The sequence below is a fragment of the Acidimicrobiales bacterium genome (assembly GCA_035533095.1).
Classification (GTDB): domain Bacteria; phylum Actinomycetota; class Acidimicrobiia; order Acidimicrobiales; family Palsa-688; genus DATLUM01.
The window spans coordinates 1-52,814 of sequence record DATLUM010000111.1 but is presented as its reverse complement, the minus strand read 5'-3'; the positions used below and the strand labels follow the sequence as shown (position 1 = coordinate 52,814).

The 52,814-nt window shown below is 69.0% G+C and carries 47 protein-coding genes; 14 read left to right on the top strand and 33 right to left on the bottom strand.

The features are described 5' to 3' along the window. Window positions 1–419 precede the first annotated feature (419 nt). The 4 genes from VNF71_14260 to VNF71_14245 form a co-directional block, all read right to left on the bottom strand. Window positions 420–1,091 (bottom strand): hypothetical protein, encoded by a 672-nt coding sequence (locus tag VNF71_14260; GenBank protein HVA75719.1) that lies wholly within the window; start codon window positions 1,089–1,091, stop codon window positions 420–422. A 125-nt stretch (window positions 1,092–1,216) separates the two neighbouring features. Next, window positions 1,217–4,768: a DNA polymerase III subunit alpha gene (dnaE, locus tag VNF71_14255; GenBank protein HVA75718.1), complete on the bottom strand. Its 3,552-nt coding sequence runs from the start codon at window positions 4,766–4,768 to the stop codon at window positions 1,217–1,219. A 169-nt stretch (window positions 4,769–4,937) separates the two neighbouring features. Then, entirely contained in the window at window positions 4,938–5,462 is a 525-nt protein-coding gene (locus tag VNF71_14250; GenBank protein HVA75717.1) for a proteasome activator, read from the bottom strand. Continuing rightward, window positions 5,462–6,598, bottom strand: a complete 1,137-nt coding sequence (locus tag VNF71_14245; GenBank protein ID HVA75716.1) for an alkaline phosphatase family protein — start codon at window positions 6,596–6,598, stop codon at window positions 5,462–5,464. Before VNF71_14245 ends, VNF71_14250 begins: the two co-directional genes overlap by 1 nt. A 140-nt stretch (window positions 6,599–6,738) precedes the next feature. On the opposite strand from VNF71_14245, the gene VNF71_14240 reads away from it, so the two are divergent. After that, window positions 6,739–7,188: an Rrf2 family transcriptional regulator gene (locus VNF71_14240; protein ID HVA75715.1), complete on the top strand. Its 450-nt coding sequence runs from the start codon at window positions 6,739–6,741 to the stop codon at window positions 7,186–7,188. Window positions 7,189–7,351: 163 nt separating this feature from the next. Here VNF71_14240 and VNF71_14235 read toward each other — a convergent pair whose 3' ends face one another. Further along, a complete protein-coding gene (locus tag VNF71_14235; protein HVA75714.1) occupies window positions 7,352–8,293 on the bottom strand; it encodes a sirohydrochlorin chelatase in 942 nt (313 codons plus the stop codon). A gap of 72 nt (window positions 8,294–8,365) precedes the next feature. On the opposite strand from VNF71_14235, the gene VNF71_14230 reads away from it, so the two are divergent. Genes VNF71_14230 through VNF71_14195 form a run of 8 tightly spaced genes read left to right on the top strand, consistent with a single transcriptional unit; the run spans window position 8,366 to window position 16,257 of the window. Continuing rightward, on the top strand, window positions 8,366–9,724 hold the full coding sequence (locus VNF71_14230) for a cobyrinate a,c-diamide synthase (protein ID HVA75713.1): 1,359 nt from the start codon (window positions 8,366–8,368) through the stop codon (window positions 9,722–9,724). 9 nt (window positions 9,725–9,733) lie between these two features. Continuing rightward, window positions 9,734–10,606 carry a precorrin-2 C(20)-methyltransferase gene (gene cobI / locus VNF71_14225; protein HVA75712.1) on the top strand — a complete coding sequence of 291 codons (873 nt, stop codon included), beginning with the start codon at window positions 9,734–9,736 and terminating at the stop codon, window positions 10,604–10,606. Continuing rightward, on the top strand, window positions 10,603–11,412 hold the full coding sequence (gene cobM / locus VNF71_14220; GenBank protein HVA75711.1) for a precorrin-4 C(11)-methyltransferase: 810 nt from the start codon (window positions 10,603–10,605) through the stop codon (window positions 11,410–11,412). Before cobI ends, cobM begins: the two co-directional genes overlap by 4 nt. Next, window positions 11,409–12,518 (top strand): cobalt-precorrin-5B (C(1))-methyltransferase, encoded by a 1,110-nt coding sequence (locus tag VNF71_14215; GenBank protein HVA75710.1) that lies wholly within the window; start codon window positions 11,409–11,411, stop codon window positions 12,516–12,518. Before cobM ends, VNF71_14215 begins: the two co-directional genes overlap by 4 nt. Further along, window positions 12,511–13,722, top strand: a complete 1,212-nt coding sequence (gene cbiE, locus VNF71_14210; protein ID HVA75709.1) for a precorrin-6y C5,15-methyltransferase (decarboxylating) subunit CbiE — start codon at window positions 12,511–12,513, stop codon at window positions 13,720–13,722. Before VNF71_14215 ends, cbiE begins: the two co-directional genes overlap by 8 nt. Continuing rightward, on the top strand, window positions 13,719–15,452 hold the full coding sequence (gene cobJ / locus VNF71_14205; GenBank protein ID HVA75708.1) for a precorrin-3B C(17)-methyltransferase: 1,734 nt from the start codon (window positions 13,719–13,721) through the stop codon (window positions 15,450–15,452). Before cbiE ends, cobJ begins: the two co-directional genes overlap by 4 nt. Then, a complete protein-coding gene (locus tag VNF71_14200) occupies window positions 15,449–15,652 on the top strand; it encodes a 4Fe-4S binding protein (GenBank protein HVA75707.1) in 204 nt (67 codons plus the stop codon). Before cobJ ends, VNF71_14200 begins: the two co-directional genes overlap by 4 nt. Continuing rightward, complete coding sequence (locus VNF71_14195) at window positions 15,649–16,257, top strand: precorrin-8X methylmutase (protein HVA75706.1); 609 nt, start codon at window positions 15,649–15,651, stop codon at window positions 16,255–16,257. Before VNF71_14200 ends, VNF71_14195 begins: the two co-directional genes overlap by 4 nt. 3 nt (window positions 16,258–16,260) lie before the next feature. Here the strand turns inward: VNF71_14195 and VNF71_14190 are convergent, their stop codons facing one another. From VNF71_14190 to VNF71_14175, 4 genes are read right to left on the bottom strand one after another with little or no spacing between them, the layout of a single operon-like run. Beyond that, window positions 16,261–17,439, bottom strand: coding sequence for a branched-chain amino acid ABC transporter substrate-binding protein (locus VNF71_14190; protein HVA75705.1), 1,179 nt, complete (start codon window positions 17,437–17,439; stop codon window positions 16,261–16,263). 6 nt (window positions 17,440–17,445) lie between these two features. Then, the gene (locus VNF71_14185; protein HVA75704.1) at window positions 17,446–18,396 is read right to left on the bottom strand and encodes an RluA family pseudouridine synthase; all 951 of its coding nucleotides are present in this window, start codon (window positions 18,394–18,396) and stop codon (window positions 17,446–17,448) included. After that, window positions 18,389–18,988 (bottom strand): signal peptidase II, encoded by a 600-nt coding sequence (lspA, locus tag VNF71_14180; GenBank protein ID HVA75703.1) that lies wholly within the window; start codon window positions 18,986–18,988, stop codon window positions 18,389–18,391. Before lspA ends, VNF71_14185 begins: the two co-directional genes overlap by 8 nt. After that, entirely contained in the window at window positions 18,946–20,001 is a 1,056-nt protein-coding gene (locus VNF71_14175; GenBank protein HVA75702.1) for a TraR/DksA C4-type zinc finger protein, read from the bottom strand. Before VNF71_14175 ends, lspA begins: the two co-directional genes overlap by 43 nt. Before the next feature lie 164 nt (window positions 20,002–20,165). On the opposite strand from VNF71_14175, the gene ileS reads away from it, so the two are divergent. Continuing rightward, window positions 20,166–23,276: an isoleucine--tRNA ligase gene (ileS, locus tag VNF71_14170; GenBank protein ID HVA75701.1), complete on the top strand. Its 3,111-nt coding sequence runs from the start codon at window positions 20,166–20,168 to the stop codon at window positions 23,274–23,276. A gap of 14 nt (window positions 23,277–23,290) precedes the next feature. After that, a complete protein-coding gene (locus tag VNF71_14165) occupies window positions 23,291–24,184 on the top strand; it encodes an oxidoreductase (GenBank protein HVA75700.1) in 894 nt (297 codons plus the stop codon). 26 nt (window positions 24,185–24,210) lie between these two features. Here VNF71_14165 and VNF71_14160 read toward each other — a convergent pair whose 3' ends face one another. The 22 genes from VNF71_14160 to VNF71_14055 form a co-directional block, all read right to left on the bottom strand. After that, on the bottom strand, window positions 24,211–25,338 hold the full coding sequence (locus VNF71_14160; GenBank protein HVA75699.1) for a hypothetical protein: 1,128 nt from the start codon (window positions 25,336–25,338) through the stop codon (window positions 24,211–24,213). Between the two features lie 94 nt (window positions 25,339–25,432). Further along, window positions 25,433–26,263 (bottom strand): DivIVA domain-containing protein, encoded by an 831-nt coding sequence (locus VNF71_14155; protein ID HVA75698.1) that lies wholly within the window; start codon window positions 26,261–26,263, stop codon window positions 25,433–25,435. Window positions 26,264–26,350: 87 nt separating this feature from the next. Then, window positions 26,351–26,623, bottom strand: a complete 273-nt coding sequence (locus VNF71_14150) for a YggT family protein (GenBank protein HVA75697.1) — start codon at window positions 26,621–26,623, stop codon at window positions 26,351–26,353. A gap of 12 nt (window positions 26,624–26,635) precedes the next feature. Continuing rightward, complete coding sequence (gene sepF / locus VNF71_14145; protein ID HVA75696.1) at window positions 26,636–27,151, bottom strand: cell division protein SepF; 516 nt, start codon at window positions 27,149–27,151, stop codon at window positions 26,636–26,638. 25 nt (window positions 27,152–27,176) lie between these two features. After that, window positions 27,177–27,977 (bottom strand): alanine racemase, encoded by an 801-nt coding sequence (locus VNF71_14140; GenBank protein ID HVA75695.1) that lies wholly within the window; start codon window positions 27,975–27,977, stop codon window positions 27,177–27,179. Beyond that, window positions 27,893–28,576: a polyphenol oxidase family protein gene (locus VNF71_14135; protein HVA75694.1), complete on the bottom strand. Its 684-nt coding sequence runs from the start codon at window positions 28,574–28,576 to the stop codon at window positions 27,893–27,895. The genes VNF71_14140 and VNF71_14135 overlap by 85 nt, the downstream gene beginning before the upstream one ends. A 2-nt stretch (window positions 28,577–28,578) precedes the next feature. Then, window positions 28,579–29,661 (bottom strand): cell division protein FtsZ, encoded by a 1,083-nt coding sequence (gene ftsZ, locus VNF71_14130; GenBank protein HVA75693.1) that lies wholly within the window; start codon window positions 29,659–29,661, stop codon window positions 28,579–28,581. 196 nt (window positions 29,662–29,857) lie between these two features. Beyond that, a complete protein-coding gene (locus VNF71_14125; GenBank protein ID HVA75692.1) occupies window positions 29,858–30,832 on the bottom strand; it encodes an FtsQ-type POTRA domain-containing protein in 975 nt (324 codons plus the stop codon). Next, window positions 30,829–31,809 (bottom strand): UDP-N-acetylmuramate dehydrogenase, encoded by a 981-nt coding sequence (gene murB, locus VNF71_14120; GenBank protein ID HVA75691.1) that lies wholly within the window; start codon window positions 31,807–31,809, stop codon window positions 30,829–30,831. Before murB ends, VNF71_14125 begins: the two co-directional genes overlap by 4 nt. Next, a complete protein-coding gene (gene murC / locus VNF71_14115) occupies window positions 31,802–33,214 on the bottom strand; it encodes a UDP-N-acetylmuramate--L-alanine ligase (GenBank protein ID HVA75690.1) in 1,413 nt (470 codons plus the stop codon). Before murC ends, murB begins: the two co-directional genes overlap by 8 nt. Next, a complete protein-coding gene (gene murG / locus VNF71_14110; protein HVA75689.1) occupies window positions 33,207–34,334 on the bottom strand; it encodes an undecaprenyldiphospho-muramoylpentapeptide beta-N-acetylglucosaminyltransferase in 1,128 nt (375 codons plus the stop codon). The genes murC and murG overlap by 8 nt, the downstream gene beginning before the upstream one ends. Continuing rightward, window positions 34,331–35,380 carry a putative lipid II flippase FtsW gene (gene ftsW / locus VNF71_14105; GenBank protein HVA75688.1) on the bottom strand — a complete coding sequence of 350 codons (1,050 nt, stop codon included), beginning with the start codon at window positions 35,378–35,380 and terminating at the stop codon, window positions 34,331–34,333. The genes murG and ftsW overlap by 4 nt, the downstream gene beginning before the upstream one ends. Window positions 35,381–35,550: 170 nt before the next feature. After that, window positions 35,551–36,897: a UDP-N-acetylmuramoyl-L-alanine--D-glutamate ligase gene (gene murD, locus VNF71_14100; GenBank protein HVA75687.1), complete on the bottom strand. Its 1,347-nt coding sequence runs from the start codon at window positions 36,895–36,897 to the stop codon at window positions 35,551–35,553. Next, window positions 36,894–37,922 (bottom strand): phospho-N-acetylmuramoyl-pentapeptide-transferase, encoded by a 1,029-nt coding sequence (gene mraY, locus VNF71_14095; protein HVA75686.1) that lies wholly within the window; start codon window positions 37,920–37,922, stop codon window positions 36,894–36,896. Before mraY ends, murD begins: the two co-directional genes overlap by 4 nt. Further along, entirely contained in the window at window positions 37,919–39,358 is a 1,440-nt protein-coding gene (locus VNF71_14090) for a UDP-N-acetylmuramoyl-L-alanyl-D-glutamate--2,6-diaminopimelate ligase (GenBank protein HVA75685.1), read from the bottom strand. The genes mraY and VNF71_14090 overlap by 4 nt, the downstream gene beginning before the upstream one ends. Window positions 39,359–39,365: 7 nt before the next feature. Then, the gene (locus VNF71_14085; protein HVA75684.1) at window positions 39,366–41,372 is read right to left on the bottom strand and encodes a penicillin-binding protein 2; all 2,007 of its coding nucleotides are present in this window, start codon (window positions 41,370–41,372) and stop codon (window positions 39,366–39,368) included. A gap of 170 nt (window positions 41,373–41,542) precedes the next feature. Then, window positions 41,543–42,145, bottom strand: a complete 603-nt coding sequence (locus VNF71_14080) for a hypothetical protein (GenBank protein HVA75683.1) — start codon at window positions 42,143–42,145, stop codon at window positions 41,543–41,545. Further along, complete coding sequence (gene rsmH / locus VNF71_14075; GenBank protein HVA75682.1) at window positions 42,142–43,224, bottom strand: 16S rRNA (cytosine(1402)-N(4))-methyltransferase RsmH; 1,083 nt, start codon at window positions 43,222–43,224, stop codon at window positions 42,142–42,144. The genes VNF71_14080 and rsmH overlap by 4 nt, the downstream gene beginning before the upstream one ends. A gap of 50 nt (window positions 43,225–43,274) precedes the next feature. Next, window positions 43,275–43,712, bottom strand: a complete 438-nt coding sequence (locus tag VNF71_14070; protein HVA75681.1) for a hypothetical protein — start codon at window positions 43,710–43,712, stop codon at window positions 43,275–43,277. Window positions 43,713–43,901: 189 nt separating this feature from the next. Next, entirely contained in the window at window positions 43,902–44,480 is a 579-nt protein-coding gene (locus VNF71_14065; protein ID HVA75680.1) for a hypothetical protein, read from the bottom strand. A 109-nt stretch (window positions 44,481–44,589) separates the two neighbouring features. Next, window positions 44,590–45,105 (bottom strand): HNH endonuclease, encoded by a 516-nt coding sequence (locus VNF71_14060; protein ID HVA75679.1) that lies wholly within the window; start codon window positions 45,103–45,105, stop codon window positions 44,590–44,592. Window positions 45,106–45,406: 301 nt separating this feature from the next. Continuing rightward, window positions 45,407–46,294: an ROK family protein gene (locus VNF71_14055; protein HVA75678.1), complete on the bottom strand. Its 888-nt coding sequence runs from the start codon at window positions 46,292–46,294 to the stop codon at window positions 45,407–45,409. 51 nt (window positions 46,295–46,345) lie between these two features. On the opposite strand from VNF71_14055, the gene VNF71_14050 reads away from it, so the two are divergent. Genes VNF71_14050 through VNF71_14040 form a run of 3 tightly spaced genes read left to right on the top strand, consistent with a single transcriptional unit; the run spans window position 46,346 to window position 50,918 of the window. Continuing rightward, window positions 46,346–47,332, top strand: a complete 987-nt coding sequence (locus tag VNF71_14050; GenBank protein ID HVA75677.1) for a MoxR family ATPase — start codon at window positions 46,346–46,348, stop codon at window positions 47,330–47,332. Continuing rightward, entirely contained in the window at window positions 47,332–48,549 is a 1,218-nt protein-coding gene (locus tag VNF71_14045) for a DUF58 domain-containing protein (protein HVA75676.1), read from the top strand. The genes VNF71_14050 and VNF71_14045 overlap by 1 nt, the downstream gene beginning before the upstream one ends. Next, entirely contained in the window at window positions 48,543–50,918 is a 2,376-nt protein-coding gene (locus tag VNF71_14040; protein ID HVA75675.1) for a DUF3488 and transglutaminase-like domain-containing protein, read from the top strand. Before VNF71_14045 ends, VNF71_14040 begins: the two co-directional genes overlap by 7 nt. A gap of 6 nt (window positions 50,919–50,924) precedes the next feature. Here VNF71_14040 and VNF71_14035 read toward each other — a convergent pair whose 3' ends face one another. Both VNF71_14035 and VNF71_14030 read right to left on the bottom strand, forming a co-directional pair. Continuing rightward, on the bottom strand, window positions 50,925–51,299 hold the full coding sequence (locus tag VNF71_14035; GenBank protein HVA75674.1) for a DUF3040 domain-containing protein: 375 nt from the start codon (window positions 51,297–51,299) through the stop codon (window positions 50,925–50,927). A 183-nt stretch (window positions 51,300–51,482) separates the two neighbouring features. Next, window positions 51,483–52,781: a DNA polymerase IV gene (locus tag VNF71_14030; protein ID HVA75673.1), complete on the bottom strand. Its 1,299-nt coding sequence runs from the start codon at window positions 52,779–52,781 to the stop codon at window positions 51,483–51,485. Between the last annotated feature and the right edge of the window lie 33 nt (window positions 52,782–52,814).

Sequence of the window (52,814 nt, the reverse complement as noted above, 5' to 3'; positions counted from 1 at the left end):
GTCGCCCGGCTGATGGACCGCGCCGGGATGACGAGGATGGGCGGGTCGAAGGGCGACCGGCTGGTCGTTTCGCTGACCCCGCCCATCGACGGGCGCTGCCACAAGGTGGTGGAGGCGATCCTCCCCCGCCCCTAGCCGGCGTGTCGGCAAGGCGAGCCTTAAGAGGAGTCCCGGGAGGCTCGGCGTCCCGATGCGGCCCCTGCTTCGCAGGGACAACGACATCGCTCCGCCGCTCCTCCCGGTCTCCTTCGACTCTCTGTCTCCTCGCCACGCAAGGACGGGGCCGGACCCGCTGCTGATAGTTAGAGGGAGGGGGGCGTAAGGATCAGCTGGGCGGTGTCGTTGTCCGTGCGAAGCACTGGCCGCACCGAACAGCTGAGCCTTGCGGACACCCTCCCCTCGATCTACGAAGCCGGAGATCAGGGGGAGTACTTGTTGGCGAGGTCCTCCGCCATGGCCCACCCGAAGGCGATGAGCACATCGCGGCGCTCGCCGTCGAGAGGCTCGAAGAACGTCACCACGTCGGCCTTGACCGTGTCGGCCTTGGCCGGCGAGAAGTCGAACACGCCGCAGCAGTCGCCGTCGCCGGTGACGATGAAGGTGCGGTCGTCGATGCGGTTCTCCGCCCCGAAACGCTTGGCGAGGCGCCGGCTCCACGCCCGCTCCTCTCCGGTGGGCTTGTGGCCGGGCCGGGGGCAGATGTCCTCGAGGCCCTTGAACGCGGCGAAAGCACCGGGGTCGATCATGCGGGTGCCGATCAGGACGTCCTCGTCAGGAAAGGCGAGCACGGCGCGGCGGAACTGGGCGGTGATGATCGCCTTGAGGACCTGGTCCCGCTTGGAGTTGCGCTTGACCGAAGCCAGCCCCCACAGCAGGCACGGGGTGCCACCGATGCGCTCGAGGGTGCAGAACGAGAAGCCGACCAGTTTGTCGGCGTCGTGAACCTGGGTGATGAGCACCCACGCTTCGGGCTGCTTGGACAGCAGACCGATATCGAACCCTGCGGGCCCGTCGGTCACGATGTCCGCCATCTCCGCCAACTCGGCGTCCGCAAGTGCGGTGCAGTCCTTCGTTTCGACAGCGAGCGTCATTCCCCGGTAACTCTCCTCACCACATCTCGGCTGGGCGCCCACCCGAGGGGGCGGGTGCTGAACAGCCATTTTAGGCCCCCCAGAGACTTCTGATCCAAAGCACCCGCCTCGGGAGGCGGTTTTCTTCAGCCGAGACGGAAGCAGGAAGGCCCGAAGAGCACCCTCAGCTCGGCGAGGAGCCCCCTGGTGGTGTCGACGCTGAAGTGAGAGGCCAGGCGGATGCACTTGGCCCCGACGTGGAGCAGCACCGGCGAGGGCCCGGGATGCTCGCTTAAAAGCCTTTTGAGCGATTCGACCCTCTCGTCGGTCAGCGCGTGGAGCGGCAGCTCGACGTGGAGCGGCTCGATCGTGCCGTCGAGCTTCAGCTCGGGGCGCTTTGCCTCCATGCACACGAGCTTGGGCTGCTCCTCCCTCATGTCCATCCGGCCCCGGACGCACACGACGGCGTCGTCGGCCAGGAGGTGCCCGACCTCCATCATGACCTTCGGGAACACCCAGACCTCGATCGAGGACTGCAGGTCCTCGAGCAAGAACGTCGCCATCAGGTCCCCGCGCTTGGTGTACTTGCGAGCGAGGCCGGTGACGACGCCGCCGACCCACGCCACCTGCCCGTCCTTGGGCTGCTCGCGAAGCTCCGAGATCGACACCTCGACGTGGCGGGCCATGGCCGCCTCCGCGCCCTTCAGCGGGTGGTCGCTGAGGTACAGGCCGAGCATCTCCTTCTCGAACGCCAGGCGGGTGTGCTTGTCGAACTCCTGGTCGGGAATGGGCACCCTGGCGTCGTCGAACACCGCGTCACCGCCTCCGCCAGGATCACCGAAGAGGCTCATCACCCCCTGGTCCTCCTCCCGCCGGCGAGCCAGGGTCCGGTCGACGATCTGCTCGAAGACCATGCAGAGACCCTGGCGGGGGTGGCCGAGCGAGTCGAACGCGCCACCTTTGATGAGCGACTCGACGGTCCGCTTGTTGAGCACCATCGGGTCGACGCGGTTGCAGAAGTCGTAGAAGTCCTTGAACGGACCTTCCTTCTCGCGCTCGGCGATGATCTTGTCGACGAGACCCTCACCGACGTTGCGGACCGCGGACAGCCCGAACGGGATCACCCAACGCTCGCCGGCGCCTTCGACTGAACGAGCCGCTGAGAAGTCCGAAGCCGAAACGTTGACGTCGGGTACGAGCACCTCGATCCCTTGCGTCCGGCACTCGACGAGGTACACACCGGTCTTGTCTTTGTCATCTTTGACGGAGGTAAGGAGCGCTGCGAGGTACTGGGCCGGGTAGTGCGCCTTGAGCCAGGCTGTCTGATAGCCCACGAGGGCGTAGCCGTACGCGTGCGACTTGTTGAAGGCGTAGTCGGCGAACGGCTCGATGATGTCGAACAGCTTCTCGCCGATCTCCGCGCCGTAACCGGTCCGCTCACAGCCGGCGATGAACTTCTCCCGTTCCTTCGCCATGACCTCGCGGATCTTCTTGCCGGCGGCCTTGCGCAGGTTGTCGGCTTCTTCGAGCGAGTAGCCGGCGATCTTCTGGGCCACGCGCATCATGGACTCCTGGAAGATCATGAGCCCCTGCGTGTCGGCCAGCACCTCCTCGAGGTCGGGGTGGAGGTACGTGATCGGCTTGCGCCCGTTCTTGCGGTCGGCGTAGTCGTAGTGCATGTTCGCCGCCATCGGCCCCGGCCGGTAGAGGGCGTTGAGCGCGGCGATGTCGTCAAAGGAGTCAGGCACGAGCGACCGCATCAGCGCCCGCATCGGCCCGCCCTCGAGCTGGAAGATTCCGATCGACTCGGCCCGCTGCAGCATCTCGTAGACGGCGGGGTCGTCGAGGGAGACGTTGTCGATGTCGACGACGTCACCGGTCGTCTCCTCGATGAGGACGAGGGTCCGGTCGATCACGGAGAGGTTCCGCAGCCCGAGGAAGTCCATCTTCAAAAGACCGAGCTCCTCGACGCCGTGCATTTCGTACTGGGTGACGATCGGCGCGTCCTCGGGCCGACCTCCCGGGTCCGGCTTGCGCTGGATCGGGAGGTGGTCCGTCAGCGGGTCGCCGGAGATGACGACCGCCGCCGCGTGGATACCGTCCTGCCGGCGCATTCCTTCGAGCCCGCGTGCGACCCCGACGACCTTCGCCGCGTCGGGATCCACCTCGCACAACTCGCGGAGCTCCGCTGCCTGCTTGTAGCCGTCGATGTACTTCGGGTTCTCGTCGAAGCACGCCCACAGCGGGGTGTCGCGACCCATCACCAGCGGCGGCATCAGCTTGGCGATCTTGTCGCCCAGCCCGTACGGGTAACCGAGTACACGGGCGGCGTCGCGCACCGCCGCGCGGGCCTTGATGGTCGAGAACGTGACGATCTGCGCGACACGATCCCAGCCGTAGCGCTCGGTGGCATAACGGATCATCTCGGAGCGGTAACGCTCGTCGAAGTCCATGTCGATGTCGGGCATCTGCTTGCGGCCCGGGTTGAGGAACCGCTCGAAGAGCAGGTCGTAGTGGATCGGGTCGAGGTCGACGATCCGCAGGCAGTAAGCGACGCAGCAACCGGCCGCGCTCCCCCGGCCCGGGCCTACACGGATACCGCTGTCGCGTGCGTGGCGGATGAGGTCCCACACGACGAGGAAGTAGTCGGAGAAGCCCATGCTCGAGATGACACCGAGCTCGTAGTCGAGGCGCTCCACGACGGCGTCGGGCAGCGGCGTGCCGTAACGCTGCGCTGCGCCCTCGTGGGTCAGATGGCGAAGGTACGAGTCGGCGTCGGCGAAGCCCTCGGGTCTGGGAAAAGACGGCAGCTTCGGCTTGCCGAACTCGATCTCGACGTTCGCACGCTCCGCGATCCAAAGGGTGTTGTCGCACGCTTCGGGATAGTCCCGGAACAGGTGCCGCATCTCCGCGGCGGTCTTGAGGTAGTGCTCGTCGCCGTGGAACTTGAATCGCTTGGGGTCGTCCTTGACCGAGCCGGTCTGGACGCACAGCAGGGCGTCGTGAGCTTCGGCGTCGGAGCGCGAGACGTAGTGGCTGTCGTTGGTGGCCAGCAGAGGGGCATTGATCCTCTGCGCGAGTCGTATCAGTTCGGGATTGGTGCGGTGTTGCTCGGGGAGACCGTGATCCTGCAACTCGACGAAGAGCGACTCCCGACCGAAGATGTCCTGGAGGCGCGACGCGAGCGCCGTGGCTTTCTGCGTGTTGCCGTTGAGGATGGCCTGCAGCACCACACCGCCGAGGCATCCAGTGGTCGCGACGATGCCCTCGTGGTATCGCTCGAGCAGCTCCCAGTCGCATTTTGGTTTGTAGTAGTAACCATCGAGATACGCCTCGGAGGAGAGCTTCATCAGGTTCTTGTAGCCCTGGTCGCTCTCGGCGAGGAGCGTCAGGTGGTAGTAGAGCTTCTCTCCTTCGCCGGCGTCACCACCCGTGTCGTCGACTCGCCCTCTGCGCACCGGGCGCTCGAACCGGGACTCGCCGGCCATGTAGGCCTCGGTCCCGATGATGGGCTTGATGCCCGCCTCGCGAGCCGCCTTGTAGAAGTCGAGGACCCCGTACATGTTGCCGTGGTCGGTGATGCCGATCGCCGGCTGGCCGTCGCTCACGGCCCGCGCGATGACGTCGGGCACCCGCGCGGCACCGTCGAGCATCGAGAACTCGGTGTGCTGGTGCAGGTGGGTAAACGACGCCCCCACTTGTCCCCCCACCTCCTTCCCACGACTCCCGACGCCTCGTCGCAGCGCCGAGAGGATGTCCACAGGGAGTGTGGATGACCCTGTGGAGAACTACAGCGCTGTGATTTCCCTGCCAGGGTAGCGCGGACGCGCGACCGCGGCCGGCAGGGCTAGAGGGCGGCCGGAAGGGCTAGAGGTAGGTGCCGCCCGCCGGCCGCTCGTCGGAGCGCGCGGGGAGGCTGCGCTGGCGCATCTGCTCCAGCTGGGCCCTGGCCGCCATCTGCTGGGCGAAAAGGGTCGCCTGGATCCCGTGGAAGAGGCCCTCGAGCCAGCCGACCAGCTGAGCCTGGGCGACCCTCAGCTCCGACTCGCTCGGTATCTCGTCAGGGCCGAAGGGTGAAGCCATCCGCTCCAGCTCATCGCGCAGGTCAGGAGAGAGACCGTCGGCAAGCTCGGTCACAGAGGTGTCGTAGATCTCGCGGAGCCTCGAGCGGCTCCTTTCGTCGAGCGGGGCCTGGCGGACCTCCTCGAGCAGCTGCTTGATCATCGAGCCGATCCGCATCACCTTCGCGGGGTGCTCGACCGACTCGCGGTCGGGCTCCCCGTCCGGAAGCTCGTCACCGTTGGGGATCAGCAGGACCTGTTCGGGTTCGGGGTTGTCGCCGGGGTTGTCACCGGGGTTGTCACCGGGGTTGTCACCGGGGTTGTCGGGCATCACCTACCCAGTCTGCCCCGCCGGGCCACCAGGGGAACAAACATCTCCTCAGGAGTCAGAGATCCGTGCCGGCAGCGCAGCACCGGCTCACCCGTCTCGGTGGGCGCCAGGTAACCGACGGGGGCATAGGGAACCACGACCACGTCGCCCAACCTGGACCTGACGGTGTCGGTGAAAGCGCCGCCCAACCAACCGTCGCCCTCCACCTCGTCGATCGTCGCCACCCAAGCCTGGTCGCCGTAGCAATCGGAGGCCATGGAGGCGAGCTCCTTGATCCGTGCGTCGCCCCCGCCGGCGGCGTGCAGCCAGCGGAACCGGGCTTCGCCGCTGACCATGGCGGTCCGGGCGAGCAGTTCCTCGTCGAGAACCCGCACCCGGTCGCCGACGTCGACCTGACCGTGGTCCGCCGTGACCGCGAGGGCCACGCCGGCGGGGAGGGTGTCCAGAAGCCCTGCGACCATGGCGTCCACGGCTTCGAGCTCGGCGTCGTAGTGCTCGCCGAAACCGTGGAAGTGGGCGACCTTGTCGACCCCCTCGTAGTAGGCGTAGACGAGCGGGGCGCCGGCGGCCACCAGGCGGCGAACCTCCACTGCAAGGCTCGACGCGACGACCCAGCCGGCCACCGGTGCGCCGCGCTGATGGGCCACCGTGAACCCGGTCCCAGTGAACTCGGCCTTGCTGACCACCGGTATCGGCCTTCCGCCGAACGGCTGCAGCGGCTGGAAATCTTCCGGGTCGACGAACGGCTTCGCGTCACCCGAGGGGGTCCTCCAGCGCAGGACGTTCATGACCTCGGGCCCCGACGGTCCCTCGACGGCGACCTTGTAGCCCACCACCCCGTGCTCCGCCGGCGGCACCCCCACGGTGATGCAAGTAAGGGCAGTGGCGGTCGTGGAAGGGACCACCGACGTGATCTCGCCCCCGGCCATCGACGACAGGCACGGCGCCAGGTGGGCCCGCTCCTTCAGCTGCAGCCACCCGAGGCCGTCGACAACCAGCAGCACCACCTGCTCGGCGTCGGCGACCGGAGCGGGCAGCCACAGCGGGCGCTCGCCGGCGGGTGCGCTCAGGGCGGCTATGAGGCCCGTGAGGTTGGCGCCGCGGTAGTCGGGCAGGACGGGACGCGGCGGGCTCATCGGTGACACCCTAGGGCGAGGGTGGGTCTCCGTTGTCCGGCCCGGCGCCCGACCGTGCTGCCCGGCCCGGCCGGCGCCCGGCCCCCTTCCGGAGCATGGGGGACCCCAGCCCCACGCCCGACCGTAGGTACGATGAGGGGGTGAAGGTTTCCACCCGGGGCGACTACGCGAGCCGGGCCCTGCTGTCGCTGGCGCTTCACGCCGGCCAGACACAGCCCACGTCGGTCCGCGACATCGCGGAGCGCACCGGGCTCCCCCAGCCGTACCTCGAGCAGATCCTGCTGGCCCTCAAAGGCGCCGGCCTGGTGCGGTCGAAGCGGGGCGTCGGAGGCGGCTACATCCTCGCCCGCTCCCCCGCCGACATCACCTTGAGCCAGATCGTGAGCGCCGTCGAGGGGCCGATCGTGGCCGGGGACTTCGGGGAACCGCACCAGAACGGCGCGTGCGACCACGAGGGCCAGTGCGTGCTGCTCGCGGTGTGGGCCGAGGTGGGCGAGCACATGCGCAAGCACCTGGAGTCGTTCACCCTCGCCGACATGGCCGCCCGCACGTCAGGGGACGTCGAGCCGGCTTCAGCGCTCAGCATCTAGCAGCGCGCAAGCGCCGGCGCGCCAGGCGCCGGCGGCGGCGACAACGGCGGGCCCGGTCTTCACGGGCGTAAAGAGGTTCGCAGAACCTCTTTACTGGGTAGCTTTTCTATCCTGTAGGAACAGTAAAGCTACCCACTGGCTCCTCGGGCGCCCGGCGGCCTGCTCAGTGGTGATGCGCGGCCAGGTGCGAGTGGCCCACCCCGACGGGTTGGCCGACCCTCTCCTCCTTGCCCGGCCACGGGGCGCGGTATGCGCACAGGTCGCACCTGGCCGCCTCAGCCGATACCGATCCGCCGCCGGCGCCGCCGGCGCCGGCCGGACCCGCGTGGCGGTAGCGCTCCAGGATCAAGGGCACCAGGGCCGGGTCCGGCCCGATGTAGCCGGCGTCGACGCACTCGAAGCCGGCCGCATCCATGACCCCACGGAGCTCCTCGCGGCCGCGCTCTATGAGCTTGCCGTGGCAGAGGAACCACCACGCAACCGCCACCCGGGGGTGGCCGAGGCGCCCGAAGACCGAGGCGGCCTCCGGGACCGAAGGACCGGTGATGCCGCTGAAACCGACGTGGACGAAGGGGCTGCCCGTCCACTCCGCGATCAACCGCGACGCCTTGTGGGCATCGGAGTTGGCGTCGGGGTCCGAACTGCCACGGGCGCACACGAGCAGGGGCAGGCCGGCGCCACCGAAAGCGACCACCGCCTTCCCCAGCAACTCGACTGGTTCGCGAGCCACGCCCAAAGGGGCGCCGAAGCGGATGTCGACCTCCGGATGCCGGGTACGGCCCGAGACGACCACGGCAGGCGCGTCGCTCTTCGCGTGGCCGGCCGCCAGCAGCGCCAGGGGAAGCACCGTGACGGTCGTGCAGCCCCGCGCCACCAGGCGGTCGAGGGCTGAGCCGGCGCTCGGATCGGTCATCTCGAGGAACCCGACCTCGACCGCCAGATCCGGGAGGTCGGCCGCGACGAGGTCCGCGAGAGCGTGGGTCTCCTCCTCGCTCACCACGCAGCGCGATCCGTGCCCGACCAGGAGCAGCCCTTCCGCCGCTCCAGCCGGGCCGTGTGCCGGGCGTGCAAGGCGACCTATCGATATCCCGTACCGGCTCGCCATCTCACAGCCCAAACTAGCTCGCCCTTCCACCGGGCTCGCCGTCCGGTCCGGCGGGCTGGCACCATCGGATCCATGCCCAGCCCGTCGCTCGGTCCCCGACTCGTGATCGCCGGGACGCATTCGGGCGCCGGCAAGACGACAGTCGCGACCGGCCTGCTGGCAGCACTGCGCGCCGCCGGCGAGCGACCCGCCGGCGCGAAGGTCGGACCGGATTTCATCGACCCCGGCTACCACGCCGTCGCCTGCGGCAGGCCGCCGCGCAACCTCGATCCGTGGCTGTGCGGCGAGGAGAGCATCTTGCCGCTCGCGGCGCGCGCCGGCGACGGCGCCGGTGTTCTGGTCGTGGAGGGCGTCATGGGGATGTTCGACGGTTCGAGCGACGGCACCCCGTCGTCGACCGCGGACGTGGCGCGACTGCTGGGAGCGCCCATCGTTCTGGTCGTGGACGCATCGGCCATGTCCGGCTCAATAGCGGCCATGGTGCACGGGTACGCGAGCTTCGATCCGACGGTGACCGTGGGCGGCGTGATCCTCAACCAGGTCGGTTCGGAGGGGCATGCGACGCTGCTGCGCGAGGCGCTCGAGCCTCTGGGCATACCGGTCCTCGGCGCGCTGCCGCGCGACGACCGCCTCACCTGGCGTGACCGCCACCTGGGTCTGGTACCGGTGGTCGAGCACCGCGCAGAAGTCGATGAGTCGATCCGCGCGCTTGCCGCCATCGTGAGCGAACACGTCGATCTCGCCGCCATCGTACGGATGGCGCAGGGAGCGGCAACCGTGAACACCGCTCCTGTCGCGCTGCCGGCCGGCGGACCGCGCTTCCGGGTGGCAGTCGCCGGCGGCAGGGCGTTCAGCTTCACCTACACCGACACTCTCGACGCGCTGGAAGCGGCCGGCGCGGAGGTCGTGCCCTTCGACCCGCTCCAGGACGAGACGTTGCCGGAGGGTGTCGACGGCGCGTTGATCGGCGGTGGGTTTCCCGAGGTGCACGCCGGCGAGCTGTCGGCCAACCACCGCCTCCTCGCCGACCTCCGCCGCCGCGTCGACTCGGGCCTGCCGCTGTGGGCCGAGTGCGGCGGGCTCCTGCTTCTGGCTGAGGAGTTGAACGGTCATCGGATGGCGGGGGTGGTGGCGGGGGCGGCGTCGTTGACGTCGAGGCTGACGCTCGGATACCGCGAAGCCGTCACCCGAGCCGAGTCCCCGATCGGCCCGCCGCGGACCCGCTTCCGGGGGCACGAGTTCCACTACTCGACCGTCGACCCACCCGGTGACGCGCTCGAGCTTTCGAGCCGGTGGGGAACCCGACTCGAAGGTTGGGCCACCCCGTCGCTCCTCGCGACCTACGTGCACCATCACCCCGGGGGCGACCCGCGCGCCGTCGAGTCTTTCTCCCGAAGATGTGCCCTACGTCGTACCCTACGTTTGGCATAGGGTACGGGCGTGCGCAAGAGCAGCCTCTACCTCCCCGACCGGCTGAAGGCAGCCCTGTCGTCGCGGGCGGCGACGACGGGAAGATCGGAGGCGGAAATCGTGCGCGAGGCGATCGAGGCGTCCCTCGCCCACCCCGCCGGCGGCGAAGCCGTCGCGCCCGAGCGACCTGTTCCCGGACGGCTGGTCGGCGTCGGAGTGGGGCCCGGCGAACCCGATCTGCTGACCGTGAGGGCGCTGGCCGCGCTGCGCCGCGCCGATCGCGTGCTCGCACCGACCGCCGCAGTCGACGCGGTCGGGCGTGCCGAGGCCGTCGTGCGCCAGGCTGCGCCGGAGGTCCCGGTCGAACGGGTCGTGTTCGCCATGGCGCCGAGCAGAACCGCGAGGAACCGGTCGCTCGATTCCGCGGCCCGCGCAGTCGTCGCGCACCTCGAACGCGGCGAGGAGGTCGCGTGGATCACGCTCGGCGATCCGCTCACCTATTCGACCTTCTCGTCGGTCGCAGCGCGCGTCAAACGCCGGCGACCTTCGACCGTCGTGACCCAGGTTCCGGGAATCATGGCGTTCCAGGCGCTCGCCGCGCGCACCGGGACGGTGATCGCCGACGAGCGGACACGGGTGTCGATCCGCACAGCTCTCGATGGTGACGACATCTCCGGGGATCTCGCGGACACGACGTCGACGCTGGTGGTCTACAAGGGCGGGAGGCGCTTGCCGGACCTGGCGGCGGAGGCCGACGGCCACGGTCGCGCCGATCGAGCCGTCGCCGGGGAACTCCTGGGGATGCCCGGCGAACGGGTCGGATCGCTCGCGGCGCTGGCCGGCGGGCCCGCCTCGTACCTTGCAACAGTGATCGTGCCTGCGCGAATCGAGGACGGAGAATGATCTCCTTCGTCGGCGCGGGCCCCGGGGCTGTGGATCTCATCACGGTCCGCGGGGCGAGACGATTGGCCGGCGCGGAGGTGGTCGTGTGGGCGTCGTCGCTGGTGCCCGAAGCGTTGCTCGAGCACTGCCCGTCCGGTATCGAGATCCACGACTCGGCGACGATGACCCTCGAGGACGTCATCGCCGTGTACGAGAACCATGCCGAGGAGACGCCGATCGTCCGGCTCCACTCCGGCGACCCCAGCATCTACGGGGCGATCGGAGAGCAGATCGACTGGTGCCTCGCGAGTTCGCGGTCGTGGGAGATCGTTCCCGGCGTGACCTCCGTGGCCGCCGCGTCAGCGGTGCTCGGGCGCGAGCTCACGCAGCCGGGTGTCTCGCAGAGCGTGGTGTTGACGCGGCTGGCCGGCAAGACGAAGTCGTCGATGCCCGCCGGCGAGGGCGTCGCGCAGTTCGCCGCGCACGGGGCGACCATGGCGGTGTTCCTCTCGGCGGCGCGACCCGAGGAGCTGCAAAGCGAGCTGCTGTCACAGGGAAGCGGCTACTCGCCGGACACGCCGGCGGCGATCGTCATCCGGGCGACCTGGCCGGACGAACGGGTGATCCGCACGACAGTCGGTCGTTTGAGCGACGAGCTGCGCGCGTCCGGCGAGACCATGACGGTGCTCGTCCTGGTCGGCGAGGCGCTGGCCGACATGCCAGTGGCCCGCCGCTCGCATCTGTACGCGCCTTCCCACACCACCGCATACCGGCTTCGCTCGGGCGCCGGCTCGACCACGGGACGCCCATCCGCGAGAAGACGGTGACGGTCCCCCACGAACCGCCTCTCGCCCCCGAGGTTGCAAAGGCCAAGGGCTTGCGGACCGGATGGACTACCGGGACGTGCGCATCGGCGGCGGCGAAGGCAGCGGTCACAGGACTGCTGGAGGGTGCAACACCGGCGCGCGTCGAGGTCGCCCTCCCCGGCGGCGCGCGCGTCGCGTTCGACGTCGCCGACGTCGACGAGTCCCGCCCGTCGCGCGCCGCGGTCGTGAAGGACGCCGGCGACGATCCCGACGTGACAAACGGGGCGCACGTCACGGTCGAGGCACGCTGGTTGGAGGGCGATGAACCCGAAGGCACGGTCGAGCTGGCCGCCGGTTCCGGTGTCGGAACCATCACCTTGCCGGGGCTCGGGCTTCCAGTGGGCGCACCGGCGATCAACGCGGTGCCGCAACGGGTGATCCGCTCGGCGGTCGCGGAGGTCACCTCCAGACCGGTCCATCTGACCGTGTCGGTACCGGGCGGCGAAGCGATGGCAGCGAAGACCTCCAATGCCAGGCTCGGCATCGCCGGCGGTATCTCGATACTGGGTACTACCGGGATAGTGCGGCCGTTTTCGACGGCTGCGTGGCGCGCGAGCGTGGTCCAGCAGGTGGACGTGGCAGCCGCGCAGGGCAGAGACACGATCGTTTTGTCCACCGGCGGGCGCACGGACACGGCGGCGCAGCGGATGATGCCCGAACTGCCCGTGGTGTGCTTCGTGGAGGTGGGTGACTTCACCGGGATCGCGCTCCGGCGCGCGGCCGGCGCAGGAATGTCGAACGTGGTGTTCGTGGGCATGGCCGGCAAGATCGCAAAGCTCGCGAGCGGTGTTCTCATGACCCACTACCGGAGGTCGAAGGTCGACGGTGAGCTTCTCGCTGAGGTCGCACGCGAGGCGGGCGCTCCGGCCGCGGTGGTCCGCGCTGCAACGGAGACGGCCACGGCGAGGCATTTCGCGGAGGCGTGCATGGCAGCCGGGTTCCTGGAACCGTTGCGACTGCTCTGCGAGCGGGCCGCGAACGCGTGCGCGACTTACGCCAACGGCGCGTTGAAGATGGACGTGATCATGGTCGATTTCGAGGGCGAAGAGGTCCTGGCTCGTGCCTGACTCGCGCGGGTTGGGCGGATCCGTGTGCATGGTCGGCCTGCACGGCGGCGAATGGTTCGGTCGCGCGGCGGGGGAAGCGATAAGGCACGCAACCGTGGTGCTCGGTGATGCTCGGCACCTCGAGCAGCTACCGGACGTCGTTGGGGGGCGCCCTGAGGTGATGCCCACTTCGCCGGGTGAGGCGCTTGATCGCGCCGGTGCCTTCCTGGATGCGGGCCAGCAGGTGTGCATCGTTGTATCGGGCGACCCCGGGTTCTTCGGTCTCGCGCGGCTCGCCGCGGCGCGGTTCGGTGACCGGTTGAGGGTCTATCCGGCACCGTCGTCGGTGTCGTTGGCGTTCGCGCGGGCAGGGACCAACTGGGACGACGCCGTCGTCGTGTCAGCGCACGGCCGCGACGCCGGCATTTCCAGGGCGGCCGAGGCGGTGTTGCGGAACGCGAAGGTTGCGGTCATGACCTCCCCCGCCGATCCTCCTCAACAACTCGGGCGCGCGCTGCTCGAGTCCGGCTGCGGCCCACGGACCGTTCTCGTGACGAGCCATCTCGGCCAGCACGAAGAGAAGGTTTGGGAGGGCGACGTCGCGGGTCTGGCGAACGGTTGCTTCGACGGCTTGTCGGTGGTGGTGTGCGTCGCCCCTGAGGCACGGTCCGGTCCTGGCGGGCCCGGTATCGGTTGGGGCCTGCCGGAAACGTCGTTCGACCACCGTGCCGGGATGATCACCAAGTCCGAGGTGCGCGCGGTGGCGCTCGGCAAGCTGTGCCTGCCGGCAGCGGGTGTGCTTTGGGACGTCGGAGCCGGTTCCGGCTCGGTGTCGGCGGAGTGCTGCAGCCTGGCGCCGGGTCTGCGGGTCTACGCGGTCGAGCGCAACCCCGACGACGCCGCGCGGGCCAGGCGCAACCTCGAAGCGACGGCGGCCACCGTCGTGGAAGGAGCAGCCCCCGCTGCGCTCGGCGGACTGCCCGACCCCGACCGCGCTTTCGTGGGTGGCGGCGGGACCGCTGTCCTCGACGAGGTGCTCCGCCGTACGAGGCCCGGCGGCACGGTCGTCGCGAGCTACGCGACCCTCGAGCGAGCGGCGTATGCAGGCGACAGGCTCGGCAACCTCGTCCAGGTGTCGGTGGGGCGCGGTGTCCGCGCCGGTGACGGCGGCCCTCTCCGCCTTCAAGCGGAGAACCCGGTGTTCGTCTGCTGGGGGAACCCTTGACGCAACGCAGGGTCGTCTGCTGCACCGTCACCGCCGCCGGCGACGCCGTCGCCGACCGCCTGCCCTACGAGCGTCACTCGTCGGACATCACGGGGACGGTCGCACGCCTGTGGGACGAGGTGGACGGGTTCGTGCTGGTGTGCGCGACCGGCATTGCAGTGCGCGCCATAGCGCCTCACCTCCGCTCCAAGCGCACCGACCCCGCCGTCGTGTGCATCGACGACACCGCCAGGTTCGTGGTGACTCTCGCCGGCGGCCACGAACGTGGCGGAAACCGGCTCGCCTCCGACGTCGCCTCGATCACCGGCGCCACCGCGGTGATCACGACGGCCACGGACTCGCGCGGGATCCCCTCACTCGGTTCACTGCCGAGGTTCAGAGCCGAGGGCGACGTAGCCGGGGTCACACGGGCGTGGCTCGACGGTTCGCCGCCGCTCGTGCGCGCCGATCACGGCCTCGAGGGCTGGCCCCTGCCGCGAGGGTTGCCGGGCACGACCGGCGAGGCCGGCGAGGCCGGCGAGGCCGGCGAAGGACCGAGCGCCGGCGGTTCGATCACTGTCAGCGACCGGGACCGCCCGCCAGGAGAAGGGGAGGTCCTCCTCAGGCCGGCGTCGCTGGTGATCGGTGTCGGGGCGAGCAGCGGCGCCAGCGCACCGGGACTATCGGATCTCGTACGGCAGGTGTTGGGCGAGGCCGGGCTGTCGCGCGAGTGCGTCGCGGCGGTTGCGACCATCGACCGCAAACAGGGCGAGCCGGCCATCGTGAGCCTCGCCGAAGAGCTCGGCGTGTGCTTGACGACGTTCACGTCCGGCGAGCTGGCAGGCGTCGAGGTACCCAACCCGAGCGAAGCGGTGCTCGACGCGGTCGGCACCGCGTCGGTGAGCGAAGCAGCCGCGCTTATCGCCGCTGGGCCCGGGGCGAGCCTTGTCCGGCACAAATCAGTGAGCGGCGGGCGGGACTCGACCGTCGCCATCGCCAGACGCCGGACACCGAGCGGCCACCTCGCGGTGGTCGGACTCGGACCGGGCGAGCCAGCGAAGCGCACCGTGGAAGCGATCGCCGCCGTACGAGCAGCCGATGTGGTCGTCGGGTTCGGTGGCTACGTCGACCTCGCGTGCGACCTGATCGAGGCGCACCACGAGGTTCACCGTTCGCCGATCGGAGAGGAGACCGAGCGATGCCGGTACGCGCTGGCACGTGCGGCCACGGGATCGCGCGTCGCGCTCGTCTGCTCCGGTGATCCTGGCGTCTACGCGATGGCGTCTCTGGTGTTGGAGCTATCCGGACAGTTCGGGGATCCTCCGGTAACGGTCGTGGCGGGGGTCACCGCGGCGTTGAGCGCGGCTGCGCTGCTCGGCGCACCGCTGGGGCACGACCACGCGTCTGTGTCGTTGTCGGACCTGCTGACGCCGTGGGACGTGATCGAGCGCCGCTTGAAGGCCGTCGCAGACGGCGACTTCGTCGTGTCGCTGTACAACCCTCGGTCGGGCCGGCGCGTGACACAACTTCCCCGCGCCTTGGAGATACTCGCGGGCGCGCGATCCCCGGACACCCCCGCAGCCGTCGTCACCGAAGCCGGTCGCCCGGAGCAGGAGGTGGTGCGGACCACACTCGCCGGAGTGGACGCCGGGCAAGTCGGGATGCTCTCTGTCGTGGTCGTCGGATCCACGCAGACCCGTTGGATCGGTGGGCGGATGGTCACTCCCAGGGGATACGGGTCCGACCGATGACCGTGGCCGTATCCCCGAACTGCACCGCTTGCGGCGCGTGCGTGGTGACGTGCCCCACGAACGCTCTGGCGAGGTCGCCCCTCCGGCCGCGTGTCGACCCTTCCGCGTGCATCGACTGCCTCGAGTGCGTAGAAGTGTGCCCCGCCGCTGCGATCCACCCGGTCGAGATGGTTGTCCGCGCCGGCGGGGCAGCCGCTTGAACGCCCAGCAGCGCGTGCACCCGATCGAGGCGCGCTCGTACCAGATCATGGAGTCGGAGATCGACTTCTCGCGTTGGCCTGCGGGCGCGCGCGATCTGGTGAAGCGGATGGTCCACGCGACCGCCGACGAGTCGTTTGCGGCCACCGCGCTGGTCGGTGACTCTGCCGTCGACGCGCTCGTGGAAGCGCTGCGTTCGGGGGCGAACGTCGTGTGCGACGCCAACATGGTCGCCGCTGGCGTACCGTCGGTCGCTGCCTCCCGCTGCGTGCGGTGCTACCTCGACGCAGCTGTGGCCGTCGGCGGGCTGACCCGTTCGGCGGCCGCCGTGGATGCCGGCGCTCGGGAGAACCTGCACGGTGCGATCTGGGTGTTCGGGAACGCCCCCACCGCGCTCGCCAGGATGCTCGAGCTGCACGAATCCGGCACCGTCGACCCCGCGGCGGTGATCGGACTCCCTGTGGGATACGTGGGAGCGGCGGAGGCCAAGCAGGCCCTTTGGGCGTCGCCCCTGCGGCCGGTGTCGGTCACCAACACGGGCCGGCGCGGCGGGAGCGCTGCGGCCGCCGCCGTGCTGAACGCGGCCTGGCGGCTGGCTCAGCGATAGTCCTCATCCCGCAGGGCTCACCTCGGCCAGTTGGCCTGATTGGACCCTGTACACGTACACGTTGTCACCGGCCCAGTTGCCGTCCGGCTGGAACTTCACGGTGCGGGTTATGCCGGCGTAGTCGATCGAGGCGAGGAAGTGGTTGATCGCCGCCGGGGACAACCGTCCCGATTGGATCGCTTGCAGGATCGCATTGGTCGCGTCGTAGGCCTCGGCGGCGTAGGGGCCCGGGCTGGTCCCGAACTGGGCGAGAAAAGCGGCGTTGAAGGCCTGCGCGCCGCCGTTCTCGGCTGTGCTCGCGCAGGCGCACGCCACGTAAGACCCTTCAGCGGATACGCCGGCGTCTGCGACCAGCCTGGTGCCGTCGGACCCACCGAGCATGAACTTACCGGTGTAGCCACCGGCGCGGAGACGGCTGATCACCCGCGCTGCATCGGACGGCGAGCCGGCGAAGAAGACAGCGTTGGGTGACACTGCCAGAACGCCGTTCGCGAGAGACACCAGGTCGGTGCTCCGCCCGTCGAGGTGACCGGTGTAGACCACCCTCGCCCCCGCGGAGGTGACGGCCTGCGCGGTCGATACCGACAGTTCACGCGACGGGCCCGTCGAATCGTCGATCACGGCCACGGTTGCGGCGTGGAGGGAATTCACGAGGTAGCCGCCGTCCGCCCGGCCCTGGGCGGAATCGTCGGGGACCAGCCGGTGGAAGAACCTCCACCGGTGCTGAGCCAACGACACCTCGGCCGCCGAAACCGTGATGCTCGGAATTCCCGCCAGCTCGAAGACCGGGTCCGCTGCACTGGCCGCTGCGCCGGATGTCGGGCCGATCACAGCGACGACCCTGTCGGAGACCAACCGCAGCGCACCGCTGCGCGCCCGGTTCGCACCGCCGGCCGTGTCGACGCTGTCCAGTGCGACTCCCACGGGCGGGTTGACCGCGTCGAACTGGCTGATGGCCAACTTCTCGCCATCTTGAATAGCGGTGCCCAGGTAACCGGTGGGGCCGCTCAAGGTTCCTATGTACCCGAATCGCACGGTCGCTGTAGGCGCAGCGAGGGTGGTGGTCGTCGTCGTACCGGCCGCCCCTGATGAACCTGTGCCGGAGCCGCATGCCGAGACGAGAAAGACGCAAGCGATCAGCAACGCCGGCACCGCGGCCCGAAGCGGGGTTGATCTGCGCACGCCGACTCAGCAACCCCGCAACTCGTCCAGCACCGCGGCGAGATCCGCGGGGAGCGGCGACTCGAAGCTCAAGCGCTCACCGGTCGACGGATGGTCAAACGACAGCATCGTCGCATGCAGGAACTGCCTTCCAAGCTTCAGCGGTTCCCTGCTCCCGAGCCGGCGGGTGCCGTAACGGTCGTCGCCTACCACCGGATGCCCGATGGAAGCGAAATGGACGCGGATCTGGTGGGTCCTGCCCGTCTCCAGCCGGCACCGAACCAGGCAGCACGACGCGGGGTTTCCGAAGCGCTCCACGACCTCGTAGCTCGTGCGCGCCCGCCTGCCGCCGGCCTGCACCTGCATGCGGACAGGGTCGCGGGCCGACCGGCCGATCGGCGCATCGATCAAACCACGATCGGACTCGAGGTCCCCCGCCACGAGAGCCAGGTATTCGCGGCGGGCGGACCGGGAGGCCATCTGGTGCTGCAGCGATTCGAGCGCGGCAGGGGTGCGGGCGAACACGAGAAGCCCCGATGTCCCCTTGTCGAGACGGTGCACGACTCCAGGTCGCTGCGCTGCCTCCGGTTCGGAGAACGCGCCTGCCATGTCCGGGAAGCGGTCGAGGAGGCCGTTCACCAGGGTCGCGCTGCGGTTTCCGGATCCCGGGTGCACCACGACACCCGCCGGCTTGTCGACAACCACAAGCTCCGAATCGCTCCACACCACCTCGAACGGCACCCCCTCCTCACCGCCCGGCGCCGCGGGCGTCTGCCGCTCGGTCCCTCCGGTGACGCGAATGTGTTCGCCGGCGTGAATCCGGCGGCTGCGCGACGAGGCCGGAGCGGAGCCGAGTTGAACCCGGCCGGCGGCGACGATGTCGTCGACTTCCTTGCGGGTGAGGCCCGTCAGGAGGGCGAGCGCCCTGTCGAGTCGCTCCCCCTCGAGCGCCGCGGGGACGTCGAACACCTCATCCATCAGTGCTCGCGTGTTCCTCGGCCGGATCGTCAGGTCCCGGCCGGCCGGCTTGTGGGCGCCGGCGGATCGAGAGCAACAGGACTATCACGCCGACGACGATGCACGAGTCGGCCACGTTGAACACCGGCCACCAATCGTGCTGGCCCACGCGGGCGGCGGCGATGAAGTCGATGACCGATCCCGGACGGCCGGGGATGTGACGGAAGAAGCGGTCGGCCAGGTTGCCGACGGCCCCGCCCGTGACCAGACCCAGGGATGCGATCATCGGCCAGGAAGCCGACCGCGCCGCCCGGTGGCCGAGCAGAAGGAACCCGACGACCACCACGAGCACCGCAGCCTCGACGAGGGGCGTTACGCCGTGCCCGATGCCGAAGGCCGCGCCGCTGTTGAACGTGAGATCGAACCACAGGGTCCACAACACGTGGCGACCCCCAAGGGTGTGGTGCAGAGCCCACGTCTTGGATACCTGGTCCGCCGTGACGACTATCGCGGCGAGAACCGGGACGGCCAACAACCGCCGGCCGCTGCCCGCAACCGCAGCCGGAACGGTTACCGGCGGGCGGACAGCCCGCCGCTCTTGCAAGACACGCATAGAGCCGCGTAAGGAAGCGCCTGCAGCCTGGCGTCAGGAATCTGCCTTCCGCACTGCTCGCATATGCCGTAGGTACCGGCGTCGATCTTCGTCAGGGCGCGGTCGATCTCAGCAGCCGCCGAACGCGCCTGGGCGGACAGGACGAGGTCCATCTCCCGGTCGACGTTGGAGGTGCCCCCCTCGCCTCCCTCCTCGTCGAACTGGACGTCACCCGGCTCGTGCTCCAAGGCGAGCGAGTCGGCTTGTGCCTTGAGTACTTCAGCTTGGCTGATGTAGTTGTCGCGCTCCTCGAGGAGCAGTTGCCGCTGCCGCTCGAAGAACGCGAGGCGCTCGCGCGTCGGCTTCGGCGGAGGGGGCGGGGGAGCCGGCTTCGGGGTCGAAGCCTTCGAGGGTTGGGCCGGCTTGGTGACCTGACCGGCCTTGGCTGGGGGCGCAGCCTTCGCTTGCGGTGCGGCATTCGCAGGTTCGGCCTTCTGCGCCGGCGCAGTCTTGGCGGCAGCCTTCACTGGTTCGGGTTTCTTCGCGGGAGCAGCCTTCTTCGCCGGTGCGCCCTTGGTCGCTGCGGCGCTCCTGACAGGCGCTGGCGCCTTGGTCGGTGCCGGCGTCTTGGCAGCGGTCGTTTTGGCTGGTGGTGTCTTGTTCGCTGGCACTTTCTTCTTCGCTGGTGCTGTCTTGTTCGCCGTTGGTGCTTTCTTGGGTGCTGCTGCCTTCTTGGCCGGCGCGGCCTTCTTTGTGCCTGCCGTCTTCTTGGCGGGTGCTGTCTTCTTGGCGGGTGCTGTCTTCTTGGCGGGTGCTGTCTTCTTGGCGGGTGCTGTCTTCTTGGCGGGTGCCGATTTGGCCGCCGCCGTCTTGCCGGCCCGAGCCGACTTAACGGGAGGTGCCTGCTTGGCGGACGCCGCACGGGTCGAAGCAACCCGGGCGGTAGACCTGCCCTTGACCGCCGCCTTGGCCCTGGCCAGGACCCGGGAGACGGTCTTGTTGGACTTTGGAGTCGTTGCCTTTTTCGCTGTCATCTGGCCTGCGACCTCGCTCGTAGCGCCGGCGTCGTACCCGAGGGGCGCGGCACCCTACCACGGCCGCGCCCGCACGTTGCTCGCAGCGAAACACTCATAACCGCCTTCTTGTTCCACCGTATCGTGGTGGGATGCCTGAGGGATCCGACAGACCGTACCCAGATGTGCCAGTGTCCCCGCGGTTCCCTCGGATCGAGGAGGAGATCCTCGCGGGCTGGGAAAAAGCGGATACCTTCCGCCGGTCAGTCGAGGCCCGTTCCAGCGCGGACGAGTTCGTCTTCTACGACGGGCCCCCTTTCGCCAACGGGCTCCCCCACTACGGCCACCTCCTGACGGGCTACGTCAAAGACGCCGTCCCGCGCTACCGGACCATGCGCGGCCAGAGAGTAGAGCGGCGTTTCGGCTGGGATTGCCACGGGCTTCCCGCCGAAACCGAGGCGGAAAAGGAGCTCGGGGTGTCCGGCCGGGGACCCATCACAGAGTACGGAGTCGCGCGGTTCAACAGCTACTGCAAGTCGTCGGTGCTGCGCTACACGCAGGAGTGGCGCAAGTACGTCACCCGCCAGGCGCGCTGGGTCGATTTCGACAACGACTACAAGACCATGGACCTCCCCTACATGGAGAGCGTCATGTGGGCCTTCAAGCAGCTGTGGGAGAAGGATCTCCTCTACGAGGACTACCGGGTGCTCCCGTACTGCTGGGAGTGCGAAACGCCGCTGTCCAACTCCGAGACGAGACAGGACGACGCCTACCGCGACAGGCAGGACCCGGCCGTGACCGTGGCGTTCACGCTGGAGGCCGAGGAGCCCGCGGCCGGTGAGATGGACCTTTGGGTGTGGACGACCACTCCCTGGACGCTGCCCTCCAACCTCGCCCTGGCGGTCGGGCCCGCGGTCCAGTACGCGGTCTACGAGCGCGACGGCCGGGTCTTTGCCCTGGGTGAAGATGCCGCTGCGAAGTATGAGAAAGACCTCGCCGGTGCGACGCGCACGGGAGTGCTCGCGGGCTCGGCCCTCGTGGGGCGCAAGTACCGGCCGCTCTTCCCTTACTTCGCCTCGACCGAGAACTCCTTCGTCGTGCTCGGTGCCGACTTCGTGACCACCGACGAAGGAACGGGAGTCGTCCACCTGGCCCCGGGGTTCGGCGAGGACGACCAGTTGGTCTGCGCGGCGGCGGGCATACCGGTCATCTGCCCGGTCGACGATCGCACCCGTTTCACCGAGGAGGTTCCGGACTTCGCCGGCATGCAGGTCTTCGAGGCCAACCAGCCGGTCATCCGCGCGCTTCGCTCCGCCGGTTCGCTCATCCGCCAGGACTCCTACGTGCACGCCTACCCACACTGTTGGAGAACCGACACGCCGCTCGTCTACCGGGCGGTCAGCTCCTGGTTCGTCAACGTCACCGCCATCAAGGACCGGCTCCTCGAATGCAACCAGCAGATCGACTGGGTGCCCGAGCACGTCAAGGAAGGGTCGTTTGGCAAATGGCTCGCCAACGCCCGTGACTGGTCGATCTCGCGCAACCGTTTCTGGGGCTCGCCGATTCCGGTGTGGAAGAGCGACGACCCCGAATACCCGCGGATCGACGTATACGGGAGCCTGGACGAGCTCGAGCGAGACTTCGGCGTGCGCCCCACGGACCTTCACCGGCCGCGCATAGACGGATTGACGAGGCCCAATCCTGACGACCCCACGGGCCGGTCGACGATGCGACGCGTCACCGACGTCCTCGACTGCTGGTTCGAGTCGGGGTCGATGCCCTTCGCCCAGGTGCACTACCCGTTCGAGAACCGCGAGTGGTTCGACGAGCACTTTCCTGGCGACTTCATCGTCGAGTACATAGGCCAGACCCGCGGGTGGTTCTACACGCTTCACGTCCTCGCAGTAGCGCTGTTCGACCGGCCCGCGTTCAAGGGGTGCCTCACCCACGGGGTCGTGCTAGGTGACGACGGGCAGAAGATGTCGAAGCGGCTTCGCAACTATCCCGATCCGGAGGCGATGTTCGAACGACACGGCGCCGACGCGATGCGCTGGTTCTTGATGTCCTCCTCCGTGCTTCGCGGCGGCAACCTGATCGCCGACGAGAAGGGGATCACAGACGCGGTCCGCTCCGCGCTGCTGCCGCTTTGGAACGCCTGGTACTTCTTCACTCTCTACGCGAACGCGGACGGGAGGGTGGCCAGGGTCGGTCGTGTTGACGCTCCGGGAACGCTGGATCGCTACATCCTTGCCAAGCTGCGCGCCCTGGTCGGTTCGGTGACGGACGCGCTCGATTCGTACGAGCTGTCCGACGCATGTGCTGCGGTGGAAGGCTTCCTCGACGCTCTCACCAACTGGTACATCCGTCGCAGCCGCGACCGCTTCTGGGGCACCAGCATCGAGGAGCAGTCGGCCCAGGACGCCTTTGACACCCTCGGCACCGTGCTCGAGGTGCTGTGCAGGGTCACCGCCCCGCTGATGCCGATGGTGTCCGAGGCGGTGTGGCAGGGCCTCACCGGCGGCGAGTCGGTGCACCTGCAGGACTGGCCGGACGCGACGTCGCTGCCTGCCGACGACGAGCTGGTCGCCGACATGGACCTCGTGCGGGAGGTGTGCTCCGCGGCCCACTCGGTGCGCAAGGCGAACGGGCTCCGTGCGCGCCTGCCGCTGTCCCGGCTCGCGGTCGCCGGCGACGACGTCGGGAGGCTGGAGAAGTTCTCGGATCTCATCGCCGACGAGGTGAACGTCAAGGAGGTGGTGTTCACCGGCTCGGTCGAGGGGCTCGCTACCCGGACGCTCGGCATCGTGTTCCAGGTGGCCGCCCCCCGTCTGGGGCCCGCCACCCAGGCCGCCGCAGCAGCCGCGCGACGGGGTGATTGGGAGGTCCTGGCCGACGGGCGGGCTCGGGTGGGCGAGTCGATCCTCGAGTCGGGCGAATTCGATATGAGGGTGCAGCCCGCTGACGAGGCGACGACGAGGGCGCTGCCCGAGAACGGTGGAGTCGTGGTGCTCGACATTGCCATCACCGACGAGCTGGCGGTCGAGGGGCGTGCGCGCGACCTCGTCCGCGTCGTCCAGCAGATGCGGCGCGACCAGGGTCTCAACGTCGCCGACCGGATACTGCTGGACGTCTCCGGCCCACCGGAGGTGGGTGCAGCGATCGATGCACACCGGGATTGGATCGCCGAGCAGGTGCTGGCTCGCGAGATCCGGTTCGCGGAGGAGCCGGGCGAGGGCTGGGCGCACCACGAGCTAGCCGACGGGACCCCCGCCGCAGTGAGCGTGAAGCGCGTCTGAGAGGAGACCTACCGATGCCGACATTCACCGCCTCAGACCTTCCCGATATGAAGAGCCGTACCGTCATCGTCACGGGCTCCAACAGCGGTATCGGTCGAGCCGCGGCACGTGCCCTGGCGTCGAGGGGAGCCCGTGTCGTCCTCGCGGTCCGCAACCTCGACAAAGGTCGAGAGGCGGCAGAGACGATGCAGGGCGACACCGAGGTCCGCAGCCTCGATCTCGCCAGCCTCGAGTCCGTGCGCCGGTTCGCGGTGGAATGGAACGGCGACGTGGACATCCTCATCAACAACGCCGGGGTAATGGTGCCGCCACTGGCCCGCACCGTCGACGGTTTCGAGATGCAGCTCGGCACGAACCACCTCGGGCATTTCGCGCTGACCAACCTGCTGCTCGATCGCATCACGAGCCGTGTGGTGACCATCTCCTCCTACGTTCACCACTTCGCGAAGGTCGATTTCGACGACCTCAACTGGGAGCGCAAGCGCTACCGGGCGTGGCGTGCCTATGGGCAATCCAAGCTCGCGAACCTGCTGTTCACCGCCGATCTACAGCGACGCTTGGCCGCCGCGGGATCCAACGTCACGGCGGTGGCGGCCCACCCCGGATACGCCGCCACCAACCTCCAGTCGCACAGCGGACGGCGCTCGATGGATTTCTTCATGGCCATCGGCAACCGCCTTTTCGCACAGGACGACCAGGGCGGCGCCCTGCCGACGTTGTACGCGGCAGTCGCTGACATCCCGGGCAACAGCTACGTCGGTCCGGGCGGATTCATGGAGCAACGTGGCTCGCCCAAGCTCGTCGGGCGTTCCCGAGCAGCTCGCGACGCGGACGCCGCACGACGTCTCTGGGAGGTGTCCGAAGAACTGACCGGAGTGAAGTTCCCTCTGCAAACGCCGGCTGACTGAGGGAATCTGGCGCCCCCGGTCCGCCGTCAGGCGGGAGGCGGGGTGCGCTTCCGGGCGCTCTTCGCGACTGGCGCTGCGCTCTTGGCCGCAGCACCCTTCTTGGCCGCCGCGACCTTCTTGGCCGTGGGGCTGGCTGCGGGTGCGGCTTCCTTCGCGGCCTTCTTCGCCGGCGCCGCCTTCTTGGCCGGGGCGGGTGCAGGAGCAGCTTTGGCAGCTGTCTTCTTCGCAACGGCCTTAGTCGTCGCGCCGGCCTCCTTGACGGCCTTGGCCGGTGCCTTGGCCGCCTTGACCGGTGCCTTCGCCGCGGCCGCTTCGCCCGCCGCCTTCGCCGGGGCCGCCCGACCGACCGCTTCGGCCGGCGCCTTCTTCGTGGTGGCCGCCGCCTTCTTGGCCGGAGCGGCCTTGCGCGCCGCGGACCTGCCGGGCGCGGTAGCTCTCGTCACGGAAGCGGATGGCGCGACGCCGAGCAGCTCGTCGATCCTCGCAAGGATGCCCCCGCGGGCCTTGCCAGAGGCCTCCCGATCGCGCACCTCTTCGAGCTCGTCGGAGTCGAGCTCGGGCAGCAACGGGACGATCTCGGCGACCCTCAGCTCGTCGTAGTCCTCGATGGGGAACACGACCTCGTCGCCCCAGTCATCGTCGCCCCAGTCGTCGTCCTCAGCAGCGTCTTTCGCCGCGACCGGTGCCGGTTCGCGGACGGGGTCCATCCGGGTGGTTGCCATCGCCGGCTTTTGGATCACCGGCCGCGCGGGTTGGGGCGCGGTCGGCTCCCCCGGGTCGAAACTCTCCTCGTCGGGCCCGGCGGCGTACCGGGCGGCGAACGGCTCTGTCGGTTCTGCGACGGCCGAACCGAAGCCCGATGGGTCCGGCCGAGGAGCGGGCGGCGCGACCGCCCCGGTGCCCCTCGCGCGCGCCGGAGCAGAGGCGGCCGGCACCAGGCTCGGTGAAGGCGGTCCCGAGGCGGCCGGTACACCTTCGGCTGCCAACGTGACCGCACGCCGGCGGCTGAGACGGCTGAAGACGATCAGCGCGAGCCCCGCGATCGCCGCGCACGCGATCGACAGGTAGATGAGGGTGAGGGAGTCCTGGACGAACCCGACGATCAGCAGTATCAAGCCGGCGAGCACCAGCCCGACCGTCACCAGCAGCAACACAGGATCACCTTCCCGAACGGAGACGAAGCGTGAAGCACCCTAGTTGCCGCGCGCCACTGGTTCCCGGAGTGCCCCACCAACTCGCCCGGACGTGCTAGCGACGCCGGCGAAGCCGACCGCCGCGGCGGTCGTCGGCGAGTGGATCCACATCCTGGAAGAAGTCGTCCATCGCCTGGTCGTCGGGCCCCGCGCTCGCCTCATTTGCGGGCCGCACGTCCACCACGCCCGCCTGGAGTGGCGGGGCGAACGACGGCCCGTTGGTGCCGGGAGCCTCCAGCTCCTCTTCGCCTTCGTACTCCTCATCGGATGGACTCCAGACGGCCGTGTCCGGGCCACCGCCATGACCTTCCTGGGCGGCGGGTGCGCGGTTGAGCAAACCGTTGTCGATCGGCCGCGTGGTGGGAGCCGGCCAGAGCACGCCGACCTTCTCGACGGACGCGAGCGCCTCGGAGAGAGACGCCTGCAGGTGGGTCTTGTGCTCTTCCAGCCAGTGCTCGAGCGCTTCCACCTCCTGCTGCGACTGCTCGCGCGCGGCCTCCAACCTGCCGAGCTCGGCGCGGACTTCGTTGACGGCGTCCTCGTGCGCCCGGCGGCCCCGCTCCTCGGCGTCGGCCAGCATCGCCTGAGCCTGCTGCTCGGCTCCTGCCAGGATCCGCGCCGCCTGCTCGCGCGCCTCCTGGACAGCCATGTCGGCGGTCCGCTGCGCCAGCACGAGGGTCTTTCTCAGTGTCTCATCGCTCCCACCAGCCTCCGACGCTGCCGCCTCGGCTCGCTGGGCGCGCTCCACGGCTTGGCGCAAGCGGTCCTGCATCACCTCCAGGCCAGCCGCCACCTGCTCGAGGAAATGGTCGACATCCTCGGGGTGGTAGCCCCGCATCTTCTCCCGGAACTCGACTTCACGCAGGGTCTTCGGCGAAACCTCCATGCGATCAACTGTACTTCGGCGGCACCGGACCCGTACGGACCGGGGGTCCGCTGAGCGGGGTCCTGCGGATCAGCGGGACGCCCAAGTTCAGATCGGGAGCCTGGCGAAGACGTTCTGGACAATCAGCTCGACGACGATGAACGCGACCAGGAAGGACAAGTCGAACATGCCCACCGGCGGGATGATCCGGCGGAACGGCGCCAGGACAGGTTCTGTCAGCACGAAGACGATCTTGCGGACCGGGTTCAGTGGTGAGTTGTGGCTGTAGGGAAACCAGCTCAGTATCGCCCGGGCGAACAGGATCAGGACGTAGAGCTGCCCGAGGTCGTAGAGGATGTTGCCACCGCGAAAGCTCAGCACGCGCGAGCCGTGTCAGGACTTGTAGAGGCCGCGCTCTTGGAGGCGGCGCTTCTCCTCCGCTGAGACCTCGACGTTGGACGGCGTGAGGAGGAACACCTGGTCCGCCACCTTGTCCATGCTTCCCGACAGCGCGTACGTCACGCCGCTGCAGAAATCGATCATCCGCCGGGACAGTTCGCGATCGTTGGATTGCAGGTTCACTATCACGGGCTGACCGTTCTTGAAACGATCGCCTATCTCCTGGGCGTCGGCGAATCGGGATGGAGCCACCACGTGGACCTTCGCCCCGTGCATCGGTGTGATGGGGCGGACAACGGCGGAACGCGGGGTTATGGTCACGCCGTTGCCGGGCTCTGGCATCTCGCGGACGGGGCGGACGGCCGAGACCGATCCGCTCTCCATCGGTTCCGAGTAACGGCGCGGCTGGCTGACAGCCGGCGGCTGGTCCTCATATGGTTCGTAATCCTCGTACTCGTCGTCAGTGAGTCCCAGGTACACCATCGCCTTGCGCATGATCCCTGATGCCATGAGTGCCTCCCAGTAAACCCGAAGCCTATCGTTGCACCGCCACCCGGCCAGGGCGCGGACCGAAAAGAACCCTGCCCAGCCGCAGGGTGGTGGCGCCTTCGTCGACGGCCACCTCGAAGTCGTCGCTCATACCCATCGACAGCTCCCGAAGACCCAGACGGCGGGCTTCGCCCGCCAGCCACCGGAAGCACTGGCGCGCCGCCTCGGCGTCGCCGGCCGGCGCCACAGTCATCAGGCCTGCCGTGTCGAGCGGAAGGCCGCGGCAGTGCTCGACCAGCCCGTCCAGTTCGCCGGGGCTGCAGCCTGGCCTGCCTGCGGCACCGGCGACGTTGACTTCAACGAACACGGTCGCACCGGGGGAGGCTGATGCGATGGCGTCGGCGGCAGCGGGCCGGTCGACGCCGTGCCACACGCTCACCACGGGCGCGAGGCGGCGCACCTTGTTCCGCTGGACCTTGCCGAGAAAGTGCCAGCGAGCACCCGGCGGCGCGGCGCCGGCCTTCGCCAGCAGCTCCTGGCCGTAGTTCTCGCCGACGTCGGGCGCGCCTGCTGCGACCGCCGCCCCGACCGCGTCAGACCCGAATCCCTTGGTAACAGCGACGATCCGGATCTCGTCAGGGTCGGCTCCACGCGCGCGGATGCGTTCGCGGACCTCGGCGAGGCGTCCGCTCACCGACTGGGGGTCGAACGCTCCTGGCGTCTCCGGGTCCGTCGGCTTGTCCAAGAGAACCGCCTGCTCCCTCACGGGCGCCAAACGACCGTCGCCTGGCGCCGCTGTGTCGAACCGGTCCGCCACGACCAGTAGCTCCCGGAGCAGCCGGTGCACGACTTCGACTCGCCCACCAACGTCGCGCCGGCGTTGTGAAGCGCAACCTTCACCGCGGCGGGAAGGTCCAACGCCGGCGTTCCGTGCCTGTCGCAGGAGCGAACGCCCTGACCGTACCGGCCCGCCATGTCCTGGAGGTCGTCCTCCCCGAAGCTGTAGCAGCAGGGGCGGATGCACGGCCCGAGCACCGCTTCTATCCGGGTGGCGCCCAGCCGGCGCATGGTGGTGACCGCGGACTCGACCACCCCCGCCCGCAGTCCCTTCCATCCCGCGTGCACCACGCCGAGCACGCCTTCTGGGCTGCCGAGGCCGACCGGCGCGCAATCCGCAGTCAGCACGGCCAGCGCGGCACCGGGCTTGGTCGTGACCGCTGCATCCGCCGGCTCTCCGCTCGCAGCTCCCGGATGGTCGACCACGACGACTCGCGGGCCGTGGACCTGGCGAAGGAGCGTCCACGTCTCGTCGACGGCGGCGCGCCTCCGGCGTTCGACGGTCGAGCCGGCGCCGGCCATATCCCCCTGCGCGCAGCTGGTGCTGCGCACCCTGATTCCGCCGGCCAGCTCCCAGTCGGCCGGGTGCATGTACACCCCGGCTGCCACCGCTACTTCAGGAAGTCAGGGACGTCGAACTCATCTCCGACGAGCCCCATCTCGTCTTCGTCGCGTAGCTCGCGTTCCGTCTCAGCAAGGCCTATACCGCCGCTCGAGCCGGATCGATCCCGCGTCGAGGCGTCCTCCCACCTGTCGAAGCCGGCGGCGATGACCGTGACCCTGACCTCGTCACCCATCGAGTCGTCGATCACCTGGCCGAAGATGATGTTGGCGTCGGGGTGCGCGACCCCGTGGATGATCTCGGCAGCCTCGTTGACCTCGAACAGGCCGAGGTCGCTGCCGCCGGCAATGTTGAGAAGGATCCCGCGCGCGCCTTCGATGGAAGCCTCGAGCAGCGGTGAGGTGATCGCAAGCTTCGCCGCGGTGACCGCGCGGCCGTCGCCAGAGGCAGTGCCGATGCCCATGATCGCGCTGCCCGCGTTGTTCATGATCATCTTGACGTCGGCGAAGTCCGTGTTGATCAAACCGGGCGTGGTGATGAGATCGGTGATCCCCTGGACACCTTGGAGCAGCACCTCGTCCGCCATCTTGAAGGCGTTGACCATCGACGTCTTGTCGTTGGACACCGTGAGGAGGCGATCGTTGGGGATCACGATCAGGGTGTCCACCTTCTCCTTCAGGCGCTGGATGCCGGACTCCGCCTGCAGCGACCGGCGCCTCCCTTCGAAGCCGAAGGGGCGGGTCACGACTCCGATCGTCAACGCGCCCAGCGACTTGGCGATCTCCGCGACCACCGGTGCGCCGCCGGTGCCCGTCCCGCCGCCTTTGCCGGCGGTGATGAAGACCATGTCGGCACCTTTGAGGACTTCCTCTATCTCCTCACGGTGCTCCTCTGCGGCCGCCCGGCCGACCTCGGGGTCGCTGCCCGCGCCGAGGCCGCGAGTCAGTTGGCGGCCGATGTCGAGCTTGACGTCCGCGTCGCTCATGAGCAGTGCCTGGGCGTCGGTGTTCACCGCGATGAACTCGACACCCTTCAGCCCGGCATCGATCATGCGGTTGACCGCGTTGACGCCGCCGCCGCCGATCCCGACGACCTTTATGACGGCGATGTAGTTCTGGGCGGCACCGGCCATGAGAACCCTCCCGGGCACTGCAACGCACCGGGAACCCGGTGCTCTTTATCGATCGAAACGAGTGCTGTGGTCAAAAGCGTGTCACGCCGCGAGTTCGCCGTCGCGGATGCTCGAGCATTGAATCCCTCGCAAAGTCTTGACTTCTACTAGAGAGTTATGTCAACCTCCGGCGTGGGTTGAGAGGCTACCCCGGGCTTCATCGCGCCGTCAAGGCTGCCGGACGGTCAGGAACCGACAGGTCGATGGAGGTCACCCCGGACAAATTCGCCTGGGTGAGCAGGGTGTCCAAGGCGGTCAGCTTGGCGGCGAGCTGAGAACCGTCGCCCAGGTGGACGCTGATCCAACCAGACGCCACCTTCGCCGGCAGGACGGCGAGGGTCAGGACAGCGGGTGCCTTGGGGTCGAGCGTGATCGACTGCACCTCGCCGCGGATGTCCGCCGGCAGCGCCGCGGCGAGCGCGAGGGCGGCGGCGATGCCTTCGGGGACGTCAGTGCTGTCCGACCGCGCGTTCATGTCGACGAGCGCCGCTGACACCGGGGATCTGGCGCCCGGAGCAGCAGCGGTGGACAAAGGAGCCGACGGGCCCGCGCTGCCCTGGAACCAGCCGCCGGGTCCGGGTAGCGCACCGGAGCCGTATATCACCGGCAGTCCCGCCACAGGCGTGGAGGTCACTGACAGCACGCGGCCGGTCGCGTCCACGAGGGCCCACCGCGGCGGGCTCCCCTGCTGCGCTGGAGCGGCGGCCGTGGCGACCGGCCGGCGCTCGACAACGCTGACACGGACCGTCCCGGGCCAATCGATCGACACGCGAGCGTCACCGAGGACGGGGACCCCGTCGAGCCGGCGCGCCACCGCTGCACCGTCGACGTCGATCATGAGACGCCGCTTCGCCAGGCCGGCTGCCGCTATCACCTGCTGCGCGTTCAGCGACACCGTCGCGGGTACGGCGGGCCCCGTGGGTGCGGGGCCGAGGTTCACACGAACGTGGCGGACCTTGAATATCGGTGTCCACAACGACCCGACGAGCAGGCACACGATGACCGCCGCCACGGAGCAGGTGACGAGGATCCGCAGACGCCTCCGCCCTTCCTCCCTGCGGACCTCGAGGCGGCGCCGGGCGATCCGCGGGTCCATGCGGGGCCGTTTCCCACTCTCGAGCGTCGTGCTCAAGCCTGATCCTCCACTCGAGGTTGATCCATTTCGAAGCCGATCATCCTGACCTCCGGCTGGAGGGAGATCCCGTGGCGCCGCTCGACCTCCCTGCGCACCAGAAGGATCAGCTCCCTCACGTCGTCAGCGGAGCCGCCCTGGTCGGCTTGGATGAAGTTGGCGTGCTTGGTCGACACTTCCGCGCTCCTCCATCGGCGTCCCTTGAGGCCCGCCGAGTCGATCAGCGCGCCTGCAGAGCTGCCGGGCGGGTTGGTGAACACCGAACCGGCGTTCTGCCCACCCGGTTGATGGTCGCGCCTCCAACGGACGATTTCGCGGATGGTCTCCTTGCCGGCGCCGGGGTCGCCGTTCGCCAGACCGAAGCTCGCTTCGATCACGACGTGCTGGGGGGTCACCGCCGAGTGGCGGTACGAGTAGTCCAAGTCGGCGATGCGCCACTGCGACGCCCCGTCCTGTTTGCGGAGGTCGAAGACGGTTGCGCGGATGAGGTGGTGCGCGATGTCGGATCCGTGGCCGCCGGCGTTCATCCGCACCGCGCCTCCGACCGATCCGGGAACCCCGACCGCCCACTCCATGCCGGTGAGCCCCGCTTCAACGCTTTGGCGGGCGAGAACGGGCAGAGCTACCGCGGCGCCGGCCCGCACGGTGGTCCCGTGGATCTCGATGCCCGAGAACGCGTCTGGTTCGAGGATCAGCGCTATCCCGGGGAATCCGGCGTCGGAGACGAGCAGGTTCGACCCTTTGCCGACGGTCAGCACCGGCAAGCCGGACGCTCTCGACGCCGAGGCGACCGCAGCGAGGTCGCTCACGTCGCGGGCGGTCACCAGGAGCGCTGCGGCACCACCGACGCGGTATGTCGTGAGAACGCCTAACGGGCCGTTTCGCTGCACCTGCTCCCCGAGAGGAGCGAGGTGCTTCGCGGCGACCTCGACCGCGGACCGGTCCGCGCCGGCCGCCGGTGCCGGGAATTCAGGCATCGGGGTCTCCCTCGCGCAGTCCCATCACGAGCCCGGGGAGCTTCGTGACGTCCCCGGCGCCCATCGTGAGACACAGATCGCCCGGGCGGAGCAGCTCGGCGAGGAGGCGGGCGGCGCCCTCGAGCGTGGGGACGTACCGGATGTCCGAGCTTGGAGAGGTGTCCCTCACTGCTCGGGCGACCAGCTCGCCGTTCACTCCGGGGATCGCGTCCTCCCCCGCGCCGTAGACATCGGTGACGACGAGGATGTCCGCTCCGGCGAGAGCAGGTCCGAACTCGCGCCACAAGGCTTGCGTTCGCGTGAAACGGTGGGGCTGGAAGACCGCCACGACGCGCTGCCATCGACCGGCGCGCGCCGCTGCCAGTGCGGCGGTCACCTTCTCGGGATTGTGCGCGTAGTCGTCGACGAAGGTGACGCCGCGGGATTCCCCTCTCAACTCGAATCGGCGACCGACTCCCTCGAACGCCGCGATCCCGTCCCGCGCGGCCTCCCAGCCACTTCCTATCGAGACCGCAGCTGCGATCGCGCCGGACGCGTTGAGAACGTTGTGCAAGCCGGGCGCGGCCACGACGAAACGGCCTCTCGGTCGACCGTCGTCGTGCAGGTCGAACTCACTCCCGAACCGCTGAAGCGAGACGTTGCTCACCCGGACACGGGCGTCGCGCGACTGCCCGTAGGTACGTACGCGCTCCTTTGGAGTGACGTGGGGCACCAACGCGGATGCTCCCGGGTCGTCGGCGCAGATGACCGCGGGTCCGGGTGCTTCGGAGACGTAACGCCGGAAGGCGGCGTCGATCTCCTGGCGGGTGCCGTAGTGGTCCAGGTGGTCCGCGCTCACGCTGGTGACCACGACCGCCTCGCACCCGAGCTCCAGGAACGTACCGTCGCTCTCGTCGGCCTCCACGACCATCCATTCCCCGTCGGGTTCCCAGACCGCGCCAGGGCCCACGCCGGCTACGTCCCCGCCGATCACCATCGACGGGCGGAACCCGGCGTGGCGCAGCAGCACCGCAAGCATGGACGAGGTCGTGGTCTTGCCGTGGGTGCCGGAGACGCCGATCGTCCGCTTCTGCCGGCAGATGGCCGCCAGGATCTCTGACCTGCGGACCACCCGCACGCCTTTCGCACGTGCCGCTTGCACCTCCGGGTCCCCGTCGGGCACGGCGGTGGAGACGGCGACGATCTCGGCGCCCTCCACCAACGCCGGGTCGTGCCCGACGTGGACATCGACACCGATGTCCTTCAAGCGCTGGACCGCGGCGCCGCCGGCGGCGTCGCTGCCGGTGACGCGGTGACCCATGGCCGCCAGAACGGTCGCTATGGCGCTCATCCCGGCGCCGGCCGCTCCCACGACGTGGATCCGAACCGGCCTCGCGAGGTCCGGGATCCCCCGCTGGTCAGCCACGGGCGTGCTCTTCCGCGAGCGCGGCGACCGCGGACGCTGCGTCGGGGCGGCCGAGGGCCTTCGCCGCGGTCGCCATCGACTCGAGGATCGCCGGGTCGGAGATGAGACGGTCGAGCTCAGAGGCGAGCCTCCCGGCGTCGAGCTCGGCGTCCGGCACGATCACGGCGGCACCCGCCTGCGCAAGGCTGAGCGCGTTGAGGGTCTGGTGGTCCCCGGGCGCGCCGGGAAGGGGGACCAGCACCGACGGCACACCTGCCACCGACAGCTCGGCGACGGTACTTGCGCCGGCGCGTTGCACCGTCACATCGGCTGCGCTCAGAAGAAGGTCCATCCTGTCCTCGAAACTGACCAACTGGTAGACGAGGGTTCCCGGCTCGAGCACCGGCGTCCTCGCGGCTGCCGACTCGTAGTCGCGCTCTCCCACCACGTGACGGATCGCGACGTCGGTCCGGTCACACCAGAGCGAGGCGAGGCCGAGGGTGGCGTCGTTGATGCGCCTGGCACCGAGCGATCCGCCGGCAACGGCTACGAGGGTGCGTTCAGGAGGTATGCCCAGCTCCGTCTTCGACCGAGCGCGCTCTTGTGCGGATCGGTCAACCGAGACGATCTCCTGACGGACCGGGTTCCCGGTCACGACCGGGCGAGGCAGCGGTGTGCCCGGGAACGACACGGCACACGCGCGCGCCACCCGGCCTGCTAGGCGGTTCGCGAGGCCCGGGGCCGCGTTCTGCTCGGCGACGACCAGGGGGATGCGCAACAGGGCCGCCGCGGCAGCGCACGCCACGCTGGCGTATCCGCCGACAGTGACCACGACGGCGGGTCGCAGTCGGAGCAGCAAGCCGACCGCGCGGAAGAAGGCCCATGCCAGACCGGCGACCGCGCCCACGTTGTCGAGCGTCAGCCGCCTGGCTATTCCCCTCCCGGGAAGCAGGGTTATCGAAAAATCAGCCGCTGGTACCATCCGGCGCTCGATTCCCCTGGCCGACCCCACGAAGTGAATGCTCTCCCGGGGGTGGCCGCGCTCCACGAGCGCCCGCCCGATTGCCAGGGCAGGAACAGTGTGGCCACCGGTTCCGCCTCCCGCGATAACCGCCCAGACGCGAGGTGGCCGCTCGGTCACCGTGGCCTTGCGATGTTGGCGAGCACTCCCATGGCGAAGAGGTTGATCACGAGCGAGGATCCGCCGAAGGAGACGAACGGCAACGGCACGCCGGTCACCGGCAGGAGCCCGACCACCGCGCCGATGTTGATCACGGCCTGCCCGACGATCCACGCGGTGATCCCCGCTGCCAGGAGAGCTGCGTAACGGGTGCGGGCGTTGCACGCCAGCCTCACCCCGACGACACCGAGCAGCACGAACAGGCCGCTGAGGACCAGGCCGCCCAACAGGCCCGTCTCCTCGCCCAGAACGGCGAAAATGAAGTCGGTCTGCGCGTTGGGCAGGTAGCCGTAACTTGCGATGCTCGACCCTAGGCCGTCCCCGAGGACGTGCCCGTGGCTGAGAGCCAGGAGACCCTGCACCGACTGGTACCCGGTGTTCGAAGCGTCCTTGAAGGGGTTGATGAACGATGTCATCCGGCGCCACCTGTACGGTGCCGCCACCGCGAGCAGGAGACCGCAGGAGGCGATGAAACCCATGAGCGCTGCCATGACGGCGGCCGGCACGCCGGCGGTGAACAGCATGGCGAGCACAATGCATACGAGCACCATGGTCGTCCCCATGTCGGGCTGGGCCATGACGAGAAGCACGAGCAAGCCGAGAACCGCCAGCACCGGCACCGCCTGGTACTTCCAGTCGCCCTTGCGTGACCGCCGGTCCAGGATGTCCGCAGCGAACACGACCAGTGCCAGCTTTGCCATCTCGGAGGGCTGTATCTGCAAAGACGACGTACCGAGCCAGCGGGCCGCGCCCGACGCCCGGACGCCGATACCCGGCACTAGGACGGCGAAGAGCAAGCCGATCGACACGTACATCGCTCCCGGCGCCAGGCGCCGCCAAGCCTGGTGATCGACCCGGACGGCGACGGCGAACCCGGCGATGCCGACCGTCAGCCACATGATCTCGCGGAGGAAGAAGTGCCACGGCGACCCGTACTGGTGGAGGCTGAGGATCGACGAGGCGGACAGGACCATGACCACGCCGGTAAGGCAGAGGACGGCCAGCAAAGAGACGAGCAGGATGAAGGTCCCGCCTTGGGACGGAACCCGAGACGGTGCACGGGTTTGCGTCGACGCAGAGCCGCGTTCGCGAGCACGAGCCGGCGCGGGCCGTGAGACCGTGGCGCGTGCCCCGCCATTCCGCGCGGGGCGACCTCGCGTGAGTTGATCGGTACGGATCATGATTCCCCCTTCGACAACATCGACTTCACAAGCGAAGCGAAATGGTCACCGCGCGCCGCGTAGGACGTGTACCAATCGAAGCTGGCGCAGCCCGGCGACAGCAGGATCGAGTCACCCGGCCGGGACAACCGGGCCGCGGCGGAGACCGCTTCCTCCATCGTGCCGGCGCTCTGCACGGGGACCAGGTCACGGAACGCCTCGATCACCTCGCCCGCTGCTTCTCCGATCGCGACCACGGCCCTAACGGGAGGGACCGTGGAACCCAGCACGCTGAGGTCGATCCCCTTGTTGCGTCCGCCGGCGATGAGAACCACGGACTGGAAGCCGGCGACCGCGGCGACGACCGACGCCGGAGTGGTTGCCTTCGAATCGTCGTACCAGTCGACTCCCCCACCGGAGCCGACGAGCGCGACCCGATGCGGCAGAAGGGGTGCTCCTCTCAACGCCGAGCGGCAACCCTCGGTCGACGCGCCGGCTGCCATTGCGACCGCTGCGGCCGCCAGCGCGTTCGCGACATCGTGAGGAAGGGCACGCGGCAGTTCCTTCGCCGCGACGATCGGGTCACCGTCCGGCCCGCGCAAGACGTCGCCGTCGAAGCCGTAACCAGCCTCCGCTTTCGCGATCGAGAACTCGACGACGCCGACACCCTCGGGGATCGAGGAAGCGGCAGCCGACACGAGAGGGTCGTCGGCGTTGATCACCGCTGTGTCGCCGGGGCCCTGGTTCTGCCAGATGCGCGCCTTGGCGGCTGCGTAGTGGCCCATCGTCGGGTGCCAGTCGAGGTGATCGGGTGAGAGGTTCAGCCAGCAACTCACGTGCGGCCGGAACGCCTCGATGAACTGAAGCTGGAAGGACGACACCTCGGCCACGCAGACGTCCGTGCCGGAGTTGACGGCCTCGACCAGAGGGACGCCGATGTTGCCCGCAGCGATCGCCGACCTGCCGGACGCCTGCAGCATGGCGGCCACCAGGGTGGTCACGGTCGTCTTCCCATTGGTGCCGGTGATCGCGACGAGCTCCGGGCCGCCGGCGGGACGAATCTCCCACGCCAGCTCTATCTCCGAGCGCACAGGTACACCGGCCGCATCCGCCGCCTCGTAGACCGGATGCGACGCCGGGACGCCGGGGCTGGGGACCAGCAGCTTGCTTCCTGAGATGCGACCCGTGAGATCCGAGGCGGGCGGGGTCGCTTCCACCGAGACGCCGAGCGCGGCCGCGGCCGCGACGAGATCCGTCGAAGGGGAGTCGTCGAAGACGGTGACCTCGTCGCCGCGCGCCAGAAGGCAACGCGCCACCGCCCTTCCCGTGACCCCGAAACCCACGACCACCACGCGCCCCGTCATCCGGTTCCCCCCTTGGACAGGAAGTCCGCGTAGAACGCTCCGAGCGACAGCGCTGTGAACAGGCCTGCGAGTATCCAGAAGCGGACGATCACGGTCGTCTCGGGCCATCCGACGAGTTCGAAATGGTGGTGTATCGGCGCCATCCGGAACACGCGGCGGCCGAAGAGACGGAAGCTCCCGACCTGTACGATCACCGAGAGGGTCTCGAGCACGAAGAGTCCACCGACGATCGGCAACAGGAGATCCACGTTCTCCAACAGAGCAAGCGTCGCGACAGCCGTGCCGATTCCGAGCGAGCCGGTGTCCCCCATGAAGATGCGGGCGGGAGCCGCGTTGAACCACAGGAAGCCCGCACAGCCTCCGATCATCGCCGTGGCGAGCGCGGCTTCGTCGAGCGAAGCCGGGTTCCTGTAGAGATCGAAGTGCTTCAGCTGGTAGAAGCCGATCACCGTGAAGGCGGCGAACGTGAACGTCGACGACCCGGCGGCCAGACCGTCGAGACCGTCGGTGAGGTTGACCGCGTTGCTGAAGCCGACGATCACGAGCACCGCGAAGATCACCCAGCCGACCTTCCCGAGGTCGATCCCGAGTGAGTTGTACCGGGTGAACGACAGATGGGTGTCGACCTTCAACCAGGTCACGCAGACGATCGCGAATGCGAGCGCCACCACGAACTGACCGCCCGCCTTGGCCCTCTTGTTGAGACCGAGACTGCGCTGCCGGTGCACTTTGATCCAGTCGTCGATGAGGCCGATCCCGGCCGCCGCGCACACGGTGACGGTCGCCACGATGCCGCGGGTGGTGAAGGTGGTCTCGATGTGCGAGACGAGGTATCCGAGTACGGCCGAACCGATGAGGGCGACGCCGCCCATGGTCGGCGTGCCGGCTTTCGTCAGGTGCCTTTCGGGGCCGTCCTCGCGGATCTGCTGGCCGATGCCGCGTTTGCGCAGCCAGCTGATCAGCAGGGGTGTCCCGAGCATGGCGACCGCGAGCGCGATGCCTCCGGCGAGCAGCAGATCGATCATTCGCCGGGTCGCCTCGAAGCGAGTATCCGTGCGATGGCGGCATTGGCCACCTCGACGTCGTCGAAGGGCACCACGCGGCCGCCGATGTCCTGCCCTCGCTCGTGCCCCTTACCGGCGATCAGCACGACGTCGCCGCCCGACGCGTTCGCCAGTGCAGTCGCGATGGCAGCTGCGCGGTCAGGCTCGGTGACGACGTTGGCGTTGCCCTCGGCTCCGGTGAGGATCTGATCGATGATCGACATCGGGTCCTCCGAACGGGGATTGTCGGAGGTGATCACGGCCAGGTCCGCGAGCCGGGAGGCTGCCGCCCCCATCAACGGCCGCTTCTCGTGATCCCGGTCCCCGCCCGCCCCGAAGACGACGATCAGCTTTCCGGACCCGAGTTCTCTGGCCGCCATCAGCGCCTTGCTGAGCCCGTCCGGAGTGTGGGCGTAGTCCACGATCACGGAGAACGGTTGGCCGGCGTCGACCACCTGGAAGCGACCCTGCACCCCTGAAAGCGAAGCCAGGCCGGCCGCTATGGCGTCGGTCTCGATCCCCAACGACCGGGCGCACGTAGCCGCCGCAAGGGCGTTCTCCACGTTGAACCGCCCGCCCAGATTGACCACGAGCCGGTGCCCTTCCCAGACGAAGGTGCTGCCACCGGGCCGTAGCTCGAGGTCGCTCGCGTCGGAGAGCGAGAACTCGGCCACCGGCAGGCCACTGGAGCGCACCTGCTCCGCGAGCCGGGAACCCCATGCGTCGCCGGTGTTAACCACCGCCAGGCGGACACTGCCCGGCTCGAAGAGCCGTGCTTTCGCCTCGAAGTACTGGTCCATGGTTTCGTGATAGTCGAGGTGCTCGGGTGTCAGGTTGGTGAACACTCCTGCTGCGAAGCTCAGCGCGTCGGTGCGGTGCTGATCGAGGGCGTGGGAGGAGACTTCCATGGCGATCGCTCGGCCCCCGCGGTCCCGCCAACCAGCCAGAAGAGCTTGCAGCTCCGGTGCTTCGGGGGTGGTGCGCTGCTGGGTGAGCGTACCGATGGTAGTGCTGGGCCACCCGTTCGTATCGAACACCGAGGACAGGAGGGCGCACGTGGTGGTCTTGCCGTTGGTCCCCGTGACCCCGACCACGGTCAGCTGCCTCGAGGGATGGCCGAAGATCGCGTCGGCGACCGGCCCCAAAGACCGCCGGACCGAGGTCACGACGACCTGCGGCACGCCTACCTCCAGGCGCCTTTCGCACAGCAGCGCGGCGGCTCCCGCCGCGACGGCCTCACCCGCGAACTCGTGGCCGTCCATGGTGTGACCCGGGACACACGCGAACATCGCTCCCGCGGTGACACCGCGGGAGTCCATGGTGAGCGACAGAACCTCGGTCGAGGGATCCCCACTGATCTCGACGATCAGATCCAGTGCCGCCAGGCCCGCCTCCGCAACCAACCCGTCGAGCCGCATCGCTTGCTCAGCCGGTGCTCGGGCTGGATCGTGACTGCTGGGACGTGGTCGGCGGGGCAGCTGTGGTGGTCGAGGGCGGGCGAGCCGCTGTCGTCGGCGGTGAGGTGGTCCCGGGCGAGCCGGGCTGGGTCGTCGACGTCGTCGCAGCCGAACCGTTGCCCGGAGAAACCGTGGTCGATGTCGTGGACGAGGCCGGGCCAGTTACGCTCGGCGGCGTCGCCAGACCGGGTAGCGGGGCTCCCGCGATCTCACCTGCGCCGGTTGCCGATGTGCTTGTCGCCAACGGGACTCCGGGCGCCGGCGGCAGCTTCGGCATCGGCTGTATGCCCAACTCGTGAAGCGCGTCGCGGGCGATGGTGGCGAAGGTGGGAGCAGAGGCGGCCGCTCCGTAGTCAGGGGTGTCGTCTATGACGACCATGCCGGTGATCTGCGGGTCTTCGGCGGGTACGAAACCGGCGAAGCTCGCCACATAGTGACCTGCCTCGTAACCTCCGGTCGGGGAGGGCACGAGCCCCGTTCCGGTCTTTCCTGCAACGGTGTAGGGGTCGAGGTTGGCGGCCGTGCCGGTCCCCACCCTGACCACCTCGTCGAGCATGGTCCGCATCTCGTTGGCAACGGTGGTCGACACGACCCGGTGTGTCGGCTGCGGCGCCATGCGGTGCTCCTTGCCTTCGGCGTCGATCGTCGCGTCCACCAGACGAGGCGCGACGTACACGCCGCCGTTGGCGACGGTGTTGTACGCGGCGATCATCTGGGTGGCCGTGACCGCGATTCCCTGCCCGATGGGAACGTCGGCGATCGAAGTGCCGGACCAGTAGGTGGGCAGGAGTCCCGACGACTCTCCCGGGAAGTGAATGTCCGTCGAAGAGCCCAGGCCGTAACTGTGGACGTAGTGCAGAAGATTGGACTTGCCGAGTTTCTGCGCGATCTGGATCGTCCCGATGTTCGAGGAGTTGGCGAGGATGTCGGTGACGGTCCAATGCTCGGTCGGGTGGTTCTCCGCGTCGTGGAAGGTGGTGCCGGCGACGGCGTAGGTGTTGGGGATCGCGAAGACGTCGGAAGGAACGATCACCCCCGTCTGCAGAGCCGCGGAGATGGTGATCAGCTTGTTGACCGAACCCGGTTCGTAGACCCGGGTGAATGCGCTGGCCGAGGGAGACTCGACGGGCTGTGGTTGAGGTCCGCTCGAAGCGGATGCTCCCGCGTCGGGCGGCGCCGGGATGCTGACCGGCACTGCGGGCGGTTGCTTACTTCCGGGGGAGGGCATGGTCAGCTGCGCGTCGGCCAGGATCTCGCCGGTCTTGGTGTCCATGAGAAGGGCGATCCCGCCCTTCGCCCGCGCGGCGACGACGGCCTGGGCCAGGGCCTGCTCCGCTTCGTACTGGAGCGGCTCGTCGATGCTGAGGACGAGGTCCTGGCCGGCCATGGGCGCCTGGTATTGCTCGAGGCCTCCCGCGATCTGGCGACCCTGCGGGTCGATCTGCTCCACGGACTTGCCGGGCTTGCCGGTAAGGAGGCTGTTGTACTCGTACTCGAGCCCGCCGAGGCCGGCACCGTCGGTACCGACCTTGCCGAGCAGCGGCGCCGCAAGCTGTCCGGCGGGATAGAAGCGCTTCGGCTCCTTCAGGCTGTAGATGCCGGCCAGATCCAGCTTGGAAACGGCCGCCGCCGTGGCGTCGGGAACGGTGTGCGCCAGGTAGACGAAGCTGCTGTCACGGGTGAGGTCGTCGTCGAGGGTGGATTCGCTGATCCCGAGGATGGGAGCAAGGGCTGCCGCTTCCGCGCGTGGATCGTTGACCTGATGAGGGTCGGCGTAGATGGTCGTCTGCGGGACGGACATGGCAAGCTCGTTGCCGTTGCGGTCGAGGATCGCACCACGCTCGGCGGGCAGGGTCACCGTGGTCTTCCACTCCGACGCGCCGACCGCCGCGTACCTGGCGGAGTCGACACCCTGTATGACCACCAACTTGGCGCCGATTGCAACAAACGCGACAGTGATACCCACGAGGATCACGAACGCCCGGAAGCGACCGACAGCATCGAGACCTGGGCGAGGCCTACCATGCGCGCGACCGCGCCGCTTCGCCTTTCCGTCCCCGGGGTTGCCTCTCCGCGCAGTGGACGCGTGACGTCGCGCGCTGCCGCCGGCCTGCACCGCGCGGCCCCCGGCTGGGGGCCGCGCGGTCATGGGCTGCCTGCCAGCTGGGACTTGATCTGGGGCCAGTCGGCGTCGCCGGCCGGCGCCGATCCCGTCCCCGCCGCATTCGCCGCGCTCGCCGTGCTCGCCGGTGTGGCGGTCTCGTGGGCGGGCGTCAGGTAGGTGACCGATGCCGGCTGCACCATTCCGAGCTGGCCTTCGGCCGTGGCGATGACGTTCTGCGGCGACCCGAGCTGCGCGACCTCCAGTCGCAAGCTCTGGTAACGGGCCTGCTCTTGCTGGACCTGTGCTGCCGTGCGGTCGATGGCGAACTGCCGCTGGGCCAGCACGACATGCAGGTAGACGAGGCCGAATACGACGACGACCGCGAGGCCGACTCCCGCCTCGAGCAGCCGTCGCGTGCGCCGGCGACGCTCGGCCACGGTGAGCTGGCGCGGCTGGACGACGCGCAGGTGGCGAATACCCTCACCGACCCTGCGAGGATCGAACGGCCACTGCCGGGCCGGCTGCGAACCGGCGAGTCGCGCCGCGGCCGCGGCGCGTGCGGCAGACGGACGAGACGACGTCCGGATGGCACCGGGCGCGGGTGCTAGCCGCGCCCGGCGTGCAGCGGATACCGGCTCGTTCATTCCCGGCCTCCAGCGGCGAGGGGCGATTGAAGGCGTTCGACGGCGCGCAGTCGCGCGCTCTGCGAACGCGGGTTGGCGGCTATCTCCTCGGCCGAGGGCTTGCGGGCGCCCCGCGTGAGAAGCCGCACGGTCGGCTGCGCCCCGCATACGCACGGCAGGCCCGGTGGGCAGACACATCCGCCGGTGGACGCGAGGCGGAAGTGCTCCTTCACGATCCTGTCCTCACCCGAGTGGTATGCGAGCACCACACAACGACCTCCCGGCGCGAGCCTCGACAACGCAGCGTCCAGAGCCAGAGGCAGCACCTCTAGCTCCTCGTTGACCGTGATCCTGATGGCCTGGAACACCCGCCGCGCCGGGTGGCCTCCGGTTCGGCGGGCCGCCGCCGGGATGGCATCACGGATCGTCTCCGCGAGCTGCGAGGTCGTTGCGAGCGGACGGGCAGCGACGATCGCCTTGGCGATGCGGCGGGCGAAACGGGGTTCGCCGTTCTCGCGGAACAGTGTGACGAGAGAGGCTTCGGGCCAGCCGTTGACCACGTCTGCGGCGCTCATGGGCCGATCGCGGTCCATGCGCATGTCGAGAGGCGCATCAGCCCTGTAGGTGAACCCACGCTCCGGGCGATCGAGTTGGGGGGAGCTCACTCCGAGATCGAACAGCGCCCCGGAGATCTCCCCCACTCCTAGCCGGTCGAGGACAGCGTCGAGCCGGTCGAAGCGCGCCCGGACGACCCGAGCGCGCTTCTCGTAGGGCTCGAGCACGGCGCTGGCAGCTGAGACAGCTTGCGGGTCCTGGTCGAGGCCGATCACCCGCAGGTGCGGCGCCGCCTCGAGAAGCGCTCTGGCATGGCCGGCGCCTCCGACCGTCGCGTCGAGAACCTCACCAGGCGGGCACGGCGCGAGCAGGTCGACGACCTCTCTCACCATCACCGGCGAGTGAACGAATGTGCTCACAGCCGGTTCACGCCGGACCATCCGCAGCCCCTCGACCAGCCTGCCGTCGGGATTTCTCCCCGATCGTGCGAAGTGGAAGCGGGCGGAGAAGGGGACTTCCACCCTGCCGGTCGAAGGGCTGCGCATGCTCCAGCCCAAGGAATTCGTGTGGGAAAAAGACCTCGCGTCGTGTGCTCTCAGGCTCCTTCTTCTGGAATCGTGCGGGTGCTCGGTTCCGCCAACTCTTCGTCCCCTGGGCTGCCTCGGACCTCCCACTCCGAGGGATCCCACAGCTCGACATGGGTGATCGCGCCGTGCACGAGCACCGCGCTTTCCAACCGGGCGTACTCCCTGAGGTACGCAGGGATCTGAAGCCTGCCCTGCCTGTCCAGCTCCACCTCCGCCGAACCCGACGCCCAGGCCCGCACCATTTGCCGGTCGTGGGGGGTACGGTCCAGCAGCTCCTCCATCTCGTCGAGCTTCCTCTCGAACGCTTCCGGGGTCCACACGGCGAGGCAGCGCTCGTTGTGCTTCGAGACGAAGGCGAGAGTGTCGAAGCTGGCCCGAAAGCGCGCCGGAAGGATGATCCTCCCCTTCACGTCGAGGGAGTGCTCGTACCTCCCCACGAAGCGCATAGCCACAGGCCACTTCTCCGATCACTGCTACCTCTGCTGGTTGGTCATCTGCCGCTTTGGCCGTGCATGGCCTTAGGGCCCTCCCCTTCGCGCCACCTATCGCCACTTTATGGTTCTAACCCCCCACTGTCAACCATTTCTACGGCCGCGCTGAGCTATTTCCGCGTTTTCGCGGCTCCTTCCCTGGCTTCAGGCGGGTAGCGAGGCGACCAGCGCTTCGAAGAGACGGGCGCCGGCAGCCTCGCCGACACCCGCAACCGCGACGGCCAGGTCCGTGCGCGCCCGCTCACGGTCCCGAGGGGGGAGCGAGAGGATCCCGAGAAGCTCGTCGGGCGCCCACTTCACGACGGCTGCGGTCTGGAACAACGCTGCTGCGCGCGTCCGCCGCTGGGAGACCCCTACGACCTTGGCCCCGCCGACGAGGACCTCGCCCGGTCCCGTCCCGGCGAAGCAGATGCGGTCCGACCACTCGCTTCTACGCATGCCGGCTTTCCACACCACCGCGCCGTCGACACCCACTCGGCTGAGGGCGCGCACCCACGCGTCCCCGACCCACCAGGCGGCCCTGCCGACGTCCGGGTCCCACAACGGGTCTTCGGCCGGTATGACGAAGTCGACCCAGAGGACCGAGGCGGCGCTCACGTAGACGGCTCCGCCACCGCTGCGCCGGCGGACGACGTCGACCCCCCCAGCGCGGGCAGCGGCAGCATCGACGTGCGACTCCGGCTGAGCGCTGCCGAGGACGAGCGCCGGGACGACAGCCTCCATCAGGCGCACGCTTCGATGCGGACCGGGCGCCGACGCGAGTTCGGCGGAGCTCCGGTGAAGCTCCGCGGCGAGACCCCGTTCGCGTCCGACCTCCCAGGGCACCGGCTGCTCAGGCGGAAAGGCTCGCCGCCGGCCGGGTCACCAGGTAAGGCTCCCAATCGGAGCGGATAGCGCCGGAAGCCACGAGTATCCAGGTGCGCTGGCGGGGAGCGGTGGGGACGCGGTGCAGGCGCATCCCGCTTTCCTCCGGAGACCGGTCCCTCTTGCGGGAGTTGCACGGGCGGCAGGAGGCAACGACGTTGTCCCACGAGTGACTGCCGCCACGACTCTTGGGGATCACGTGGTCGATGTTCTCGGCCGATGCCCCGCAGTACTGGCACCTGTGGTCGTCCCGAGCGAAGACGGCGCGGCGGTTCAGGGAGATCCGAGCCTGGTAGGGGACCTTCACGTAGTGCCACAACCGGACCACGGACGGCTCGGAGAACGCCACCTGCGCTGCCCGGAACAGGCGATCGGTGGTGTGCAGCAGCTCCGCCTTCTCGTCGAGGATCAGAATCAATGCCCGCCTGCTGGACACGACGCACAAGGGTTCGTAGGAGGCGTTGAGCACAAGTGACTGTGTCATCGCCTCGCCCAGTCCTATATAGCTGAAGGTATCCGGTAGGGAGCGGTCAGCAAGCTGCGCACGGCGAGACGTTACCTCGCTCCGCGCCCCATCGACCGGCACCATTCCAGGTAGGCGATCAAATCGTCTGGTTCGAGGTTTCCGCCGCGCCCGTACATGGTCTCGGTCCGGAATCTCGCGTATCCCGCCGGCGGCAGTGGCAGCGGCGGCCACCTCCTCCACCATCTCGGGGGGATCAACCGCGCGGCGGCCTTCCACAGCGTCGGTCGACGCAGTACCGCAAGCAACGCGCTAGCCGTAATCACCCTTCTCCCTCCAGGCTTCGCCACGCCACCGCTGCTGCACCGATGAGCGGCCCCTCGGTTCCGAGTTTGCTCGGGACGATCAGGCACCCGCGTGAAAACGCGATGCGGGCCCGCGCGTCGATCTCTCGTTGAGCGGCTTCGAAGAACGGCTCACCAAAACCGAGGGCCACCGACCCCGACACGATCGCAAGCCGAAGATCGAGAAGATTGGCGACGCACGCCACGCCTCGGCCCACAAGGCGCCCGGTTCGGTCCACCACTTCCGTCGGGGCTTGGCTGGGAGGCCGGCCCGTGACCGCGGCGATGGCGGTGCCGGACGCCTCTGCTTCGAGGCAACCTCGCCCTCCGCACTCGCAGCGCCTGCCGTCCGGCTCGACGACTACGTGCCCTATGTGCCCGGCATTTCCTGTCGCCCCGTCGAGCAGGCGCCCGTCGAGCACGATTCCCCCGCCGATCCCTGTCGAGACGACCATCGCGATGAAGTCCCGTTCGCCGGCGGCCCCACCGATCCATCCTTCCGCGAGCGCGAGAGCCTTCGCGTCGTTGTCCACCCAGGTGGGAAGGCCGGTCAGCTCGGCCACCCGCCGGCGGAGTGGGAAGTCGCGCCAACCGGGGATGTTCAACGGCGAGACCTGCTCCCCGCCAGGCGACATCGGGCCCCCGCTGCCGACACCGCAGGCAACAGGCGCGAAGGCGCCCGGTACCGACTCCAGCAGTGACGCGAGCGTGTCCCACACCCCACCCGCGTCCCCGCCAGGCGGGGTCGGCGACCGGGCATTCCAGAGCACTTTGCCCGACCCGGACACCACCCCAACCGCCATCTTCGTCCCGCCGATATCGAGCGCGACGACGTTCCCCTCACGCACCGATAGCGAGCCCGACATAGATATCCAGGCAGGGTACGCTACCGGCGAGTTCCCTTCTCGGAGGCGCCAATGGCGAGACAACCGGCGGTTACAGCTGAGACCGTCGGCGCCTTCGCGGACACCTTCGAAGCGATCCTCTCGAACATCGCGAAGGTGATTCAGGGCAAGGAGGAGCCGACCCGGCTCGCGTTGGTGTGCCTGTTCTCCGAAGGCCATCTCCTGCTCGAGGACGTCCCCGGCGTCGGGAAGACGACCCTGGCGAAGGCGATCGCGCGTTCCTTCGATCTGGAGGGCCGGCGCATCCAGTTCACCCCTGACCTGCTGCCCTCCGACGTCACTGGAGCGAGCATCTACGACCGCGACGCGAAGTCTTTCTCCTTCCGTCCGGGCGCTGTCTTCGCGAACGTGCTCCTTGCCGACGAGATCAACCGCGCCTCCCCGAAGACGCAGGCCGCCCTCCTCGAAGCGATGCAGGAGCGGCAGGTCACCATCGACAACGTCAGCCATCCGCTGCCCCACCCGTTTCTCGTCATCGCCACGCAGAACCCCGTCGAATACGAAGGCACCTACCCCCTCCCGGAGAGCCAGCTCGACCGGTTCCTGCTCCGGGTCAAGATGGGTTATCCCGACCGCGGCGCCGAGATGGCCATGCTCGACGTGCACGCGCACGACGAAGGATCACTCGGCGACCTGCCCGTCGTCGCACCCTCCGGCACCATCCCCGACATGATCGCGATGGCCGAGCGAACGCACGTCGCCGGCGCGCTCAAGGGCTACATGGTGGACCTCGCCACCGCGACGCGCACCCACCCCGCACTCGCGCTCGGCATGTCACCCAGAGCCGTGCTCGCCCTCCAGCGCGCCTCGCGAACCCTCGCCGCGTCCGTCGGACGCGAGTACGTGATCCCCGACGACATCAAGGCCATCTTCGGGTGCGCCGTCGAGCACAGGATGGTGCTCTCGGCCGAAGCGGTCGTCTCGGGCGTCGAGATGGCCGAGGTCGTCGCCGACGTGTTGCGCATGGTCCCAGTCCCGTCCGGCCGGCCAGGAACCTGATGCGAATCGGCAGCGCTTTGACCCGCAAGGGTTGGGCTCTGCTCGGCATGGCCGCCGCAGCCGCGACCGCCGGCTACCTGGTCGGCCTCGTCGAGCTCTACCCCTTCAGCGCCGCAGCGCTCATCCTCGTGCTGTCCGCCAGGGCGTGGGTGGGCACCAAGTCCTGGGACGTGCGCGCTTCGCGTTCCATCAGGCCGTCACGCGTTCCCGCCGGAGGTGAGGCACGCGTATTCATCTCCGTCCGCAACTACGACTCGCGCCGCTCTCCCCTCATCACAGTGCGCGATTCCTTCTCCGACGGGCGCATCGCCGCCACGTTCGCTGTAGCGCCCCTCGAGAGCGGCGAACCGAGATCCGCGCAATACCGTCTGCCCGCGCGCCGGCGGGGCATGCTCGAATTCCGTCCGTTGGAGATCGAACTGTGCGATCCCTTCGGTCTTGCCAAGGTGGTGCGTGTAGCGGCACCGGCCGCGTCGTTGACGGTCCACCCGCGTGTCGATCTGCTTCCCCGCAGCTCGATCCCCTCCGACAGCGAGAGGGATCAGCGTGCTGCGGCGCCACTGCTCGGGCGCGGCGGCGACGAGTTCTACGCGCTGCGCGAGTACCAGATAGGCGATGATCTCCGGCAGGTGCACTGGATATCCACGGCCCGCACCGACGAGCTGATGATCCGCCAACCGCAGAACCTCTGGCTCGGCAGGACCACCGTCGTCGTCGACGCTCGTCAGTCGGTGCACGACCGTCAGAGTTTCGAGGAGACCCTCTCGGCTGCTGCCAGCCTCGCGGTGTCGGGGTTGAGGGGCGGGATGCAGGTGCGGGTGGTCGTTGCGGGCGGGCAGGAAGCGCGCGGCGGGAGGGGACCCGGCTACGAAGGGACCGTTCTCGACACGCTCGCCATCGCGTCCCCGACGTCGGGGGGGTCATTGGCCGCCGAGATTCGCGCCGCCTGGACCCGCGGCCCCGTCGTGGTGGTGACCACCGACGCAGCCCCCGCAGCCGACCTCAGCGCCGCGGCCCGCTCCGCCGGGGGTTCGGAGTCATTGATCGTCGTGATCGAACGTCGCGGCGGCGGACTGACGAACGCGGGTGACGTGTTCACCTCGGTCCAGTCGGCGTCAGGCAGGCACAGCAGGGTGGTGCGCGTGCCGGCAGGAGGATCGTTGGTCGATGCGTTGACCGGGCGTGAAGCCAAGACAGTGGTGAGCGGGTCTTGCTGACGGTCAAACCCCCCGCCGCGACCGATCGTGGCGACCCCCGTTCCGGGGGCACGCCACGCGGGGCGGCTGCAGCACCGTGGAGGCCGGGTCGACTCGACCGAGGGGCCCCCGACGGTGAGCCGGCAGCCGGGGCGGACGGTGCTGCGACCGCAGCCCTCGCGGCCCTGACGGTCGCGTCAGTGTTCGGTCTGAACCGGGTGTTCACCAACGGCCACTGGGCGGGGCCGGTCCTCGCCACCTCGCTCTGCGTGCACCTCGTCGCGTGGGCCGCACGTAGGTTCCGGTGGCCGGCGGTTGCCAGCACGGTCGCCTGCGTCGTGGCCGGCGCGCTCGTCGTGTCGTGGACCGTGCTGGGCGCATACACCACTTACGGCGTACCGACGGGCCGGACCATCTCGGCGGCGGGAACAGCGCTCGATCACGCGCAACGCGCGGTGTCGAGCGTCGTGGTGCCGGTCCAGCCGACGACGGGTTTCGTTCTGGCGTCCGCTCTCATCGCCGGCGTGGCCGCGGTGCTGGCCGACGGGCTCGCGTTCCGCCGGCGGTCGGCGATGCTCGGTGCCGCACCGGGCTTCGCCATGTTCGTGGCATTCTGCGCCCTCGGCTCCGGCGCGGGGAGGCAGTGGTTCATCTCGATTGAGGGTGTCGCGCTCCTCTTGTTCGCGCTGGTCCACCGGGCATCGGTCGGGCTGGGACGCAACTGGCTGGGAGGCGTCCGTTCGGGTGCCGTCGCGTGGGCGCTCCCCGCGGGCGCGACCGTCGGCGCCGCCGCGATCCTCACCGTGGTGCTCGTGGCTCCTTCGGTCCACGGTGCGGACGGCGTCGGAGTCCTCGGATGGCGCGCCGGAGGTATCGGCGGCGGCCCGCGCGAGGTCGCCAACCCGATCGTCGACCTTCACACCCGCCTGGTGAACTTCTCCGATGTGGGTGTCTTCACGGTTCAAAGCCCCGTCGGGTCGTACTGGAGGCTCACGTCCCTCGATACATTCACCGGGCAGACGTGGGTGTCGACCAACTCCTACAAGGGTTTCTCCGGCCGTCTACCTGGAGTAGCCGCCGAGCCGCCGGGCACGCGGACCGTCACCGAGAGGTTCCACATACAGAACCTCGAGTCGGTGTGGCTCCCCGCGGCCTTCACCCCTCTCTCGGTGAACGGAGTCCGCGGAGTCGACTACGACCCTGCGTCGTCGAGTTTGATCACGTCCCACAAGACCTCAGACGGTCTCGACTACTCGGTCACCTCCTACCAGTTCCTTTCCACACTCGACCCGGCCCGGCTGCGCGCGGCGCCGTCCTTGAAGCTCGATCCCAACATCGAGCGATACCTGCAACTGCCGGCGTCGGTGCCGGCATCGGTGCTCTCCCTGGCACGAGAGCTCACGGCGGGCAAACAGACCGAATACGAAAAGGCGATCGCGTTGCAGGACTTCTTCCTCGGTCCGTCTTTTACGTACAGCCTCGACCCACCGACCGACGGGTTCGGGATCGACGCGCTGACCACGTTCCTCTTCGGCACTAGGACCGGATACTGCCAGCAGTTCGCCGGTGCGTTCGCCGTACTCGCGCGTGCCGCCGGCCTGCCCACACGGCTCGCCGTCGGCTTCACCCCTGGCAACGACGTCAACGGGGTCTTCCAGGTACTCGATGCTGACGCGCACACATGGCCGGAGATCTACTTCGGACCGAAGTACGGCTGGCTGCCCTTCGAGCCGACCAAGAGCTTCAGCAATCCAAACGCTGCAACTTATGCAACGGGTTCATCCGGACAAGCTGGTGCCACGCCGGGCCCGAATGACCTTTCGCCACTGGCACCTAAGGGATCGCCGACGACCCAATCGCAGCCCGTCCCGACGACCGTGCCCTCAGCCAACTCGGCGAAGAGCGGCGGGGACATTGTCGTGACGCCCTCGTCGGGGGCGAGCGGTTTGACGGTTGCCGTCGTGATCTTGCTGCTCATCGGCGGATGGGTCGCCCTCAACGTCGGTGTGCGCCGCGCGCGCTGGGGACTGAGGCGGAGGCGCCGCAGGGGCGACCCCGCCTCCGTCGTGCTGTCGTACTGGCGCGACACCGCCGAAGTGCTCGCCTGGTGGGGGATCAACCGCCATCCGGGTGACACGGACGCGGAGTTCGCGGGGCGCGCCGCGAGGTCGTTGCAGTCCGTGTTCGGCGAGCCCTCGCCGTGGGTGGCAAGCGGTGTGCGACGGCTCGCCGGGATGGCCACCGAGGCTGTGTTCGCCCCTTCGCTGCCCGACGGCGCCCCGTCGGAGGCCGCGCTGGTCGCGGCCGAGCTGCGCCAGCGCCTCTACCGCAAGGCGTCGGCGAGGCGGTTGTTGCTGTGGTGGTTCACCCCGACGCCAGGTAGGGCGTAAGGAGCGTCAGTCCTCGCGGCCCAGGCGCCGGCGGAGGCGGCGGGTCGCGTCCTCGATGGCGTCGGGCAACGACCTCGAACCGATCGACTGGCGCAGCTCCTGGATCCCTCGGCGGCCGATCTTGCGTAGGTTCTGGATGAGCATCACCGCGCTCGCGAGCATCACCACGAAGCCGAACACGCCGACGATCCAGTTGGACGCGAAGGCGGCCAGCAGGATGATCAGGCCTACGACGAAGCCGGCCGCCGCCCACCGGGAGTTGCGCGCAAGATACGCGTCAAGCGTGGTGGATTCGATCCGCCGGGCCGATTCGGGGTCGTGGGCGTAGAACCGCTGCTCGATCTCGTGCAGAATGCGCTCTTCGTGCTCGTTCAGCGGCACCTTGACCCTCCGTGGGCAATTTTCGCGCCGTCCGCAAACTACAGCAACGGCGAGGGGTTCCGGCGTCGGGCCGCTGCGTGTGTCCGGTCGGCGATGTTCGCCGGGTGCGCTGTGGTCGGGCGGTGCGGCACGAGCTGCGGGCGCGGCGGAGCCGGAGGTCGTGGGGCGGCGCGGTTGCTGGGTTCAGCCGCTGCCGGGTCCCCACTGCGTGTCACCTTGGCGCTTCACCCGGATCCCCCCCGGACCGACGAGGGTGGCCGGCCCTACCGCTGCCGCTCCGAATCGCTCGCGGACCGCGTCGACCGCTTCGGTCGCCCCGCGCCACGACGGTCTGCCGGGGTCATCGGCTCCGTCGAGGTCGAGTGAGAGCTGGCCGCCGGCGGGATTGGCGCTGCCGTCTCCGGCGAGACTGGATACGCCGACACCGAGGAGGCGGATGCCGTCACCGAGGTCGAGCGATTCGAGAAGTTCCCCGGCAAGCGTGGCTACAGCCTGACCGTCGAAGAGGGGTTCGCGGCTGGTGCGGGAGCGGGTGATCGTGCGGAAGTCGCCGTAGCGCACCTTGATGCTCACCGTCCTGCCGGACAGGCCAGCCTTGCGCATGCGTGCAGCCACGGCGTCGGCCATCCGGACGATCTCGGAGTGCAGCCCGTCGCGATCGTCGCGGTCCACCGCGTAGGTCTCCTCGTGGCTGATCGACTTGACGTCCCGGTCCGGCACAACCCGGCGGTCGTCGATCCCGTGCGCCAGAAGGTACAGATGCTGGCCGTGGGCCCTCCCCACCGATGAGGTGACGGTGTCGGCTGGAAGGGCCGCCAGGTCGCCGACCTTCGTCACTCCGAGACGCCTCAAGCGCGCTGCCGTCGCAGGGCCGACGCCCCAAAGGGCCTCAATCGGGAGGGGGTGCAAGAACGCCAGCTCCTCGCCGGGTTCGATGACAAAGACCCCCTTGCCCGGGACGACTCCCTTGAGGCTTGCGGCTGGCTTCGCGGCTTCGGACGCAAGCTTGGCGAGGAACTTCACGGGTGCCACCCCTACCGAGCAGCCGAGGCCCAGCTCTTCCCTGATGCGATCCCTGATCGAGTGGGCGATGGTGTCCGCCGGCCCGAACAGCCGGATCGCCCCGGTGACATCAAGGAACGCTTCGTCGAGCGAGATGCCTTCGACGAGAGGGGTGTAGGACTCGAAGATGTGGTGTATCTGCCGGCTGACCTCGGAGTAGCGGTCGTATCGGCCCGACACGAATACGGCCTGCGGGCACAGGCGGCGGGCCCTCGAGGAGGGCATCGCGGAGTGGATGCCATAGGCACGCGCCTCGTAGCTGCAGGACGCGACCACTCCCCTCGCGCCGGCGCCGCCGACGATGAGGGGGCGGCCGGCGAGGGTCGGATCGTCCAGGGCCTCGACCGACGCGTAGAACGCATCCATGTCGACGTGGAGGATGCTCGCTTCGCGCGCCGGCGGCCCCGCGGTCGTGCCCACTCAGGGAAGTCTCCCAGAGCGGTGGGACGGTGG

Coding starts and splice junctions, on each gene's coding strand:
- VNF71_14260 (HVA75719.1), bottom strand. CDS start 1,091: ATGACGCTCGCTGTCGAAACGAAGGACTGCACCGCACTTGCGGACGCC.
- VNF71_14250 (HVA75717.1), bottom strand. CDS start 5,462: ATGCCCGACAACCCCGGTGACAACCCCGGTGACAACCCCGGTGACAAC.
- VNF71_14245 (HVA75716.1), bottom strand. CDS start 6,598: ATGAGCCCGCCGCGTCCCGTCCTGCCCGACTACCGCGGCGCCAACCTC.
- VNF71_14235 (HVA75714.1), bottom strand. CDS start 8,293: ATGGCGAGCCGGTACGGGATATCGATAGGTCGCCTTGCACGCCCGGCA.
- VNF71_14230 (HVA75713.1), top strand. CDS start 8,366: ATGCCCAGCCCGTCGCTCGGTCCCCGACTCGTGATCGCCGGGACGCAT.
- cobM (HVA75711.1), top strand. CDS start 10,603: ATGATCTCCTTCGTCGGCGCGGGCCCCGGGGCTGTGGATCTCATCACG.
- VNF71_14200 (HVA75707.1), top strand. CDS start 15,449: ATGACCGTGGCCGTATCCCCGAACTGCACCGCTTGCGGCGCGTGCGTG.
- VNF71_14185 (HVA75704.1), bottom strand. CDS start 18,396: ATGGATGAGGTGTTCGACGTCCCCGCGGCGCTCGAGGGGGAGCGACTC.
- lspA (HVA75703.1), bottom strand. CDS start 18,988: ATGCGTGTCTTGCAAGAGCGGCGGGCTGTCCGCCCGCCGGTAACCGTT.
- VNF71_14175 (HVA75702.1), bottom strand. CDS start 20,001: ATGACAGCGAAAAAGGCAACGACTCCAAAGTCCAACAAGACCGTCTCC.
- VNF71_14165 (HVA75700.1), top strand. CDS start 23,291: ATGCCGACATTCACCGCCTCAGACCTTCCCGATATGAAGAGCCGTACC.
- VNF71_14155 (HVA75698.1), bottom strand. CDS start 26,263: ATGGAGGTTTCGCCGAAGACCCTGCGTGAAGTCGAGTTCCGGGAGAAG.
- sepF (HVA75696.1), bottom strand. CDS start 27,151: ATGGCATCAGGGATCATGCGCAAGGCGATGGTGTACCTGGGACTCACT.
- ftsZ (HVA75693.1), bottom strand. CDS start 29,661: ATGGCCGGTGCCGCCCAGAACTACATCGCCGTCATAAAGGTCGTCGGG.
- murB (HVA75691.1), bottom strand. CDS start 31,809: ATGCCTGAATTCCCGGCACCGGCGGCCGGCGCGGACCGGTCCGCGGTC.
- murD (HVA75687.1), bottom strand. CDS start 36,897: ATGACGGGGCGCGTGGTGGTCGTGGGTTTCGGGGTCACGGGAAGGGCG.
- mraY (HVA75686.1), bottom strand. CDS start 37,922: ATGATCGATCTGCTGCTCGCCGGAGGCATCGCGCTCGCGGTCGCCATG.
- VNF71_14090 (HVA75685.1), bottom strand. CDS start 39,358: ATGCGGCTCGACGGGTTGGTTGCGGAGGCGGGCCTGGCGGCACTGGAT.
- VNF71_14080 (HVA75683.1), bottom strand. CDS start 42,145: ATGAACGAGCCGGTATCCGCTGCACGCCGGGCGCGGCTAGCACCCGCG.
- rsmH (HVA75682.1), bottom strand. CDS start 43,224: ATGCGCAGCCCTTCGACCGGCAGGGTGGAAGTCCCCTTCTCCGCCCGC.
- VNF71_14070 (HVA75681.1), bottom strand. CDS start 43,712: ATGCGCTTCGTGGGGAGGTACGAGCACTCCCTCGACGTGAAGGGGAGG.
- VNF71_14065 (HVA75680.1), bottom strand. CDS start 44,480: ATGGAGGCTGTCGTCCCGGCGCTCGTCCTCGGCAGCGCTCAGCCGGAG.
- VNF71_14060 (HVA75679.1), bottom strand. CDS start 45,105: ATGACACAGTCACTTGTGCTCAACGCCTCCTACGAACCCTTGTGCGTC.
- VNF71_14055 (HVA75678.1), bottom strand. CDS start 46,294: ATGTCGGGCTCGCTATCGGTGCGTGAGGGGAACGTCGTCGCGCTCGAT.
- VNF71_14050 (HVA75677.1), top strand. CDS start 46,346: ATGGCGAGACAACCGGCGGTTACAGCTGAGACCGTCGGCGCCTTCGCG.
- VNF71_14045 (HVA75676.1), top strand. CDS start 47,332: ATGCGAATCGGCAGCGCTTTGACCCGCAAGGGTTGGGCTCTGCTCGGC.